The organism is Ruegeria sp. YTSC230, assembly GCF_059609665.1.
Genome location: NZ_JBXWMC010000002.1, coordinates 114,509 through 172,179 on the forward strand (window position 1 = coordinate 114,509; position 57,671 = coordinate 172,179).

Genomic DNA, 57,671 nt, shown 5'->3' on the forward strand with positions numbered 1-57,671 from the left:
GTGGCCGAGGCTAAACGTATTCTCTATGGCAAAGTTGGCATCGACATGATTGCCGGGCCGACGGACAGCCTGATCCTTGCGGACGGTTCCGCAGATGCGCAAGTGGTGGCCACCGATTTGGTGAGCCAGGCGGAACACGGCTATAACTCTCCGGTTTGGCTGGTGACGGATGACCGGGACCTTGCGCAAAAAGTCATGGAGCTGGTGCCAGCGCTGATCGAGGATCTGCCTGAACTCAACCGGGAAAACGCCTTTGCTGCGTGGCGCGATTATGCCGAAGTTATCGTCTGTTCAGATCGTGAAGAAATGGCGGCCTGTTCGGACGATTACGCGCCCGAACACCTGACCGTTCAGGCCGAGGACCTGGATTGGTGGCTGGGTCGGTTGACCTGCTATGGATCGCTGTTTCTGGGTGAAGAAACAACAGTGTCCTACGGTGACAAGGCAACCGGTACGAACCACGTTCTGCCGACATCCGGCGCGGCCAGCTATACCGGCGGCTTGAGCGTTCACAAGTACATGAAGATCGTCACATGGCAGCGCGCTACACGCGAAGGCTCGAAATCCATTGCCGAGGCGACCGCTCGTATTTCCCGGCTGGAAGGCATGGAAGGGCATGCGCGGGCTGCAGACGTGCGCCTTGCCAAATATTTCCCTGACGAACAGTTCAACCTGACCGCCGATGAATGATCCGCGCGCGTTGTTCGATCTGACCGGGCATGTCGCTTGCGTGACCGGCGCAAGCTCGGGCCTTGGGCGTCGTGCGGCGATTGTGTTGGCCTCAGCGGGTGCGTGCGTCGTTGGTGTCGCCCGTCGACCGGAAGCACTAGCAGAGTTGCAAGCTGAAGGGGGCGACAGCGTGGCCACAGTTGTTGCCGACGTGGCCGATCGGTCGCGCATGGCATCGCTCACCGAAGAGGTCTCAGCCAGTTTTGGCGCGCCGGACATCATTGTGCATGCGGCGGGCATCAACACGCGCGAAGTGGCAGATGACGTGACCGCCGAAGGCTGGGACAAGACGCTTGAGCTGAACCTGAGCGCCCCGTTCTTCCTAAGCCAGGCATTGGTGCCTGCGATGAAAGCTCGGGGGTGGGGGCGGATCGTGAATTTCGCCTCGCTCCAGACCACGCGCGCTTTCCCGGGCGGTATTGCTTATGGAGCCAGCAAGGCCGGGGTTGGGCAACTGACGCGGGCCATGGCCGAGGCATGGTCCGCTGACGGCATCACTGCAAACGCCATCGGGCCGGGGTTTTTCCCGACCGAGCTGACGCAGGCCGTTTTCGATGACCCCGACCGGGCAAATCGTAACGCGGCGCAAACCTGTATGAACCGGAACGGGCAGATTGAAGATATCGATGGGCCGATCCTGTTCCTGTGCTCACCGGCATCCGACTACGTCACAGGGCAAGTTTTGATGGTCGATGGAGGGTTTACTGCGAAATGAAAGCGCTTGTTTATCAGGGTGTTGAGCATTTGGCCTATGAGGACGTACCAGATGCTGCGCCCGACATAGGTGAGCAATTGATCCGGGTCGAGGCCGTTGGGATTTGCGGCTCGGATATGCACGCCTATTTGGGTCACGACGCGCGCCGACCTGCACCGCTTATTCTGGGTCACGAGGCCGCAGGGACGATTGTTGGAGGTCCACGCGACGGTACGCGCGTAACGATCAATCCTTTGGTCAACTGCGGTGTCTGCCCGGCGTGTGAGGCAGGTCGGGAAAACCTGTGCCCCAGCCGGCAGATCATCTCGATGCCACCGCGTGAAGGGGCTTTTGCCCAATATGTGGCCATGCCAGATGCAAATCTGGTTGAGGTGCCGGACCACGTATCATTTCAGCAGGCCGCTTTGGCTGAGCCATTGGCGGTTAGCTGGCATGCGGTTCGTTTGGGCCTTGAGGCGCTGCATCAGGGAATGGCGCGTGATGCGTTGGTGATTGGCGGCGGCGCGATTGGTGTGGCGGCAGCTTTGGCACTGGCAGCGGCCGGCGTTGACGATATTGTCATCATCGAACCGAATGATATGCGGCGCGCCTATTTACAGAGTTTTGGCTCTTTCAATGTGGTTGAAGCCACGGATGATACGTTCTCACTGGTTGTTGACGCAGTGGGGTATTCTGCGACCCGTGCTGCCGCTTCCCATCACGTTCAGCCGGGCGGCGTTATCGTGCATGTTGGGTTGGGTGAGGATGCTGGCGGTTTGGATATACGTCGTATGACCTTGCAGGAGATCACGTTTATCGGCACCTATACTTATACTGCCGAGGATTTCAGAAAAACCGCGCAGGCGATTTTCGATGGCCGTTTAGGCCCGTTGAACTGGATACAGGAGCGGGCCTTGTCTGAAGCTGCCGCCGCCTTTCGCGATTTGCGGAAAGGTGCTGTGGCCGCACCTAAGATCATCCTCGCACCCTGGGTCTAGTCCAGGCAGAAACGGAGGTATTCATGTATAAAAAAATTCTCGTCCCAATGGCGCTGGATCATGGGATTTCGCCGCACACTTTGGAAATCGCCAAAGCCTTGTCGGCAGAAGGGGCCGAGATCGTGGCCCTGCATGTCTACGAGATGCCTCAGGGCTCTGTCAGTGCCTATCTCGACAAGGATGTCGTCGCCGAAGGCTTTCGCGCGGCACGCACTTTGTTGCGGGAAAAAGTTTCGGGGCTTGAAGGTGTTCAGGCCGAGATTGTCAAAGGTCACACGGCTCGCACGGTGATCGACTTTGCGACACAAAACAAATTTGACTGCATCGTCATCGGTTCGCACGAACCGGGCGTCAGCGACTATTTTCTGGGATCGACCGCCTCGCGTGTCGTCCGTCATGCGCCTTGCGCCGTGCATGTGCACCGCAGGCTTTAACCCGTCAATCGCGCCTATAGCGCCCATACAGGACTTACATATCGGACATGAACATAGACAAAAAGATCACCGACGATCTGGTGGCCAACGACATCTCATTCGTCACCACGGTTCCGTGCAAGCAATTGGCCGGCGTTATCGACGAAATCGACGCGCGTGAAGACATCTTTCACATTCCGTCGAACAAAGAGGATGAAGGCATGGGCCTGTGTGCTGGTGCCTGGATGGGCGGCAAACGCCCCGCGATAATCATGCAGAACACTGCCATCGGCGTAACCATCAACACGTTGGCAACGTTGATCCAGTACTACCGCATGCCATTGCCGATGTTGATCTCATATCGCGGAGAGTTGCGCGAACCCGTCGCCTGCCAAGTCGAGATGGCGGTGCATACCAAGGCGCTTCTGGCACAGATGAACATCCCGACCTACCACTTCCATCATCAGGCAGATGTCGAGGAGCTGGATGCGATCCTGAAATACACCTTCATGTGCAACAAGCCGGTCGCCATTCTGACCGACGCCAATTTCTGGGGAGGCTATGGCGACCAATGATCCGTTCTGAAATCCTGAAAGAAATCGCCCCGATCCTGCGAGATCAACTGGTTGTGTGCAACATCGGCATTCCCAGCCAGGAGTTGCACGCCATCGACGACCAGCCCACCAATTTCTACATGCTGGGCACAATGGGGTTGGCCTCAAGCATCGGCCTGGGTCTGGCCTTGTCTCAGCCAAAGCCGGTCATCGTAATCGACGGTGACGGGTCCATCCTGACCAACCTCGGCACCTTGCCGACCATCGCCAACAACGTGGCTGACAATTACATCTTGCTGATTGTCGATAACGGATCCTATGGGTCGACCGGGGATCAGCCGACTTACGCGGGCAAAAAGACATCGCTGGCGGCTGTGGCGCAGTCCTGTGGTTGCGAGAATGTGGTCGAGTGCCAGGCCGAGGACACCGGGGCCGCATTGCAGGCTGCGCTCGACAGCAGCCAAATGACAATCATCGTCAGCAAGTGCGAAAGCGGCAATGCCAAGATGCCGGTAATCACGATGGACCCGGTTGTGATCCGCGACCGCTTTATGAAGGCCGTCCAAGCGTCCTAAAGAAGTCGACCTGCAGGTATTCAGCTTACGCCGTCCCGTTCGGGGCGGCGTTTCTTTGGTCGATTGCACCCCAATTTGATGCAGTTTCCTGAATGTGATATGACGCTACGTAAAGTGAATTTCAAAAACATTTTTAGAAGTTTCATCGCAAGGGGGGAAATTATGAAATTCAAATTGCTTGCGCAGAGTGTACTTATCGGTGCCGGGCTGTTGATGGTTGGCCTAACGCCGGCGCAGTCTCAGACCCGCGAGGAAAGTCAGGGCATGGTTCTGCTGCGCGGTCTGCCGACGTTGGATACAAATCACAGCATCGCGATTGTCGAGCTGGATCCGGAATCCGACCAGTTCGGAGAGCTACTGAGTGAAGTTGAGCAGCCCGATATTCAGCATCCATTGCATCACCTCTACTACAGCCCGAACGGGCGTCTCTATTCGACCGGGTTGGACCCGTCCTGCAGCCTGGCTGAAATTGGACTGTCCCGCGATTCCAGCGGAAAGCCGGTGATTGAGGGCTTTACCTGTCTGGATACCCAAGGGCAGATTGTTGGCGAGGACATCATGTGGGCCACGTCGAACGGGCAGGAGTATATGTTCGTGACCTTCATGGGTGGCACTGGAGGCGATGATGGCGGCTCGGTCGGTGTTTTCGACACACAGACCAACGAGGTGGTCAAAATTATCGAAGCACGCAAAAGCCAAGTCGGCGAGGGTGAGCCATATATCATGTACCCACACGGGATATCTGCGTTCGACGACCGCATGGTGGTCACCTCGACGATACATCCCGATATGACGACTGGCGTAGGGAATGTGTTGACGATCATAGACCTCAACACGCTTGAACCCATCCAAAACATCGTGGTGGAAAACGAAAAGCCGTTGGATTTTCCGTCTTCACCTGTCGAGGTTCTGTTCGCGCGACCTGACATGCATGCTGACATTGAACCGGCCATTCTGGCCAATACGATGTTCGGATTTGAGACCTGGAAAATCCCCTATGACGCCGATTCCAAAACCTTTGGAGAAGCCGAAGTCATATATAGTGGCGTGGCCAATGAAACCGCTGTTCCGCTGGAGTTCTATGGCACTGAAGATGAACTGTTCATCTCTCATGGATTACCGGGTGTTGTGAAGCGCTATGAACTGGCCGCACTGCCCGAGCTTGTGTCCAGCGGGCCGGACATCGTTGCCGATCCGGGTGCACATCACATGATCTTTTTCACGTCCGCTTCGGGCCGAGACCTGATCGCCGTTCAAAATAACCTGCTCAATCTGGGCAACGCGGCTGATGACGACCCAACGGATGTGGATTTTATTGCCGACCTGAACGCACACACGATCACGATCCATGATCTTGAGACGGGCGAACGTATCGCCGAGGTCAATTTCAAGGAGCGCTACAACAAAGGCGTGGACAACGTTGAAGGGCTGTTTGGTTCGGGTTTTGTGCACCACCATTAATGCTCTGGGGGCGTTATGCTTCGGGTGTTTTTGACAGCGGCCGTCGCCGTGGTGATCGCGGCGACGGCGTGGGTCTTCTGGGACCGCGCGCGCGGGCCCACGGCGACGCCGATTGCTGGCTTCTCGGCGCCTTTTGTTTTCGGACGCTTTGCTGTGCCGCCGGACAACCCGCTGACGGAAGAGGCCTTTGCCCTTGGGCGCCACCTGTTCTACGACCCGATCCTGTCCGGCAACAATCAGGTGTCCTGCGCGACATGCCATATGCAGGCTCTTGCCTTCACTGATGGTCTGGCAAAGTCGCCCGCATTGTCTGGCGGAGAGCTGGAGTTCAGCTCCATGAGTTTGACCAACCTTCTTTGGGGCCAAGAGCGGTTCTTCTGGGACGGTCGCGCAACGTCGTTGGAAGCGCAGGCATTGATGCCGATTCAACACCCGGACGAGATGGATCAGGACCTAGGAGAGCTTGTCACAGAATTGCAGGCATCCCGCGACTATCGGCGGATGTTCCGCAAGGCATACGGGGAAGTCAGCGCCGAAAACGTGGCCCGGGCATTGTCGACCTTCATGCGAATGCTGATTTCGTCGGATTCAAAATACGACAGGTTTCTGCGTGGCGAAGTGCGTTTGACCGCGCAGGAAGAACACGGGCGCAAACTATTCATGGCGCATCCGGACACCAAGGTTTCATTACGTGGTGGGAACTGCATCGACTGCCACAGCCAGTTTTTGACTTCCGGGTTTCGGGACGCATTGGATGGGTTTTCAAACAATGGGCTGGATTCCGATGACGACCTGCCGGATGGCCTGATGGCCGTGACCGGCAATCCGGCGCACAAGGGCTTCTTCAAAGTGCCGACACTGCGCAACATCGCAGTAACCGCGCCCTACATGCATGATGGCCGGTTCGAGACATTGGAAGAGGTCATGGATCACTACAATGACGGGATTGTCGTCAGCGATACGCTCAGCCCTTTGATCCTTGAGGCCGAAAATGCGCCAGAGGCCGGGCAGGGCACTGTGGGCCTGCGTATGACGCCCGACGAGGTGCAGTCCATCATCGCGTTCCTGAACACGCTGACGGATGAGGGTTTTCTGACAAACACACAGTTTTCCAATCCGTTCGAAGGAGACGGCTGATGCGTATTTGGATGACGGCGCTTGCGATACTGTTGTTCGTTGGCGGAGCGCTGTTCTTTGCCCTTGGTCCTCAGCGCACTACGACGATTACTTTGACCTTTCATGCGAAGATGGGTGATCATCCGTTGGTGTTTGATGAGTTCGTGTACGAAAACCCCGCCGGGCGCGGCACGTTCAGGGTTCGTGACTTCCGGCTCTACCTCAGCAACCTGACCCTCTCGCAAGATGGAGCGCTGTTTGCTGAGCCTGACAGCTATCATCTGCTCCGGTTCGACAATCCGGAAACAACCCATTCGATCAGGCTGAACGACATTCCCTTGAGCAGCATTGAGCACATCCGTTTCATGATCGGCGTAGACCCAGAAGCCAATGGCTCGATCCAAGCGCGCGGGGATCTTGATCCCAACAGTCAAATGGCATGGAATTGGGAGGTCGGCTATAAATTCGTCGTGATGGAAGGAACGCTGCGGATTGGCGAAGAGGTCTCGCCGTTGGTCTATCACGTTGGGTTTTCGGAAAACGCGCGCGAGGTCGATATCCAGTTGCCACCGGATATCGTTGTTGAGGGCGATGTGGACCTGCACATGAACGTCGATGTTGCAAAGCTATTTGACGGGCCCACGCAAGTCGACCTGCGTATGCTCTCATCAGTCAAATTCAACCGCGAAGACGCCGCCATGCTGGCCGACAACTACGCGGTCATGATCACCCCGATGTTTAAGTGACTTTGGATAGGGTAAGGTTTGAAGGGCTAAAAGAGCCCCTCAGAACCGATAAGTCGCACCAATCATGGGGCCGGACTGTTCGAACGTGAAATCGTTGCCGTCAATCTCGTGATCGAAAGAGATATAGCGATAACCGCCGCGGATCACCCACCTGTCGTTGATTTCATAATCCGCAGTCAGCAAGACCTGCCATGTTTCGCTGTCGCTGCTGAAGCCGCCGTAATCAAAAAAGCCAGTGCCGGACCACCTGTCGTTGAATGCGACGCGGGCTCGAACGCCGATGACCGGGTCTGTCCAGCTTTCATCGACACTGACGGACCGGCCCGGGGCTGCTCCGGGAAGGACGGTGAAATCGGTCTGCGTCCGAAACCAGCGGAAACCGCCGACCAGGTCCACGTAGGACGTATCTGTAGTATAAGCCCGGTAACCTACATAACCGCTGAAAAATTGCGTTGTGAGAGAGGTTTCAAGACCAGAACTTGCCGGACCGGGCGTGTCATTGCTGAAAGAGACGTCCACGTAGTTATAGTCGGCCAATAGTGACCAGCGCCCGTTCGACGCACCAAAGACGCCCATGAACGCCAGATCGAGATTTTTTAGCGCGTCAGAGAAACTCAGCGTTCCATCAACGGTGCCGCGGGCTGTTTCCTGCGTAACCTCCGTTTCAGGCATGAACAGGTATATTGTTGCCTCATAGGACCAGTCGGACTGCTGCGCCACAGCGGCAGTTGTCATTGGAATCCAGGTCGCCACGGCCCACGCAGCGGTTGTTATTGCCCTCTTAAAGACCATTTTGATCCTCCGTTTGTTCCAATTTGGCAATCTGATCTGATTGCTCACTCATTCAGCGGCTTCGCCAGACTGTTGTACGCGCGCACCGACACGGTTGATATCGGTTTCCGGAAAGAACTCGGACCAGACATGCCAGAATACACCGGCACGCAGGGTCTCGACGCGTTGCAGTTTTCCCTGATCCGACATCCCCCAGAAATCGCAGCGGGTGATTGGCTGGCCTTTGTCATTGTACCAAACGCCAAGGCTTTCGTACTTTGGGTCCAGACTGACAACCACGTCTCGTCCACCGACATTTGCGTTTACGATCCAGTCATTCTCGACCACGAAATCATCGGTCCAGCAGGCGGCATCATTGCCGATCGTGATCCCCCAGACATAGGACTTATTCGGAAGCCGGTCGTCCGATCGGTCCATATTGTCCATGACGGGCGCATCTTCCTGATGCTGGCGCGCGATCCCCCAGCCAAACGTAATTTCCGTCACCATATCCAGCAGCCGCAAAAACGGGTTCGGCGAGGGCTTGTTCAGATACACCTCGCCATCGGGAAACGCTTTTTGAAATCCGCGGAACGTCATCCGATACGTGGGCCAGGGCTGCATCTTTGCTTCGGGGCGCACAGGGCAGGCGGGCCCATCCGCGCCAGTATCGCGATCCGTCTCGCGAAACCCATAGATCTGCTGGATGGGTTCCCCGGTTTCGTTGTCCCGCAGGATCAGGTTGTTGCCGTGTTGGGCCAGAACTTCAAGATCCAGTCGGTTGCCCTCGATGCGTGGGGCATAGCCTTGCCCAAGGTTGGCCATCGCGCAAAAGGTCATGACGATATCTTCGCCACCCAGCCCGTCAGCATTGCCGGCCAAGTGGGGTCGCATGATTTGCGCATCGGGATGCGCGCGGGCGTGACCATTGTTTTCAATAACGATGACCGGCGCGGTCGGGCCGATGAATTTTTGCGCCTCGGCAATAGGAAAGAAGGCCGCAGTGTTGAGTTGGTTCCTCAGCCCCAGATGGACCCACACATAGGGAAATCCATACAAAACCAAAACTAGCAGCGCCGCAATCAGCCACAGCCAGAACGGGCCGCCGCCCAGAATGAAATGCGCAAGCGTAGCGACGGCAAATCCGCTCAACCCCACTGCGATCAGGCGGTATTCGTGTCGGATAAACCGGATCATGTTTTTGCGTTTAACCTTAAGCACCATTTGCGAAATGTCGCCAAGATCGCGGAAATAGACGAACCCGATTCCCAGTGAAACGACCAAACCCAGAGCGAAAATGATGTTTCCTGCCATATGTTTATCCTGATTTTGGGTTCCAATAGACCGCCTGAAGGAAAACCGCGGGCGGTCAGGAATTATTGCTGCGGTGACGCGCGTTTTATGAGAAACGCGTCGACGGCGAGTTGGGTTTCCGGGCGAATATTCTCGATCCCTTCGTAAGGTACGCCATAGGCGGGTGCGGTGTCGGGGAATTTCTCTTTGCGGGCCATGTGGCGGCCAAGGATGCGTGCGAATTCCTGCCCGCCCCAGGCACCAACCTCTGTCGAGACCGAGTATTCTTCACGCGTGTCCCGGTAGAGATCAAAGAATTTTGCCAGAATAGCGCTTTCCCCCGGTCCCGGCAGTTTCAGCTTTAGCTGGTCTTTCACGACCGCCTCGGGCTTGTTCACCGAATAGACGATGACGTGATCGCGACGGGCCTTGGATTCGTCGGCAAACAGTAGGGCGGCAGACTGGTCCACTCCATCCACCAGTCTATCTCGCGGAATGTACTGATCTGCCCCGGCAAAGCGCGACAATGTCGTATAGAGGTCCGAGACATGGATGATGCTGTTGAGCAAACCGTCCGCCTCAATCATGCCGGGCCAGCGGATGAAAGCATCGACACGGATTCCGCCCTCAGTCGTGTCACCCTTGCCGCCAGCATAGATCAGCGGGGTGAATCCGGATTGCGGCGCGTATTTGGTGAAATGGCCATTGTCGCCCATGACCACAACCACAGTGTTTTCCGTCAGGCCCAGCTCTTCCAGTCGCGCGAACAAGTCGCCCAGCCACTGATCGAGCAACTGCATTTTGTCCACATACAGACCGCCGTTCACGCTCTCTGGCCCCGACCGTCCGGCGCGGGTGTTGTCCAGCGGGATCATCGGCCAGTATTGCAGGAAAAACGGGTCTTCACCGCCTGCAAGACGGTCCAGTTCTTCCAGCGTCTTGTCCTGAAACGCCTGGTTCATCTCGTCGTATTTCGCTGCGTTCCAGCGCTCACCGGTTTCCATGCGGATTTCGCGGATCGGACCGCCGGTTTCCCCCTCGATAACTGTCATCATCGCGGCAGAGTCCGGTCTGAACCAACCGTCCAGCGTGTATTTGTCGTCATAGTCCTTGATCGCGACCGAGACCTGCTCCTTGATCGCGTCGTCGTTGAAGATGGTCAACTGACCTTGCTGATGGATGGCGTGCTGGGCATAATCAAAACCCTGATTCATCGCCCAGCTTTCAGCGATATCGCCCATGTGCCATTTGCCGACATGACTGGTAGCATAGCCCGCCTGTTTCAACACCTCAGCCAGCGTCACCTCATCGCCGGGCAAACCAAAGCCAGCGATATCCACGGTCGTATCGCCCATGCCCATTCGCACAGGCAAACGCCCGGTCATTTGCGCCACGCGGGTCGGCGTACACGAAGGCTCGGTGTACATCCGCACCATCCGCAGTGCCTGATCTGAGAAATCATTGATGTTCGGAGTCTCATATCCCCGAACGGCGTTAAGCTCGGGAATTCCCATGTCGCCAAAGCCCATATCATCGATCAAGACACTGATGATGTTCGGGGGGGTTCCCCCATTGCTTTCCCGAAACGCAGCCAGTGCTTCGTTAACGGCCTCGTCGTCCTGGGCCCATTGCGATCCAAGCTGTGCTTGAAGGATATAGAATTCCGCATCGTGTTGAATTGGGTTTTCCTGCGCTTCAGCTGATAAGGCGGCAAAGCCCATCGACAACACAAAAACACACTGCAATTTCATTCTAATCTCCCCTTCAGAATGCCGACTCCACAGCGCAGGCTGTTTGTCATATTGAAACATTATTATATTTGCTGTTGAAACGCTACGCTGCAAAAGTCGGGTGGAGGTTACCTCTCGATCTCTTGGGAAAGTCCGTCATACGCCGGCCGTATGCCACGTGTCTTTGCGGTTGACGGGAGGAACCCCGGAAGGTTGCGCAAAACCACGCGAAATGTACGAGCGCAGCGGCGTGGGTGAACGGCGTGTTTCTGTTTGTCAAACACTTGGCCCGAACACCGACCATCCGGTTGCGCGGACCAGCTCCTGAAATGCAATGCTTGCCAGATGAGAGTTGCCTTTTGCGTCCAGTCCCGGGCTCCATGCTGTGACCGCTGCGACGCCTGGAACAATACACAGGATGCCGCCGCCGACACCGCTTTTGGCAGGAAGTCCGACGCGGAATGCAAACTCGCCCGAGGCATCATAAGATCCGCACATCATCATCAGCGCAGTCACTCTGCGGGCGCGCTGCGCGGACAGAACGGTTGAACCGTCTGCAGGGTTCTGGCCTGCGGCGGCCAAATAGCGGCCCGCAACCGCCAACTGACGACACGACATGGCGATGCTGCATTGGCGGAAATACAGCGACAGAACATCTTCGACCGGCGCTTTTAGGTTTCCCTCGGCTTTCATGAAATGCGCAAGTGCCCTGTTTCTGGACCCTGTCCGCATCTCGGAGTCTGCAACGGCTTTATCCACTTGAATGGACGCATCCTCTGCGAGCGTCCGGCAAAGGTTCAGTACATCGTTGACCGCCTCATCAGAGCTTCGATCTTCTAGCAGAACGTCGGCCACGACGATGGCGCCGGGGTTAATAAACGGGTTTCTGGGAATTCCACGTTCATGTTCGAGCTGGACGATTGAATTAAACGGATCGCCCGAAGGTTCGCGCCCCACACGTTGCCAAAGGGTCGCGCCCACATGTTGCAGGGCCTCTGTCAGCGAAAAAACCTTGGAAATGCTTTGAATGGAAAACAGCGTGTCCGCATTTCCGGCCGAAACAGGCGCGCCGTCAATGGGTGCGACAGCGATGCCGAACTGGTTCAGGTCAACGCTGGCAAGTTCGGGAATATATTGGGCGACCTTCCCGCGTTCCGACATGCCGGCAACGCGATCGGCGATGTCATCCAAAATGACCTGCAACTCACCGGTTTCAACCACGCTGGGTCTCGGCATATGCCTCCTCCGTCCAGACTGAGTGATCCACGCCTTTGTCAAATTCAGGGAATTTGCTTGCCACAAAGCGGGGCTCAAGATTCTGTCTGCGCTGTGTGAAATAGTCCACGGTCAGTTTGTACACCGTGCCCGATAGCAGCACGATGGCGACCAGGTTGATGGTTGCCATTACGCCCATGGCTGCATCTGCAAAATTGAACACTGTGCTGACCGCTTGCACCGCGCCCCAGACGACCATGGCAAGACAACCCAGGCGCAAGATGTAGATAGGCACTTTGCCTTCCAGCTTCAGAAACGTCATGGCGTTTTCTGCGTATGAGTAATTGCCCAATATCGACGTAAAGCCAAAAAACACGATTGCGATTGCGATAAAATGGCGGCCGATCTCACCCAGATGGACCGCTGCCGCATCCTGAGTTAACCGCATACCGGTGGCTCCGTCCGGTTCGATGGCTCCAGACAGCAGGATCAGCAATGCGGTCGCGGTGGCGACCAGTATCGTATCCACGAAACAGCCAAACGCCTGCACCAAACCCTGGCTCGACGGGTGGTGCGGAGCCGGTGTGGCAACAGCCGCGATATTGGGGGCCGAGCCCATGCCAGCTTCGTTTGAAAACAACCCGCGCTTGATACCATTGAGCGCTGCTGCCATCACGCCACCTGTGACGCCGCCTGCGGCTTCCTGAAGGCCAAAGGCCCCTGCAACGATAGACCACAGCATTGCAGGCACCTGTGGCAGGTTCAGGACAACGACAACACAGGCCAGCAACAGGTAAAGCCCGGCCATGAGCGGCACGACGATTTCGGCAAACCGCGCAATGGTTCGGATGCCGCCAAAAATGACCACAGCAGCGGCAGCCGCCAGCGCCAGACCAGCAATCAATTTGTTCAACCCGAACGCGCCTTCGAACGCCTCGGCGATTGAGTTGGATTGGACGGCGACAAAAACCAGACCGAAACTGACGATCAGGCAGATCGAAAAGATCACACCGGCCCAGGGCGCGTTCAGCGCATTGGCCATGTAGAAAGCAGGACCGCCGCGGTATCGCCCGTTTGAAGACGTGACCTTGTAAAGCTGCGCAAGAGTGCTTTCGGAATAAGCCGTGGCCATCCCGACCAAGGCTACGATCCACATCCAGAAGATTGCACCGGGGCCACCCAGGGTCAAAGCCACGGCGACACCGGCCAGGTTTCCGGTGCCAACGCGTGACGCCAGACTAACGGTCAGTGCCTGAAACGGTGTAATTCCGCGTTTGTCAGTGGATTTGGACGAGGTAAGGACGCGGATCATCTCGCCGAAATGTAGAAACTGCAGCGCACCCAGACGAATGGTGAAAAATATGCCGACGCCGAGCAACCCGTAGATCAGGACGTAGTTCCAAAGAATAGAGTTAATGCCGTTAACAATTGCTTCCATCGTCCGCCTCCTGAGAATTCAGACCGTTCGAAAAAGCAGCTAAAATACGATGCTTATTCTTCCATCATGCACGAAGGGAGGGTCGCCGAGTCAAGCTTCAAACCCGAAAATCGGCGAAACGCCCGGGCATATACAATTGATTTAGCGATAAGAATTCATTCGGGTGACGACGTCTTGCGCGAATTCGACTACAGACTGACCTGCGTGTTCCGAAGGTTGTGAGCGCGCTGGGAAAAGGGCATTCGGGGCGCAGGCCATCCCGAATGCCATAGTCATAGAAGCGTCCAGATGAAGTGTGCTTTGCCTATTCAGCGGCCATCTGTGCCGAAGGTGTCGACATCGAAATCACGCGCTCGTCTTCAGTCATATCTTCTTCGATCCCGTCGAAAAGTGGCGTGGAGAGATAGCGCTCGCCCGTGTCTGGCAACATCACCAGCAAAACGGAACCCTGTGGTGCTTGCTCGGCCACCTTCATAGCAACAGCAAACGTCGAGCCACCAGATATTCCCGTAAAAATCCCTTCTTCCGACGCCAGCCGTCTGGACCATTCAATCCCTTCGGCACCAGGGACAGGGATCAATTCATCATAGTAATCCTTATCGATCGCCTCTTGCAGAACCCATGGGATAAAGTCTGGGGTCCAGCCCTGAATGGGGTGAGGTTCAAAATTCGGGTGGCTTTCCGTGGGTTGGTGACCCTTGTTGCGGGTGTTTGTATAACCCGATGACACAATCGCCGCGTTGGCGGGTTCTGTCAGGATGATTTTCGTGCCGGGGCGCTCCGCCCGAAGAACGCGTGCGACACCGGAAACGGTCCCGCCGGTGCCATAGCCGGTGACCCAGTAGTCCAGCCGCTCACCTTCGAAATCTGCCATGATTTCTCGGGCAGTGGTGTTCTCGTGAATATCGGCATTTGCCGACGTCTCGAACTGGCTGGCCAGAAACCATCCATTCTGTTCGGCTAGTTCCTTGGCTTTGACATACATGCCAAAGCCCTTTTGCGCGCGCGGCGTCAGCACGACCTTCGCCCCCAGAAAGCGCATCAGCTTGCGACGCTCGACCGAGAAGCTGTCGGCCATGGTCAACACCAGGGGATACCCTTTGGCAGCACACACCATCGCAAGGCCGATTCCAGTGTTGCCGGATGTGGCCTCGACCACGGTCTGGCCGGGTTTCAGCCGCCCGTCACGTTCCGCCGCCTCGATAATGTTCAGCGCCAAACGATCCTTGACCGAAGCCGCTGGATTGAAAGCCTCGAATTTCACGTAGACCGTTACATGTGACGGCGCGATCTTGTTGATGCGTATGCAGGGCGTGTCACCTACGGTATCGAGAACACTGTCATAAAGCCGTTTGCGTCCCTCAGTCTGCCGAATTCCCATGGCGGTATCCCTCTCTTGGTTGGAAAAATCCGTGCCAGTTTATACCAAGTTCGCTGCTTCGGCGCTTTAAACATTTGTCTTGGGAATGAGCGGCGGAGTCACACGCTGGACCGTCAGTTCAGGATGCCCATAGGCTTCGGGATATGCCATGGGAACAAACGGGCCTGCGGGAATAACACCATTCCAGCTTCGGCCGAAGTACCCTTGCCGACAGTGATCCAGTGAACTGCTGTTCGCCACCCCGGGCAGGTCATGGACGCGACAAAGCCAGCGCCAGAGATGCGGGTAGTCAAGGATCTTGGCGCCGTTCAGCTTCATTCGCACGTAGTAAACAGGGTCGTGGCGGTAGAGCGTCGGGAAAAGGCGCAGATCGACTTCTGTAAATCGCTCCCCGGTTAGAAAAGGTCTGCCATCGCTGGCCAAGCGATCTTCCAACTGCGCCAATGTCTTGAAGTAAGTCCCGAAACTGGTGGCATAGACGTTTTGATCAGACGAGAACCCGGCCTTGTATGCCCCGTTGTTGATGGCGACGTAGATTTGCACGTTCAGTTCGTCAATTTCAGCCCGGATCGCAGGATCATCCGGGTAGAGGTTGGGCCGGTTGGCTTCATTGCAGTAGCTGCCCAGCAGCGCCGCATTGCCATTCAGCATTCGAATGATCTCGGCGCTTTCATTGTTCACGATACGGCCGGCTATTTTGTCATACAGGATTGGGACTGAACGTTCTTCTGAGCCTTCAGCCCGGTAAATTTCGCGAACCAACCTGAAACCTTGTCCCGTTGCGGTTTCCAAGGTGCATTCAGGCAACGTTGCCCCAGTTGCTGAAGCAACAAGCTCGGGGGCGAACTGCCAGTTGTTCGGACCCTCTGGGTCGTCTTCTGTGGTGCGATTGGGGAAGGCCACATCCATCGAAATGCTGTCCTGCAAACCCAGCACATTGCGCGCCAGCGTCACCCGATGACACCACGGGCAATTCAGCGCAACAAACAGGTGATAGCGCCCCGGCTCAGCCGGAAACTCTGGGTCGTCGATAGCATGTCGAAAACCACTGACGCCGCGCACGAATTCTCCTCGTGCGCGGCGTTCTGAGGCATGGGCCTGATCTTCCTGTTTGGAATGGTCGGTCATGCGCGGCCTTATCCTCTTAGGCGGTGGTGCAGGATGATTGGAACCGCAAGGTCTTCCTCATCGCTCAGGTGGCGTTTCAGAAAGGCCTCGATGGCCTCCGAGGTGTCGCGCAGAGATCCAACTTCGGATCGGGCCTGAGCCTCATCCAATTGAATGAGCTTGATCACACGATTGGCCGTCCGTGTGTATTGGTCAAGGACCAGATCGAGATCGGCATGGTCCTTTTCCAAAACCTTCAGTCCGGCGTCAAAGCGGGAATCCGCGGCAGAAAGCTCGGGGAAGTAGCTATGATCTTCCCAACCGTGATGGCCGTGCAAGTTTCCAACAAGCGCGTTTCCGTAATAGGAAAGGCGCGCGGCATACTCTTCGGGGGACAGGTCCTTTTCAAGATAGCTTTCTGCATCAGAGCGAACCAGCCGAGCAAGGCGCCGAAACATCAGATGGGCACCCAGCCAATGGCGGGTTTTCTCGGTGAAGCCGGGGTGTGCTTCCCAGCTGTCGCGTGGATATTGTTCGAGCAAGATCTGCATCTCGCCCGGCATATCGGCGGTGCGAATGTCGTATGTATCAAGCATGCGCTTACTCCTTTCCGCAAACATGTGTGTGCTGAAAACTCGCACCGTTAGGCTCAAAGATGCACAGTTGGTGTCTATCTCTGCACATCGTCAAAAGTTGTGTCGATCAAATCGGCTATCTTGCATGGCGCGTTCAATCTTAAGATTGTCACGACGGCGGGTGCCAATGGAGCGAAGGTGACCCCGGTGGCGCAAGGCCGCAAGATTATGCGGCAGCAGACATTCGTTTGCCTGCCCTTCTAGCGACAACCAAACGATTGCTTGGCATAGCTTTTGCAGCCTGTCTATTATCGCCCAAAACACAAAGCGCCCAAGTTAAATGGGGTGTTTCAGTCTCGGGCGGTATGGCAACATGAGTGAGAACAAATTGAATTCTGATAGCGAAACTTGGAATGTTCCAGGTTTTGGCGTGCATCACATTGCCAAGCTTCTGGGAAACCGTGGTTCGGATATTGTTACGCTTCTGAGATCGGCCAACCTACCCGTTGACCTCCACGAAACCCCACCGGATTTTGTTGATATCCGGAATGAGCTTCGCCTCCTAGAGCTTGCCATTGAAGAGACCGGGGACCCCCTATTTGCAATCTCCGCAGGAAAAACATTTAACCCCAGAAAAACGACACTTCTTAGCTATGTCGTTTTGAACTCTCCGACCGCTGGCGACGCAATTGAGAAGGCAGTGACCTACGCGCGCCTGGCGCGGGGTTTCGCCAAACTGTCATTTTATGAAGAAGAGCGTGGCATGTTCTTGGAGATAGATTCTATCGCTGAACTAATGCGTTCTGACGGAGCTCATAATGAGTTTCGAATATCCGCTTTCTTGACCAGTATTCAGATTGCAGCTGAAGCGCCCTTGCCAGTCCTTGAGATACGTTTTCCGCATGAATTGACCGAAGAAAGGCAATCCGAAATCTCCGGTGCTTTAGCGGTCAATATCAAACAGCGTCAAAGGGTTCCGGGTATCTTGTTTGACAAGACAGTGATGGATATTCCGATCAAAGATACAGACCCCGCATTGCTTCTGCATCTAGAAAAACATGTGCAGACTTTGATGAAGGATTTGCCGCCCACAATCGGCGAAACAAGTTCTTTGGTGCAAAGCGAGATTACGGCGCGACTGTCTTTTTATGCTCCTACACAAGATGAAATCGCGAAGACGCTGGGGATGAACATCAGTACACTCGGACGCAAACTTGCCAAAGAAGGCACAACCTACAAACAACTGCTGAAGGACATTCGCGCAAGGCTGGCAGAACAGTATCTTGATGACCCTAAGCTAAGTTTTTCCGATATTGCTTTTGCGCTCGGTTACTCTGACCAGGCTGCGTTTACCAATGCCTACAAGACCTGGACGGGCCAATCTCCGGGTAGTGTTCGAACAGTTTAGGTGATCTCAGGGCATGCAACTCGGTTGGTAAAGTGATCTCGGGCAAGAAAGCGGATGGTGATCTATTTAGACTTAGCCTCAGGCATCCGCTTTTTATGTGTCAGCGCGTTTATGAGAAGGCATCACTGCATGAATCACAAGAGTCGGAATTCGAAAGCTCTGGTGTCACCTGGAAGCCGGGGCCGGACAGATTTACGGTTTGTTGGTCGATGTCACCCAACGGGTGCGCCGAGGACATTCCAGCACTTACGATCAGTGCGAACACGGTAGCAGATGCAATTATTACTTTTTTCATTTCTTGGTCCCTTTCGGTTGAGCGTGCTTGAAACGCTTTGTGTGCATTCAATTTGGCATTCTGCGGCTCAGGTTTATTGCGATTGCACGTCAAGGTTTTGAGAAAAGACATCAAGCTAACGTCGGTTCGCGTCGTCGCCTTGAGAACATTGATCAACACGGCATGGGGTCGCTTTGAGCCCATTTTGATCAATGCTGTGCAAGGCGTGAATGGCCGGTAGCCATAACAAAGCTGCGGATGGAGTTCTTACAGGTCGTCAGATGGGATCAAACCTGCACGGTTCAGCAGCCAGGCTTTTTTTTGCAACCCACCACGTTCACTAAATCACTTAGGCTAAAATTCTCTGTTCGAGTTCTTTGGTGTTCGCGATGCGGTTGGATCCGGCAGTGGTATGCCACACGGTGGTACAGGGGTGACCCCGTGTGGCATTGTCTTACGCAATCAAGTTTTGGTCGATCACCTCGAACGAGAATTCGTCGACTGTAAACATAGTGTCGTCGATCGCTGACAGCTCTACCGCATCAAAGGTTGTGCGCCCGAGTGAGCCCGAGAAATCACCGTCGTCGGCATCCGCCACCATGGTGCCGACAAGAACACCGTCATCATAGAAGGCAACCTCGACTTCACCGCTGCCGTGACTGTCGCCAAAGCTGAAGATGAATTCCACCGCTTCTAGGTCCGTGTCCTCCAACGCAATTCTGAGGCTTTCGTCACCGTCAACCGATGCAGCATCGCGGCTAAACAACGAGTCGTCGAATGAGAACACGCCAATCGCCCCATGCTTGATCGCGACCAGTTCAAAATCGGTCGGATCGACCGCATCTACCTTGATACCCACATCCGAAAACGTCAGGCTGTTCCGAACCGGACCGAGCTTGTCGACATCCACGACTTCGCCATCGATGCTCTCAAAGGCTTTGGTTTTGAACCAGCGACCGGCCTCGAACTCAACCGCCAAACTCTGGGTTTCTGGAATGAACAGGCTTGCCACCATGGGATCGTGATCCGAGGCGCGCCCGCTGGTTGCGGCGAACTCTGAATTGACGTGGACGATGTCAACCTGTGCGCCGGAATGCAGATCCTCGGACACCAGAATATGATCCAACGACTGGCTGTTGCCCTGAAACTCAAAGCTATAGCGTTCGTCTTCCGGGATATCGTTTGTAAGGTTGACGAGGTCGGTATTGGCCTCAAGGTCAGCTACGGGTGAGACAAATTCAAACTCGTTGAAGTCACCCAACACAACAGCATTGGCGCCATCACCCAGCCCGTTGACGAAATCCTGAACGGCCTGGCTCTGGGCCTGGCGCTCATCCAGACTGCCGTTCACATCAACGTCTTCTTGGCGAGCGGCAAAGTCCTGTTCGGTTCCCAGAATGGGCGCGGAACCACCTTTTGATGAAAAGTGGTTATTGACCACCGTGACGGTTTCACCGTTGAAGACAAAATCAGCGACCAATGGCAAACGTGCGCCCTCAAATGCCTCGCCTTCACCTTGCCCACTGATGGTCTGCACGGATCCTTCCACTAACGAGACACGATCAGGATTGTAGAGAAAGGCGGTTCGGATGTTGCCGCCGGGCTGACCCCCGGATGTTCCGTCCCCGATAAAGGTGTTGTCGATCACCTCATAAGCCGGACCACCTGCCGCCAGGATAGCCGCGGCCAGTTCCGCCAGGGTTTCGGACGCCGAGACTGTTCCGTCATCGTCCGAGCCCGAATTGTCCTGCACCTCTTGCAGACCAATGATGTCTGGGCTGTTGAGGTTATTGGTGATCTGCTCGGCAATGGCGGCAAACCGACCGTCGGCAACGTCCTGATCGCCGTCGCCATCATTGGGGTCGAGGTTAAGAACATTGTATGTGGCAATCGTCAGCTCGTTGCTTGAACTGGCGAGGGTGGTCGTTTCCTGTTCCAACCCGGCTGACTGGATATTCGGTGTAAAATCCTCGGTCGGCAGGATTTCGTAATTTCCGAAACTATAGCCCACAACACCCGTGACGTCGCCAAGGTGATCGCCGACATTCACTGTGGGAAAGTCGAAATCGAAAATCCCACTGTCTTCGTCGATCTGGATTTTCTCAGGATTGAAGTCGTCTGGTGAGATATTGAGCGTTCCGCGCTCTGAAAGACCAGTTGCGCCACTGCCCTGATCGGCAACCGCAAAGATTTCACCGAACCGGCTGGTTCCGCTGACGGCTTGCAAATCCGTTGCAGTCACGCGCATCCCTTCCAAGCTTTCGAAGAAGTCGATGCCATCCTGGGTTGGATCGAATGAGGCAAACGCATCATCGTCGATGCTTTGATTGGGCACCGCCCGCTCACCCGGATCATTGCCAATCAAAACCGCCTCGGGCAAATCATTGCCCGATGACTGCACCTCAAGATTAAAAACATTGGTCAGTTGGGTGGTCGGTAGGTTGCCACTGCCTGTGCCGCCGGGAAAGAACTCGGCAACGGTTCCGCCCACGGAAATGGCGTCACCTACTGACACTATAGGGCTTGATCCGGTGAACACGAAAATCGCGTCTGAGGTCGCATCGTTTCCGTCGCCTTCCGGATCCTGAAGATAGAATCCGTTGGAATCTACCGCAGTGACGATGCCACTGGTTGAAACCATATCGCCCAGAACGTTTGATGGGCCGGCAGGCAAGTCCTCGAAGAATTCGGCAACCGTTTGTCCATCTGCCAGAACAAATTCAGACACATGGCCTGAGCCCTGGATTTCATAGATTGACACTATTTCGATGTCGCTGGCCGAGATGGATACCTCGACAACAGGGGCCAGAATACCGTCAAAGGCGGGATCGCCCGAGGTTACCGTGTGCTGAATGTCCGCGACCTCGGCTGCTTCGGGCAGATCGTCGTCAACGGCCGTGACTATGACCTGTTGTGGCTGATCAAAATTGGTCGCGTCAAAAACCAATTCGGTTGGTGCAACGTCAAGATCAGCTCCTGCGGCTATGGTGATCGTGACGGGTTGCTCGGGCGCGACAGACAACGTGACTTCATAACTATCCGCCATGCCCCCTTCATCGGCCGCCAGGTCCAGATCATTTATGATGACCGATGGTGAAGGCGCGGCATCCGTGACCTTAAAGCCTGCAGGCTCAACATCTTCAATTCTGGAATTGTCGGTCGTCCAGTTGGCGGGATCGTTAATGGCGGCCTGCAATTCAGCTTTGGTACCGGTAAGCGGGCCGGAATAAACACCGTTATCGGTTTCGGTGAGGGCGATTGCGCTGGTGCCGACTGTCAGCCCCGAGGGCAGTGCAGACGTATTCGACGATGTTGCGTCAGCCTCATATCCGTCTTCATTGAAATGAACCGATGCGACAAAACTGGGCGTGTCGTCGTCACCCTGATACGCGTGGATCTGATCGCCGCTGGCCGAAAAGTTTGGCCCGGTAAATGCGGGGTTTATAACTGTACCCGCAGCGATGTTCGCAGGTGCCGTCCAGACGAATATACCCTCACTGCTGCGGAATCCGCCGGCTGCAAACCAACCGTTATCAGTGAATTTGATCTCAGTTCCTGCCTCGATGTCGGTCAAAGCAACAAATGTGAACTCGTCGGGGTTGTCGGAATTGAACCCAGTAAACGCAATATCACCCGCAGCCAATGTAGTAACCATGTGAGCCTCGCTTTTTGATCTGGTGAATGGATGGCGGGTCGATATGCGACTCGCCTCAGCACAACCTAAGGTAGCTTAACCTGACGATGTTAGTTAATTGGTTGTACGGAGCAGGCCTAATACGGCGGAGCTTTGCCGCCTGAAAACGCGGCATCCTTTTCATCCGTGCTCGGCTGTCCAACATCTGTCACCTGAGGTCAGGGTTTTCCGCCGAAACGGCGGCACAAAACGGCCTGTGACGAACGAAATCGTGATCCCACCTGACAAGCGATGGATTTCTAGCCGGACGAGCTGCGATTTGTATCAGACGGTAAAAGGAAATTTATGGCTGGGGTGGTAGGATTTTTTGTCAACATATTGAAAATTAACAAAATAAAGGAAATGTGGCCAATGGGTAGTGTTCGGAAATTGGTTTGAGTCCAGTATTGTGCCTCACTGTTCTGCTTTTGACATTTTGGACGTTAGCGAGTTCGCCGGTCATACGACTTGCGCGGGATCGGACGGAAACTGAACCTTCGCTGTGCATTGCGCCAGTGTCCGCTCCATTGAGGCCTTGCTACCTACGTACCGCTCAATTTGCGAAACTTAGATGGTGAAATTCCAAACCAGCTGGCAAATGTGCGGCGGAAGCTGTTGACCTCGCTGAAACCAAGATTGAAGGCAACCTCCGCGACAGAAAGGTCAGTGCCCGACAGCAGCGACCTGGCTCGATCTGTCTGTTCAGCCACACGGATCTCTTTGAAACTGGTGTTCTCCGCAGTGAGTTGCCGTTGCAGCTTGCGTACGCTGACACCCAATGTGGCCGCCACCGTTTCGATGTCGGCGTGCCCCATGGCGAGTTGCGTGCGCAAGGCGTTCCCAACCACCTCTTTGGTGGTTGAGGGCGTTTGCCGCGACCGCACATCGCGGATGCCTGCCAACGTCATCGCCAGCCTCTCATCGGTTGTCCGCGGATTAGGGGTTTCGATTTCTGACAGAGGGATCGCAATGCTGGCGGCGGATCCCCCCACACGCACCTCTGCATTATAGATGTACTGCAGCGCGGTTTCGGTGCCTCGGTGCAACTCTGGCATCTCAACCCAGCTCGGCCGCCAGCGGCGTCCACAGAACTCGCGCACCACAGACTGCAGCACAAACGGTAGGTCCTGATCGATCAAATTTGCCCCGGCGATTCCGCCGAGCATGGCATCAAACCCAAGCACAAAATGATCGCCAACCACGCGGGTGCGCATAACTGACCCCCGTTGCAGGAACGGCAGGATTTTTTCGGCCCGCACCAGGGCCACATCCAGTTTCGGCGCACCGAGCACATAGTCTGCGTAGGCCCCAAAGGAGGCGTAATGGAAGTCTTGCGTGATATAGGCACCGATGTGTTTTTCGGAGATCTTCAGGCTGGCGGCTTGCATGAACCGCGCCTGAAGTCGATAGGGGAGGAACACCGTCGGGTCTTCCATTACTGCTCGTGTCAGCCCGGCTTCCTTCAGCGCATGTTCGGACACCCGCGGCGATGCAATTTGGTCAAGCCCTTGTAGCGCGGGGCGAAACGCCAAGGTGCTTTGCAAAACCGTGTCCATGACGGATAGTTTGTCGTGAAATGATCACTTTTGGAAGTGGCGTGGCCTCCCCCCGCAAATTACCTTCAGTTTAGCGAAACGAACAACCCAAACTGAAAGTTGGAGACCAAATATGAAACGCCGTTCCGTCCTGAAAGTTGTTCTGACAAGCGCACTGATTGCGGCTCTTTCGGTGCCTGCGGCCGCCACCGCAGACAGCGCAAAACCCGTGATTGAAGGTCTGCCAATGGCGGCGCGGACCGCACCGGTTCCTGCGGGCGTGTCCCCGGAATTGGCTGGGCTCATCGAAAGCCGTCAAGTTGGTGCGCATGCCGATACGCCATCCTCCACCGAGCAATGGCTTGCGTTGCAAGCTGAGTTTGACGCTGCCTCCCTGCAAGGGGTCGCACGTTTGCTTGAGATGACCGGCGCTCAATTCGCCATCGAGAACGTGGCGGGGGTGACCACCTACCGTGTCACGCCAATCACCATTGATCCCCGGTGGGCGGACACCGTTTTTGTGCATGTGCACGGCGGGGCCTTCGTTTTTAATGGTGGTGAGGCCGCCATGGCCGAAGCGATCTGGATGGCGCATGGTTTGGGTGTTGAGGTGGTGTCTGTCGACTATCGCCGCCCACCGCTGCATCCGTTTCCTGCTGCAACAGATGATGTGATCGCCGTGTGGCAGCAAGTTATCAAGGACCATGATCCAGCCAAAGTTGCGATGTTTGGCACATCTGCGGGGGGCAACCTGGTGTTGTCGACGGTTTTACAACTGCGCGACATGGGCACCCCTTTGCCTGGAGCCATTATGGCAGGCACGCCCGCTGTGGATCTGGCGCAGACGTCGGACAGCTGGATCACGTTGCAGGGTCTTGATCCGCTTGGCGCCCGCGAGGGTGTGATTGAAGGCACGTTTGACATTTATGCGGACGGTACCGACCGCACCGATCCGCGACTGTCCCCGATCTATGCCAATCTGGACAACCTACCGCCGACGGTTCTTCTGACCGGCACACGCGACCTGTTGCTAAGCGACACGGTGCGCATGCACCGCGCCCTGCGCGCCGCCGGGGTTGCCGCCGATCTGCATGTCTACGACGGCCAGTCACACGGCGACTACATGGCAGGTTTCTTCGTGAACGCGCCAGAGACTCATGACGCTTGGCGTGAGCTCAACACCTTCTTTGACCTGCATCTGAGTGACTAACCATGACTGGTTTTGCAAAACTCCCACTTCTGCTGTTGGGTCTTCTGATGACACACAGTGCCCACGCAGAGCCTGTGAAAGACTTCACCAACATGCTCGCCGCAGAGACATTTGCCGGACGGATAGAGGCCAGTGAGAGCGCCCTTGTGGCCAATTCGGTGCGCGGCATCCTCGCGGCGGTGCATTTCAAGCCGGGCGATACGGTGGAGAAAGGCCAATTGCTGTTTGAAATTGCGGCCCCGGCTTACGAACAAAAGCTCGCCGCAAGCCGTGCGGTCGAAAACCGTCGTGAGGCCGAATTGGCAACAGCGGAGGCCGAGGCGCGACGGCAGGCGAAACTTGGCACGCGCGATGTGGTTTCCGAACAGGCCGTTCAAGACGCTATGGACCGGCTGATACTGGCCAAGGTGGCGTTGCAAGAGGCGCAGGTGCACCGTGCATTGGCAGAGCTTGAGCTGGCTTCGACACAGATCAGGGCGCCGATTTCGGGGCAAATTGGGCTCGCCCGCAAACAGGTGGGCACCTATCTGGACACAGAAAACGGTCAAGCGCTGGCGCAGATTGTGCACACAGACACGGTCCGAGTCGTGTACGGAATGCCGTACAAATCCCTGATCGCGCTGGACCAGTCGACGCCAGAGGGCCTGAGTGCTCTGATGGAGCGCTTTCAGGTCGACTTGCATTTGCCAGGTGACGTTCAGCCACTGGCACAGGGTGGCCGCGTGCTTTTTGCTGAAAGCGTGCTGGCCGCGAACGAAACCCTGCGCATCTGGGCGGAAATCCCAAATCTTGAGCGCGGCCTTATTCCCGGCTTGAACGTCGAAGTCAAAGTTAGCTTTCCAAACTAAAGCAGGTCGCGCGTCAGGCGCGCCTCACTTTTCCTCTCTTTCCTGGAGCAGTTCCATGGCCCGGTTCAGCGATCAAATCCACACCCTGAAATACCTGTTTATCGCGGTCGCGGCGATACAGCTGGTGACTGCGGCATCGGGCACCATCGTCGCGCTCTATTTTGCCCAAACCGGCGCGTCTCAGGAAATCGCTGCGCTGGCGCCCGCTGCTTACTCGTTGGGATTCCTGATCGGCTGTTTCTACATTGCAGGCTGGATCACCAGCATTGGACATATTCGTGCATTTTCTGCGGGGGCGGCCATATGCACCGCTGCCGCCCTGCTTTTTTCCGTGACTGAAAACGAGCCCACGCTGCTAATCGTGCGCCTGATGACCGGCGTTGCAACCGCGGGCCTTTTTGCCATCGGTGACGCCTGGATCAGCGAAACCGTCGACGAAAAATCGCGGGGCCGATTGCTTGCCGTGTTTGCCATTGTCCTCGGGTTGATGTCGGTTCTCAGTCAGGTTCTCGTAATCGTTACACCCGACGACCTGAACCAGTCTTTTGTGCTGATGTCCTTGCTCTACTGTCTGGCAATTGTGGTGATCGCCGCGACGCCCAGCACGCCGCCCGAGGGCAAAGAACGGGCGAATGTACGCTTCAAGGCGCTGTTTCAAGACGCGCCCACTGCCGCTCTCGGCGCGCTCACCGTTGGTATCGTGTCCACAGTGTTCATGAATGTTGTGCCGTATCGGGCGGCTGTCATTGGCATTGATGCCACGGATGTGGCTATTGGCATCGCTGCTATTTACGTCGGGCGTATCCTGTTTCTCTATCCGCTTGGATTTGTGTCAGACCGCATGGATCGGCGCCGCGTCATTGTAGTGACGGCGACAGTCGCAACCGGCGCCCTTGCGGCCTTCGCCACTTTCGCCACTGGCGACGGTGCGCGCTACTCAGCCATCGTGGGCACACCACTTTACATTGCAATGCTCGCCGGATTGATCCTCCTGGGCGGATCGATGCTCACCCTCTACTCGCTGCTTTTGGCTCACGCGATGGACCGCACTGTGCCCGTCTATGTCGCGTCCAGTGCTGTCACAATGCTGTTTGTCTTCACTATCGGCGGCATTGCAGGCCCTCTCATGACCAGCGCGCTTTCGGCGGTATTTGGCGATGCGGTCATGGGCTGGATTCTTGTACTTGCGATGGCCGTCTTCGCGGGCTTCTCCGCTTTCAGGATCAAAACAGTGGCCCCGGCTGCCAGAGCGGAACAAACCCACTTTAAGGCGACCGAAACCACCAGCCTCAAATCCGTCCCCACCCAGAAACGGTAAGGTAGGAGACCACCACCTCCACAAACCTCTTTCGCGCAGAAAAAGCCACTCTACTCATCTGGCTCGTATTTGTTGCCATGACCTTCGCCGGCGACCTCATCAAGCCAACGGCCATGGGTTCCAGCATGTCCTGGCTACTGCTGGGCGGTATTTTTGGGGTGATGCTGTCCGCGGTCTTCCGCGTGGTGCACCACGCCGAGTGCTTGGCCGTCATCTTTGGCGAGCCTTATGGCACATTGATCCTGACATTGTCGGTGATCGGCATCGAAGTGGCTCTGATCACAGCTGTTATGCTGACCGGAGACAACAACCCGACACTGGCTCGGGACACTATGTTTTCCGTGTTGATGATTGTCATGAACGGATTGGTTGGTCTCAGCCTGCTGATTGGGGGGCTGCGGCACGGGCTGCAGGTGTTCAACCTCTCGGGTGCTAATGCCTACCTTGTGGTGCTGTTGCCAGTGGCCATCGTCAGCCTCGTCTTGCCAAGCTTCACCACTTCCGCCCCGGGCGGTGGTCTGTCGGCTCTGCAAACTGTCTTCATGATCGCCATGTCCGTGGTGCTCTATGGGATTTTCCTCGTCTATCAAACCGCCGGCAAACCCGAGATTTTTCGACAGCCTGAGGAAGACCTGCCAACAACCGGTGGCTCGGATGCGCATCATCTGGAAACCAAAAGCATCGGTTTCCATGTTCTTTGGTTGGTGCTGGCGATGTTGCCCCTGGTTTTGATGTCCAAAAAACTGGCACTGTTTGTCGATTTCAAATTGCTGGAATTTGGCGCACCTGTCGCGTTGGGTGGCTTTCTGGTTGCCGCCATGATCCTGACACCCGAAGCCCTCGCCGCGCTGGACGCTGCGCGGGCCAACAAACTGCAACGGGCCGTGAACATCTGTCTGGGGTCGGCTTTGGCAACCATTGGCCTAACAGTGCCCGCTGTGCTGATCGCGGCACATTTTGTTGCGCTTCCCATCGAACTTGGGCTCGGCGGCGCGGAAATCGTCCTCCTGGCCCTGACAATAGGGATCAGCATCCTGACCTTTGTCGGAACCCGCACCAACGCGCTTCAGGGTGTCGTGCATCTGGCCGCCTTTATGACCTATGTGTTCCTGATATTTGACTCATGACCGTAGGTTTAAGTTGCGTTGGGTGAGCTCAAAAGGCAGCCCCTCACTGGCGGCTTCTTGCACCAGACCGAGTTTAATATTGCTAATTCGGACCTTCACTGCCCGACGCGTGAAGGTCCGCTTTGGGCCGTTCACAAACTTCTCGATTTAGATGTAGAATTATGAGTTATTCCCTGCCAAATCGACCTGAAGACGTCGAAGCACGCAATCAGCATGCCGCCTTACATAGCCTCTAACGTGTGGGTGAGGCCGTTTCGGATGTGATCTTCCAACAGTTTCTTGGCCATATTCGCGTCTCTGGCCAATGCGGCATCGAACATGTGTTTGTGTTCTTTGGCTGCTACCTCACCTCGATAGGTCAGTACGAGCATCTGGTAGCGAAGATATTTGTCATAGATGATTGAGTGAAGGGATAGAAGATTCTTGGAGTTGCAGGCTGCTATCATTGCTTGATGAAACTCCGAGTCGTACCTCTTCCAGGTTTCTTTCTCAGAGTCATCTCCTTTGAGAAGCCGCTGCTCCATCAAATGCAGCTTATGATGCGCGGCGACGAGGTTCCCCTCCCAATCCGTGTCACCATTCTCGATGGATAACTCCAACGCGTGGCATTCCAACAGGACACGCAGCTCTGATATCTCGATCAGGTCTTCACGGGAGACCGGTGTAACCAGGAACCCCCGTTGCTCAGGAGCTTCGACAAATCCGTCGCTGGCGAGCCTGTTCAGCGTTTCACGAAGTGTCGAAAGGCTTGCCGAGTAGCGTTCCTTCAAGGCGTCCAGCTTCAGTTTGGAGCCAGGCTGCAACTCCCCGAAGATGATGTCCCGCTTGATGCGCTGATAGGTACTTGCACCTATCGTAGACGGCTGTTTCGCCATGCGTTTCACCCGATATTATCAGTTTCCTCGTTCAATTAGCATTTTTCAGAGACATCAGCAATCCAAACTGATGTATGGTAAAAATAAAAATATCATACATTATTGCGGAATCGCGAAAACCCCAATACGGTCGTGGCCAAGTTGGGCAAAGCAGCCCGATCGCAATCATCGGTTTCGGGATTTTCCGGACCCTCCGGAAGGAAGCAAAGTGTCTAAGAATTTTCGCATTGCCATTGTCGGCATTGGTCTTGTTGGACGCCGCCACGCAGACGCTATCCGAGCGTTGCGCCATGTTGATCTCGTCGCGGTGGTCGACCCCGGCGATGAAGGTCGTGCCTACGCCGTTGAGCACGGGGTCGCATGTTACGGGACCCTCGAGGAAATGTTTGCAAATCAAACTCCGGACGGAGCTGTTCTTGCGACCCCGACCACACTTCATGTCGAACAAGGCCTCACGTGTGTTCGAAATGGGTGTCCCGTACTTGTCGAAAAACCGATCGCCGTAGAAGCCACCGCTGCACTTGAGCTTGTTCAAGCAGCGGAGAAGGCCAATGTGCCACTGATGGTCGGACATCATCGTCGACACAATCCTCTGATCCGGTCGGCTAAGGAAGCCATTGCCGATGGGAAGATTGGAGATGTGCGCGCTGTCCATGCGAATTGCTGGTTCTATAAACCAGACGAGTATTTTGATGCTGCGCCTTGGAGAAAGAAACCCGGTGCAGGGCCCATCTCGGTAAATCTTGTCCACGATGTGGATCTGCTGCGGTACCTGGCCGGAGAAGTCATGACCGTACAGGCTCAGTCGGCTGCATCGCAGCGGGGTTACGACAACGAAGATGTTGCCGGTGCTCTATTGACGTTCGAAAGCGGAGCGATAGGGACCATAAGTGTGTCCGACAGCATCGTTGCTCCATGGAGCTGGGAAATGACGTCTCAAGAGTATCCAATCTATCCTTCAATCACTGAGAGTAGCTATATGATAGGTGGCTCTCATGGTTCGTTGTCTGTTCCCGATCTTCGATTGTGGAGTTACCAGAGTGAGCAAAGGGACTGGTGGACACCTATTTCATCGACCGCGCTGAAGAAGGGTGCGTCTGACCCTCTGGTCAATCAGCTCAGGCACTTTGTTGAAGTAGCTCGGCACGAAGCAGTGCCGATTGTGTCTGGATGGGAAGGGTTCAGAACGCTTCAAGTTATTGAAGCTATTCAGAATTCTTGCAGAACTGGCGAGACTGTCAGGATAAGAAACCTTCAGGAAACGCAGCAACAGAGATTGCAGGTAATGAAAAATATCTGATATTTTGCAAAACATCTTGCAAAATGTCCAAAATAGGTCAAAACTCTGAATCGCAAAAAAGAAGCATCATGATGTCTCAGGGAGGAGCAAAGTGATTACCAAACTTACCCGCCGGGCTGCTGTATCAGCCCTGGTCGCAACCGGTGTTCTGTTTAGCGCAACAAGTGGTGCGCTGGCAGAAGACAAAGTACAACTACGCCTCGCAACATCAGGATCGGAGACCGATCAGCGTTCGGTCGCAATGGCCGAGGTTTTCGCGCCCATGGTCGCCGATTTCGCAAGCTATGAACCCAGCTATAACGGTACCATCTTCGCTCAGGGCACCGAGTTGGACGCCCTCAGCCGAGGCAACTTGGAAATGTCGATCACTTCGGCGCAGGAACTGGCACAGTTCTTCCCCGAGTTTTCGATCTTTACCGCAGGCTACGTGCATCAGGACGCGGCGCATCAGGTGGCCGTTTTCAACGACCCCTTGATGGATGCCTTCAAGCAAAAGGCCGAAGAGGAACTGGGCGTCAAACTCCTGTCAGTCATGTATCTCGGCCGACGTCAGGTGAACCTGCGCCAGCCAAAGGATGAGCTGACAATTGCGACGCCCGCCGATCTGGAAGGTGTAAACCTGCGGATGCCGGGCACCGATGCGTGGCAGTTCCTTGGCAAGGCACTGGGTGCTGCCCCGACACCAATGGCATTCTCTGAAGTCTATACGGCATTGTCGACCGGTGCCGTTGACGGTCAGGACAATCCGCTGCCGACCGTGGTTGATGCCAAATTCTACGAAGTGACCAATCAGATCGTACTGACATCGCACTTGGTTGATTTGAACTATATCGCCATTGGCAAACAGGTTTGGGATGGGCTGACCCCCGAACAACAGGCCAAGGTGCAGGAGGCTGCTGACGCAGCCGCTGAATCGGGTCGCCAGAAGCAGCTGCAAAAAGAAGAAGATCTGGTCAGTTTCCTCAAAGAACAGGGCATGGAAATCTACGAACCCGACCTCGCCGCGTTCCGCGATCAGGTACAATCGATGTACCTGGACAGCGAATTTGCGGGCGCTTGGCCGGAAGGCGTGCTCGAGCAGATCAACACTCTGGGCAACTAAATCTGAGTAGCGAAGGGAGGGAGAACCACAATGAAAGCCTTCATCAAGGGGTTCTCCCGACTGACCGAAGCGATTGCCGGCGGGATGCTGGCGGCAATCTTCCTGATATTCCTTTTACAAATCCTGCTGCGGTATTTCTTTACCCCCGCAGGATGGACCCTGGAACTGATCGGTATCTTGTGGGTCTGGGTGATCTTCTTCAGTTGCGCTTTCATAGTGCGTGAACGTGATCACGTGAAGTTCGACATCATCTACCTTTCGGTGCCGATGCGCGTGCGGCAGGTCTTTGCGATGCTGGCGGCCGCAGCGATTGTGGTCGGTATGCTCTACAGCTTCCTTCCGACGTGGGACTACATCGATTGGATGAAAATCCGCAAAACATCGACTGTCCGCAATCCGTTCTCCGGCGAGAAGATCCCGTTGCGCACAGTATTCTCGATTTACGCGGTATTCATGCTGGTCGTCGCAGCGCGATACGCATGGCTATTCTTCGACGTCATGCGCAATGGCCCACCAAAGACAGAGTTGGAACTGGTCGTCGGGTACAACGTGGTTGACGACCATCCCCGTGTCGACGTCGATGAGGACGAGGAAGTTAAGAAATGAGTTTTGAACTTCTTTCCTGCCTGCTCGCTCTCTTTCTTCTGGCAGGCATCGGGACACCTATCGGCTATTCCATCCTCTTGGCCTCATTAGTGTACCTGGGCACGGCCGGACTGGACGTCGCCCTCGCGGGCGAGAAGATCCTGCAAGGCTTCTACAAAAGCACGATCCTGCTTGCCGTGCCTTTGTTCATCGTCGCTGCGAATATCATGAACGCTGGGTCGATCACGGACCGTCTGTTGAACTTCTGCGTCGCTGCTGTCGGTCGTTTCAAGGGCGGCCTCGGGCACGTAAACGTAGTAGCGTCTCTGATCTTTTCGGGTATGTCCGGTTCGGCCGTCGCGGATGCTGCGGGGATCGGCAAGATCATCATTGAGATGATGACCAAGGATGGCCGCTACAGCCGAGGTTACGCAGCCGCAATCACGGCGGCGTCGGCTACGATTGGCCCGATCATTCCGCCCTCGATCCCGATGGTTTTGTACGCGCTCGTTTCCAAGGCCTCTATCGGGTCGCTGTTCCTGGCCGGTATTCTGCCGGGCCTGATCATGGGCGTCGTCCTCATGGCGATGAACTACTATCTGGCCGGAAAGCGGAACTTTGCATTGGAAGAACCTGTTCCACTGCGCGAATTGCCGGCTAAAACCGCCAACGCGTTTCCGGCACTGCTGATGCCCGCAATCCTGCTGTACGGCATATATGGCGGCGTCACCACTCCGACCGAGGCTGCAGCCGTGGCTGCGTTCTACGCCCTGCTACTTGCAGCGTTGTTCTACCGCGCACTGACCTTCCGTGGCCTTTATCAAGTGTTCGTCGACAGCGCGCGCTCTTCCGCGGCCGTCGGGGTGGTCATTGGTGGCGCGTTCATTCTGAACTTCATCGTCATTCAGGAGCAAATTCCTCAGTCGATCTCGGCGCTGCTGGAGGGTTCTGATGTAAGCCCGATTGTGTTCCTGATCCTGGTTAACCTGCTGATCCTTGCGTTGGGATGCGTGTTAGACGCAACAACGATCATCCTCGTGATTGTGCCCCTGTTCATTCCAACCTGCGAAGCGCTTGGGATTGATCTGGTGCATTTCGGAGTGCTGGTCGTCGTGAACTCGATGATCGGCCTGATCACTCCGCCTTATGGCATTCTACTCTTTGTGATCAACGCCGTGACGGACATTCCGCTGCGCGAAATCATCTCCGAAATCTGGGCCTTCCTCGCGGTTCTCATCTTCGCCCTGGTGATAATGATGCTGATGCCGGATCTGGTCCTGTGGTTGCCGCGTATGTTTGGATATCAGGGATAATGTGCCTCTCGGTTTCGACAACGTCGATCCCCGGTGATCTGGCCGAAAAACTGAGTGCTATCGCTGACGCGGGATTCGGAGGTGTCGAATTACACGAACCGGATTTGACCGCTTTTGACGGGCCGCCATCGCAAATTCGGAACATTGCATCAGATCTCGGCCTGAAGATTTGCCTGCTACAACCCTTCCATAACCTTGAAGGCCAGGCCGACGCCGGACGGGAGCGCGCCTTTGATCGGCTGAAGCGTAAACTCGACCTGATGAGCGATTTGGGAACGGAATTACTGCTTATCGGGTCTGCCTTCGAGGTCGATGCCGCTGCGACCGAAGAACAGGTAGTCGCAGATCTTGGCGAAGCGGCCCAGATCGCGAAAGAGATGGGATTGCGTCTGGCCTATATGGGCTTGCCGTGGTCAGATCTTATTCACTCGGATGAACAGGCGTTAGGCGTCGTTGAAGCTGTCGACAGCCCTCATCTGGGGTTGGCTTTGAACTCATTCTTCTCGCTCGCTGACGGGTCTAAACCCGCCCGCCTTCGAGACATTCCCGGAGAGCGGTTGTTCCATTTGCAACTGTCCGATGCACCCCGGCTTGAGATGGATATCCGCAGGCTCAAGCGGCACTTCGGGCTTTTGCCCGGTCTGGGATCGCTGAACCTTGCGGGCTTCGTGCGGGTGTTGTCCCGCGCCGGGTACAAGGGGCCCTGGTCCATCGCGCGCGTCAACGAAGCGGCCCCGCAACCGGGTGGTCGAACACTGGCCCGAGACAGCTACAGATCGCTGGTCAATCTGCTGGACGAGGTGTCGCGGACCGAGCCGGGAACCGATTTCGGCATCCCGAACCTGCCGGAACGCGTTTACGCGTCAGGCTTTGAGTTCGTCGAATTTACAGCCGACGAAACAAGCGGCGCGCAGCTGGCAGATATGCTGTCAGCAATGTGTTTTCGAATGGAGCGAAAACACGTCGCCAAGTCCGTCGAGCTGTGGCGGCAAGGCGCGATCAACATCGTTGTGAATACCGAAAAGGAAGGTTTTGCCCATTCGGCCTTCCTGGGTCACGGCCCTTCCGTTTGTGATATGGGGTTGCGTGTCAAAGATGCGGATCAGACGGTTCAGCGCGCGAACGCGTTGGGCGCGCCGAATTTCTCACAGCCGGTGGGAACAGGGGAACTGGATATCCCGGCCATTCGGGGCGTTGGTGGCAATGTTGTCCATTTCATCGATGAGAAATCCGATCTGCATCGGGTGTGGGATATCGAGTTCGAGCCAGTCGCCAAGACCAAAGCGATCCAGCCCGCCGGTCTGCGCCGCATCGACCATCTGGCACAGACGATGCGTAACGATGAGATGCAAAGCTGGCTGCTCTATTACATCTCGACTTTTGAGATGGCAAAATCCCCGATCGTGAACGTTGCCGACCCGTTGGGTGTTGTGCAAAGCCAAGCCATCGAAAGCCCCGAAGGCGAAGTGCGTTTAAACCTGAATGGTGCAGTTGGGCGTCGAACACTGGCGGCTTCATTCCTTGAAGACGGTTTTGGTGCCGGTGTTCAGCACATCGCCTTCCAGTCGGACGACATATTTGAAACCTCAGCCCAATTGCGGAAGTCCGGTTTTCCCAGCCTGTCCATCCCAGAAAACTACTACGCTGATCTGCAAGCGACATTCGGGTTAAGTGAAGACCTGATCGCCCAAATGCGCAGGGATAACATACTCTACGATCAGGCGGCGGGTGCCGAGTACTTTCAGATCTACAGTCGCCCCATTTTTAACGGCTTTTTCTTTGAAATTGTTGAGCGCCGAACTGCTTACGCCGGCTATGGCGCGCGTAACGCTGCGTTTCGATTAGCGGCGCAAACGCGACACCACGTGGCGGAAGGAACAACCTAATATGAAGGCCGCACTAATCGGACAAGGGATTTCTGGCTCCATGACGCCTGAGATGCACGAGGCGGAGGGCCGGGCGCAGGGTATCGATCTGAGCTACGGTAGGATCGACACGGCAAAAGAGCCATTTCGTGGAATGTCGGTCGCTGATTTACTGCATTATTCCGTTGAATTAGGCTGTGCGGCGGTCAACGTGACACACCCCTACAAAGCGTCGGTCATTGATCATCTCGATGAGCTTTCCAAGACTGCTGAGGAGCTTCAAGCTGTCAACGCGGTGGTTTTTTGTGACGACCGAATGGTTGGCCACAACACCGATTACATAGGTTTCCACAGTGCCTTCGGAGATTTTTTGGGATCATCGAAGACTGAAACGGTTCTCATGTTTGGTGCTGGTGGCGCGGGCAGTGCAGTCTCTTTGGCTTTGCTTGATTCAGGTGTTCGAGATCTGGAGATCATCGATCCTGACTTCCACCGAGCGCAGGCGCTGGTCAGTCGACTAAAGGTCTTGCGCCCTTGTGCGAAGCTTCAGGGTTCCCCCTCGATTTCGTTGGGACGGGTCAAATTTGTGGACGGAGTGGTCAATGCAACACCGCTCGGGATGGATAAGTACCCCGGGTCGGTAATTGATCCATCATTGTTGCGGCCGGATGCTTGGGTGGCAGATATAGTATATTTCCCGCTCGAGACACATCTTCTGAGCAGCGCCCGCACAACTGGGTTAAAAGTGATGAATGGTGCTGGAATGGCAGTTCATCAGGCTGCAGCGTCTTTTGGAATCTTCACCGGCTGCACCGCCTCAATCAGTCGTCTTCAAAACGTTTTCGATTCACTTCGTCAGCAGCGCATGCGCGAGTTTAGAGGTGCAACGGTATGACAAACGACGAGCAAGCTATCCGCCAATGGTGGCGTACCTCCATCATCGACATGAAGCCCGGTCAGATCGCTTTTCGTGGCAACGCCATAGAGGACCTGATCGGGAACGTATCTTTCCCGCAGATGATCTGGCTGATGGTGCGGGGTGATCTGCCCAGCGACGCACAAGCGCGCTTGTTCGAAGCTGCTTTGGTCGCAGGCGTGGATCACGGCCCACAGGCTCCCTCAATCGCGGCTGCGCGTATGGCCGCCACCTGCGGGGTAGGTCTCAATAATGCGATGGCGACTGCGGTGAACATGCTGGGCGACGTGCACGGCGGGGCAGGAGAGCAGTGTGCAGAGCTGTACTATGATATCGCAGTCCGCATGGATGCGGGAGCTTCGCTGAATGACGCTGTTCGGGATGGCTTGGACAGTTGGCGCGAGACCTACGGCAAGATCGTATCGGGCTTTGGTCACAGGTTTCACAAGCCTGTCGACCCACGCGCACCACGATTGATGAAACTTGTTCGTGATGCGGTGGCAGTAGGCGCAGTATCTGGCCGGTTTGCCGATATCGGAGAAGAGGTTCAAGCCGAACTCGGTCGTCAACGCGGCAGTCGGCCAATTGCCATGAATATCGACGGCGCGACAGCTGTGATCTTCTGCGAACTTGGCTTTCCTGCGCCCTTGTCACGAGGGCTGTTCTGCCTGTCCCGCTCGGTCGGAATACTCGCCCACGCTTGGGAGCAAATGGGGCAGGGCGGTCGGAACAAAGGGCCGATGCCCCCGAATTACTTACCCCTCTACGAAGACAGGAATGATGACACGTGAGACATCGAAATCCTTCCGGGTCGGCCTTATTGGCTGTGGTCGTATCAGCGATATTTATCTAAAGACACTATCCAATTTTTCGAGCGTCGAGGTCGTGGCTTGTACATGCCTTGATCCTTCGGAAAGCCGCGCCAAAGCGGATCAATACGGTGTCGCCAAGGCCTGCACGCCAGATGAAGTGTTTGACGATCCGACGATTGACTGCGTTCTGAATCTGACAATTCCGGCGGCGCATGCCGAAATCAGCCTGCGCGCGTTGGAGGCGGGCAAGCACGTCTATTCCGAAAAGCCGCTGGTTATGAATCGAACGGATGGTAAGGCGATCCTGCACATGGCCTCTGAAAAGGGGTTACTGGTCGGTTGCGCACCCGACACGTTTCTGGGCGGTCGCTGGCAGACCGTTCGGCGCTTGATCGACGAGGGTGCCATTGGCAAACCGACAGGGGTTTTTGCCCATGTCGGTACCCACGGGACAGAACGCCACCATCCCAACCCGGATTTCTACTATAAGGCGGGTGGTGGGCCATTGCTGGACCTTGGGCCGTACTACCTGACCGCCATGATCTGCTGCCTTGGTCCCGTTGACCGGGTTGCCGGAATGGCTCGGCGCACGTTCGACAATAGGATGATCGAAAACGGCCCTCGCAACGGCGAATGGATAGATGTCGAAGTCGACACGCACTCCCTAAGCCTACTTCAGTTCTCATCCGGAGCTATAGGGTCGATGACCATGAGCTTCGACGTCTGGGACAGCGAAACTCCGCGGTTCGAGATATACGGTGAAAACGGCACCATCAGCATTCCTGATCCTGACCCGGTTCATGGTGCCAATATCTTTCAAGGGGATGTCTGGCTGAAAACGCGGGAGACCTCGCGCTGGTCTCATCAGCCTCGTCCAACCGGTCGCGAAGACTGGCAGGTGGTCGAAAACAAACACGGGTTCAATGAAGACAGCCGTGGGCTCGGCCTTTTGGATCTGGCCCTGGCGGCGCAAGAAGGACGCCAACCCCGTGCAAGTGGAGCGCTTGCCTACCACGTTTTCGAGGTCATGGACGCGATCGAACGGGCACCGAAATTTGGCGCCTATCAGACGATAGAAAGCCGTTGCGCGGCTCCGGAGCTTTTGCCGGTCGATTTCCTTAACGATGAAAGGAAGGAATTGGTTCATGCCGATTGAGACACTCGACTTTGTTCAGCCATTCTTTCGCGTCCAGCACATAACTGACGAGCGCAGAATTTCTATCGAGGGTCGCGCCATCGTCCTTAACCTTGGGGGGCGAAATCTCTCTGTCGAGGATCAGACCATTGGACCGCTTTCCTCTGTGATCGTGCAAGACAGCACGCTTAGCGGCGTGGAACGTGCAGTCATTGTCCACGATTTCGACGCCCATGCGGATGACAACGAGTTGTTCGCATGGGTGAAAGATACATGGCCATCTGCTTTTGATGTTCGCCAAGAGGAGCGTCTGCTTGGTGTCAGCCACTACATGTCGCCGAAGGTCTTTGTGGGTAACGTTGGACTGACCATGTACCATTCCGGTTCGGTCCCATTGAATGTCGGGTTGCATAAGGATCATCCGTTCTGCCCGGTACCGGGGTTTCGCGAAGTGCATACGCAAATCGTTGGCTTTGGCAAAATGCAGCAATGCCGCGAACGGGACGTTGAAACCCTTTACCTTGAAGAATTCATGGCTCCGGGCACGACGCACAAGCCGATGTATGACGCCGAAGGCAACTATCCCTGGCATCAATACGAGACAATTACCCCCAGTATTTTCATGGCGGTGGAAATGCTGCCGGAAGGCGTACAGGTCCCGGAAATGGAGGTTCAGAATGGCTGAGAGACTTTTACTCGAAGACCTGAACTTTGACGGACCTTTCCCCCGGTTGTCTCGCCGTTTGCGGCTGGGCGTTGTTGGCGGAGGACGGATCTCTGTTACGCAAGCAACGGCCGCGCGGATGACCGACCGGTGGGAGGTCACCGCAGGCGCGCTCAGTTCAGATGGCGCGCGCAGCAAGGCGCGCGGAGCTGAGTGGTTCTTGCCAGTAGACAGGTGCTATGCGTCCTTCGACGAGATGGCAAAGGCCGAGGCGGCGCGCCCGGATGGCGTAGATGCCGTCATGATCACTACCCCGAACCACGTTCATTTTGAAGCCGCCAAAACGTTTCTGGAGGCGGGTATTGACGTGCTGTGCGACAAGCCCCTGACCAACGAAGTCGACGAGGCCGAGGGGCTTGAGGACATTACCGCGCGCACGGGACACATCTTTGCTGTCGGCTATGCGATGTCATGTTTTCCAGTAATCCGTCAGGCCAAACAAATCGTGGCGGAAGGCGGCATCGGTAAAATCAACCAAATCCACGTCGAGTTCATGCAAGACTGGATGACGCCCGATGATGTGGCTGATGCGCCCCACGTCAAATGGCGGCTGGACCCAAAGATTTCTGGTCCGACCAGCTGTGTCGGCGATATCGGCACCCATGCCGCGCATCTCGCCAGTTTTGTCTCGGGCCTGCCCTTGACCGACCTACGGGCTGAGTTTCATGTCTGCGGCGCGCCAAAGCCTTTGGAAGACACGGTGTTCATGTTCACCCGCTACCAAAATGAAATTCCGGGAACCTTGATGGCAACACGCCTTGCCCCGGGAAATCGGGGTGGGTTGAGGTTGCGGATATTTGGGAGCGAAGGCGGCCTCGAGTGGGATTTAGAGAATTCGGAGCAGCTGAAGTTCAATCGGTTTGGTGAACCGGATAATATCATAAGCCGAGGTCACGGGCATGGCATCGGCCCCGGCGCAGAACGTCTGATCCGTACCGCGCGCGGCTTCCCCGAAGGGATTATCGAAGCTTGGGCCAACCTTTACACGGAATTTGCCATGGCCGTAGCCGCGCGTCGGGATGGCGTTACCGTTCCGGCCGATTGGCTTGCTTACCCCAGTGTCGAACAAGGCGCAGACGGTGTCCGATTCATTGATGCCTCTGTGCGCTCTCACCAGTCCGGAGGTGACTGGGTCACCATCTAATGCTCTGCCAGCACAAAGGTTAAACACGCCCGGGCTATTGCTCGGGCGTTTCTATTTTCTGCTCAGCATTAAAAGTTGATATTTTAAAAAATATCAGATATTTTTAACTACGTGTGATGAAAATAAGATTCGCAGACACCCGGAGCTGTCATTCATGGCGAAACCCGAAGAGGCTGGCACACGCCCCTCTCTCTATTCCTTGGCGCATCTGACGCTGATTGGCTGTACGCCGCCCGAGCTGGTCTATATCGCCGCACGGGCCGGTTACGATGCCGTCAGCCCCCGGTTCATTCCGATGCATGTGCCTGGAGAGTTCACCCAGTCCCCGATCGACAAGGCTCAGGTGCAGGCTACCAAAACTGCGCTTTCAACAACCGGTCTGAAAGTCCTCGATGTCGAGCTTGCGCGCATTACCGAAGATGTTGATCCGCGCAGTTTCGAGCCGTCGCTGGAGATCGGCGGGGAACTGGGCGCCAAGCGTATGATCATGAGCGCGTGGACCAACACCCGCGATGATCGTGACTTCCTGATCGACGTCTATTCCGAGACCTGCGAACTGGCGGCTCCGTATGGGCTAACAGTGGACCTTGAGTTTCCAAGCTTCTCCCGCTTGCGCACTCTGGATGAGGCGCTTGATATCGTGCGTGCCTCCGATCAGCCCAACGGCGGTATTCTGGTCGATACGCTTTACCTGCACCTCAGCCGCGTGGATTTGGGAGAGTTGCTACACGTCCCCTCGGATCTGTTTCATTTCCTGCATATCTCTGATTGCCTGCCTGGCATCGCCGATACGCGTGAGGGCATGATCCAGTTGGCCCGCGATGCGCGGCTCTATCCCGGCGAAGGCTGGATTGATTTCACCGGCATAATCGAACGGATGCCACCCGTCGACTATTCCATTGAATTGCCCAACCAAAGCCGCGTTGCCGAGTTGGGATATGAAGAACACGCGCGTCGCTGTCTCAGCCACGCCAAGCGAACATTCGGCGAGGCGCGGTCACAGCGTCGTGTGCCCGATGCTGCAATTCTAAAACACCAAGAGGATCATCATGGGCAAAGAGCTCACTGAAAACGACCGCAACATGGCGGCCGATATGCTGGCACGCGCCCGTGCTGCCATGGCCGAGATCGAGGATTGGGATCAGGGCAGGCTGGACCGCCTGTCTCAAGCCATCGCGTGGTATGCTGGGAACGAGAAAACCTTCACGCGTCTAGCCCAGCAAGGCGTGGACGAAAGCGGTATCGGAGATCGCGAAGGGCGTCCTGCGAAGCGATTTAAGATTCACATGGTGCTGCGTGATGTTCTGCGCACGCCCTCGACGGGGATCGTCGAAGTCGACGAAGAAAAGGGGCTCTCGAAATACGCCAAACCTGCTGGTGTGATCGCATCCTTGATTCCCATGACCAACCCTGCGATGACGCCACCGGTGACCGGCGTGTCCGCCGCGAACGCCCGGAATGCAGTCATCTTCAGCCCGCACCCGCGAACCGCCCATACCACCTTTGAGATGGTCGAGGTCATGCGCGCAGCCTGCCGTGCCGCCGGTGCCCCCGAAGACCTATTCCAGTCGATCCGCAAACCATCGATCCCGTTAACACAGCACCTCATGGAGATTTGTGACCTGACTCTGGCAACGGGTGGCAAGCCGATGGTCAAAGCGGCCTACAGTTCTGGGCGCCCGGCCTATGGCGTCGGCGCGGGCAATTCGTCCATCGTCATCGATGAAACCGCCGATCTGGACATCGCTGCGCAGAACACTCGCATTTCAAAGACCTCCGACTTTGGGTCGGGCTGCTCGGCCGACGGCAACATCATCATCCAGCGCTCAGTTTACGACGATATGGTCCAGGCGCTTCAAGCTGAGGGTGGCTACCTGTGTTCGGATGAAGAGAAGGCCATGCTAGAAGCGGCCATGTGGGACGAGAAGGGAAACCGTACGTTCCCGACCATCGCCTGTCCGCCGCAGCAAACGGCCAAGGTCTCCGGTTTTAGCATCCCCGAAGATCGCAAGTTTCTGATGGTTGAAAATCAGGGGCAAATCGGGCCGCAGCACAAGTTCTCGAAGGAAAAACTGACCACGCTGATGGCGCTTTATCACTTCGACACGTTCGATGACGCGTTGGAAACGGTCAGCCGGATTTACAATACCGGAGGTAAGGGCCATTCCTGCGGGATTTATAGCCATAATGACGATCACATCGATCGGCTCGCTCGCCTTGCTCCGGTCAGCCGTATGATGGTGCGACAGCCTCAGTCCAAGGCCAATGCGGGTGCCTGGACCAATGGCATGCCTATGACCAGCAGCCTGGGCTGCGGCATCTGGGGCGGCAACATCACCAACGAAAACGTCACTATGAAACACATGATGAACTACACTTGGGTCAGCCGTCCGATCCCTGAGGATCGCCCCTCGGAGCCGGACCTGTTCGGTGAGTTCTACGGACAGGAGGTCGCGTGATGGACGGAGCTAAATTGGAAGGCAAAACCGTTGCTGAGCACATCGTCGATTTCCTTGAGCGTCGTGAGGTCAAACATGTGTTCGGTCTATGCGGCCACACGAATATAGCGGTTCTGGCCGCGTTGGCGGAAAGCCCCATCGATTTCGTCACCGTACGGCACGAACAAATAGCCAGCCACGCGGCGGACGCATATGCCCGCGTGACGGGCAAGGCCTCGGTGGTGCTGTCCCACCTCTCCCCGGGACTGACCAATTGCGCCACCGGGGTCGCCAACGCGGCCTTGGACTGTATCCCTATGGTCGTGATCGCGGGCGATATTCCTACGCATTACTATGGTAAACACCCGCATCAGGAGGTGAACCTGCACGCAGACGCTGCCCAATGGGAGATTTATCGCCCCTTCGTCAAACGTGCTTGGCGGGTGGATCGCGCCGACCTGATGGCCGAAATCTTGGAAAAGGCGTTCCATCTGGCTGAAAGCGGTCAGCCCGGGCCGGTGCTGGTCAATGTGCCGATGGACATCTTCTCCGAGGTGATCCCCTCGGACAGCTTCGACCGTATCCGCGATAACACGCGCGCGCTCAAGAAACCGTCGATTGACGACGAGACAGCGGGAGAGATTGTCGAAGCGTTGGCTAAAGCCGAAAACCCAGTCGCTTATGTCGGGGGTGGTATTCTTCTGGCACAGGCCAGCGAGGAGTTGCGAGAATTTGTTGAACATATGGGCCTTCCAGTCGCGCATTCCCTGATGGGTAAAGGCGCGTTGCGAGACGACCATCCACTTGTGCTGGGAATGACCGGGTTTTGGGGCACCGAATTGGTCAACCAGTCCTGCTTGAATGCGGACTACATCTTTGCGGTGGGAACCCGGTTCAAAGAGGCCGATTGTTCCAGCTGGTATCCCGGCTATACGTTCAACATTCCCGGCTCGAAGGTCATCCATATCGACATCGAACCGCAGGAAATCGGTCGGAACTATCCCACCGAGATCGGCGTCGTTGCTGACGCCAAGGCCGCTTTGCGCGTCCTCAACCGGGTCGCCCGCGAGATGTATCCGGACGGTTTCAAACGCCCCGCTCTGGAACAGAAGATCGCCGACTTCCGCACGGATTTCAAAGCACACAACGTGGAAATGGCGACCTCAGCAGCCTTTCCGATGATGCCCGAGCGTATTCTGGCAGATACCCGCAAGGCACTGCCCGAGGATGCCATCATCACCACTGACGTTGGGTGGAACAAGAACGGTGTCGGGCAACAGTTCGACATTTTGACGCCGGGTTCAATCCTGACCCCGGGCGGGTTCGCGACGATGGGTTTCGGTCCTCCGGGTGCGATCGGCGCGAAACTGGCGGCACCTGATCGTGTGGTGATCAGCCTTGTTGGCGATGGTGGTTTCGGCCAAAACCCGTCGATGCTGGCAACGGCCGTCGAACTCGATCTGGGCATTATCTGGCTGGTCATGAACAACAACGCCTTCGGAACCATAGCAGGTCTGCAAAAGGCGCATTACGGTCTGACCTATGGAACCACGTTCCCCGGATCAGCCGCCGCACCCGCAAACGGACCGGGCTATGCCGACATCGCGCGAGCCTACGGCGCGGAAGGGCATAGGCTCAGCGCTGCCGACGAACTGTTGCCCGCACTGGAAGCGGCAATCGCCAGTGGCAAGCCAACCGTGCTCGATGTGCCAATGATCAACAACCCAACACCAACGACCGGACATTGGAACATTTTGGACATATACTCGCCGGACAAAGAGATATCTCACGTCGCGACTTGATGAAACTGGGCGCGTTCAGGCGCGCCCAGTTTCTTGTGAGAATGAACATCCGTGCTCGAGCAAATACCCGTCTTAGTGTTGCAAAGATTGCTATGGCAAACCGAAGATTAGTCGCGGCCTGACATCAAGCGGCGTAGGCTGAAAGAAAGACAGAAAGAAAAACGGAAGCTGTTATTTCCTTCATGGCCTTGGTGGGATAGTTTTTGTCGGTTCCTGTGCGTGCCCGGGAAAGCTGAACCGGTGCCTGAACGAACTTGCCGAAGTCATCCAGCCGTGTTCAGCTAAGAGTTCCGAGCCGGCATAGTGCACGTCGTCGCCTTCTTGCGCGGCAACTTCCGCGTCATTGAGCCGACGTTGCAAAGCTGTCGCACGTTTGCCCAGATCGTTTGAAATCGGCGTTGGAAGATTTAGGGCAACGCGGTCTCCAGCGGCGCGCAGCAAAGGCTCGACGTCGGTCCATTGTCTGTTCCTTGCGGTCTGCCGGAGACGTCGGTTTTCTTCCTGCAGCGCTTCGATCCTCTGGTCGACCTCGCCAGCGCTCAAGGCACTGTCTTGGTTTTGCTCTTGCAACATGACCTCAAGTGCTGAGCGTAGCATCTCGGTCAAGACGGCTTTGGCGGTCTCGGGGGTCCGCGAATCTTTAATCAGTGCTTCCACGTGTATTTTCTCCATCTGTTCGAGGACGGTGAGCAACGCGGCTGCGCGATTCACGGCGTCGAGCGGGAGGTCGGTTTGCAGCGGCAGGCAAAGAAACTGGTTTGGGACCTGGTTTGATATTTTTTTTGGCAGGCGTTTTCGGAAATAGAAAATACGGTCGCGGCGCATTAGTTAGGGGCCTGCATAGTCACCGGGTTTGCGCTACAGACCGCCGTATCGATTTCTGGCAGTCTGTGTTACATCGGATTTTTCGGGGGCTCTGTCGCCCCTTATTTTCCTGACTTTTCTTGAAAAGGTGGCTGGGGTGGTAGGATTGGAGCGCAACGTCATAGTTGTTTAAAAACAGTATCTTATGGGAATTTTTCTTATGAGATGTTGCGTGATTTGTTGCGGGAAATCCTTAGTTGTTGCAAATTTAAAAAATCGCAACAGTAATCTACAAATCGAAACCTTTCGAGCCATCCTGATTCGCTTTGCGTGAGACTTTAAGTTCACGAATATTCAGAATAACCCCTTTTAAAAAAATATTTTTCCAGTTTTTTACACTTGCTGCAGTTTTACCCACAACCTTGTACAATCTTAATAAATCAAGATTGTACAAGGTTGTGATATTCATGTCAACTTCCTAATACATTGAAAAATAATGGTAAAAATTCTTTTCTTTCCCGAGGCGCCGCCGTCAACACAATATTGCCAGGTAAATTCAAATATGCGATGCGTTTTCTTATGACGCAACAAAGTGCCATTATTGATCTGCGCTTAGAGGCAATTGAGCGGGAACTCTACGACCTAGAGTGCGAGCGGATATTGTGGGGTTCGATTGGGCCAACTTTGGCGAAGTGGGAAGGATTGCTGAAGGAGGGAGATAAGTTAACTGCGCGGTATGCGAGTAAGTTCAAAGTTCTTGCGTTGGTCGCAGAGTATTTGGGCGAGAAGGATCGCGTTGTTTACGGCGGGTCCAGTACACGCGAACTCTTTCGGCATGTTGAGCGAAAAATGGTGGGAACTGATGCGGTCAACTACAATACTTTTAGGAGCCATATGGCTAGGTTTCTCAAAGAGGGCCGCCTTTATTACAGCGATGAAACTCATCAGTGGAGGGTGGTCAAAAATGAGTACTCAGCCGTTGAGCTAAAAGTGGATGATGAGGACGAGGAGTACCGGGCCAGCAAGGCCGAATAAACAATGAAAGCCCGGGTCATTTCTGACGCGAGCTTTCAAATGAATTCTGTATCGTGCGACCGGGGCTCGACGATGCGGAGCCTCTCGATAGCGCAACCCAGTCTCCTAAGCAAAGACAGGTTTAGCGCATATCGGGTTAAAGGGCAATATACGCCCCTAAGGAGGGTAGTGGAATGACTAAGGTATCTTTCACTCCGCCGCCTCCCGGTTACCGGTACGTGTTCCGCCCATGGCGGACGTGTCCCAAGACCGGAAAGCGACTGTACGCGAGCGCGTATGGGCTGCGTGCATGGCCGATTTTGGTTCCTGTATAGGTCAACTGGCTTGCGCTAAAAGAAGAACTAAGGGAGGGGCGGCTTTCGGGCTGCCCCTTCTTTGTGTTTGCAATGTTGCGGGATTTGTTGCGGGAATAGGTTCGAATGATATAAGCGGAGGTCAGCTTCACTAGATTTTATTCAATAAAATCAATAACTTATGTGGTAAATTGGCTGGGGTGGTAGGATTCGAACCTACGGTACACTGTACCAAAAACAGTTGCCTTACCACTTGGCTACACCCCAACGGTGAGGCGCTGTCTACGATTGTTGATCGGTGGGTTCAAGACCTTTCAGACAAAAAAATGAGTGCGGATTGAAAAAAATCTAAAGGCGCTAATCGAAGATCTGAGAGTGGCTTGTTTTCCTGGGAAAGGTGTTCAATCCTGCTGTGATCTGGTCGTTTGCCAGAGCCGCGGAGTTTATGCGGAATGGGTCGCCCATAAAGCCTGATCTTGCGGTGCGGTTTTTGAAATCTAATGTTTCGCGATGGGCTGGATGCGCGCATTGGTGGCAGGGCGTTCGGGTTGGAAGCTCTGAAAGGGAAGAGAATGAAGTTTCTACGTACGCCAGATACCTGGTTTGACGGGCTCTCAGATTATCCGTTTGCACCGAATTACGCGCAGGTGGATGACACCGAAGGCGGCCAGTTGCGGATGCATTATGTGGATGAAGGGCCAGCCGAGGCCGATCCGATACTGATGATGCATGGCGAGCCAAGCTGGTCCTACCTTTACCGTCACATGATTGCGGGATTCGTCGCGCAGGGACATCGCGCGGTTGCGCCAGACCTGATTGGGTTCGGGCGATCCGACAAGCCAACTGAACGAAGCGACTACACTTATGAGCGGCACGTGGCTTGGATGGGTGAGTGGTTGCGCAAGGTAAACCTGCGCAACATCACTCTGGTTTGCCAGGACTGGGGCGGGCTAATCGGGCTGCGGTTATGGGCAGAGATGCCGGAGAGGTTCGCGCGCATAGTGATTGCCAACACGGCGCTGCCAACTGGCGATCAGCCAATGGGCGCAGCGTTTGAGAACTGGCGCAGGTTCAGCCAGGAGGTTCCGGTATTTCCGGCCGGTGGAATTCTGAAAGGCGGAACTGTATCGTCACTGTCCGAAGACGTTATCGCGGCCTATGATACGCCTTTTCCAGATGAAAGTTACAAGGCCGGGGCGCGGCAGTTTCCTATGCTAGTGCCAGCGACGCCTGATGATCCGTCCTCGGGTCCGAACCGGCGGGCTTGGGAGGTGATCCGAGGGCTTCAGACACCTGTCCTCACTGCTTTCGGGGCCGATGATCTGGTCATGGCGGGGATTGATGCGGTGTTCCAGAAACTGTGCCCGGGGGCCGCAGGGCAGCCTCATGTTATCTTGCCGAATGCGGGGCATTTCTTGCAAGAAGACGTTGGTCCGGAACTGGTCAAGCTGACCTGCGATTTCATCGCGCGCACACCCCTATCCGACTAGGTTATTCTCGGATTTCGGCTGGGTCGACGCCCCAAAGGTTCGTTTTCTGTGCCCAGCCGCGATACCCGCCCGCAGAAATCTGACACCAATCCAACGAACAGCTGCCAAGGCGCGCCACGACGCCGGTTTCAAATTGGGCGCTGACCGGGGCCTTTGGGTCCGGACTGGTGTACACGGGCAGTAGTTCGGCATCGACTAACACCGTTCGAACACCGGACAACAGGGCGTAGTGCACCCATCCCCCGGCGCCGTCGCGGTCCTGAACCCTGCGCCAGTTTCCGTATTCTGCCGTTATCTGCAGTGGCATGCCGCGCCGTTTGAAAACCCAATCGATTCGGTGAGTCAGTGATGGGCCTCGGCGCACATTGCCCTCGGCGGCTTTCATCGAGACAAACCGTGGAAGGGGCAGGTTGGTGACTTGGCCACGCTTGTCCTGCGCGCTGGCGGGCAGGGTGCCAAGCACGGTTAGGAAAACAGCGAATGCCGCCGAAACAAGGCGTTTTACGGGTAGAAAACCACTCACTTACTGTCTGCTCTTGTGCCTGTTGATCTTGCTTCGAAAAAAGGTCGACTCAATGCCTATGGGGTTCTTGTGCCCCGCCTTATCCTGCGCCACGATGACATGGCGCGCGAAGGTTTGCAAAGCAGTGGGAGTGCAGAGGTGTCAAGAGAACGTCTGAGTGTTGTCGTTACGCGACGGTTGCCCGAGGCGGTTGAAACCCGGTTAAGCGAATTGTTCGATGTGCAGTTGCGCGACGATGACAGCCCGATGACCCGCGAAGAACTGGTGAAGGCCGTGAAAACCGCCGATGTTCTGGTGCCAACCGTGACCGATACGATCGACGGTGGCCTTTTGGGGCAAGCGGGTGAAAACCTGCGCTTGATCGCGAATTACGGGGCAGGGGTCGACAATATCGATGTCTCGACCGCGCGTCAGAGGGGCATTCTGGTGTCGAACACCCCGGGGGTTCTGACCGACGATACCGCTGATATGACCATGGCGCTGATTCTCGCTGTGACCCGCCGAATTCCCGAGGGTCTGTCTGTCATGCAAAAGGGCGATTGGACCGGGTGGGCGCCGAATGCCTTGTTGGGCGGACGTATCGGCGGGCGGCGTTTGGGCGTTCTTGGCATGGGGCGTATCGGCCAGGCCGTGGCCCGCCGTGCCAGCGCATTTGGAATGCAAGTACATTACCACAACCGTCGCAGGCTTCGCCCCGAGACCGAACAAGAGATGGAAGCGACCTACTGGGAAAGCCTTGATCAGATGGTGGCGCGAATGGATGTGATTTCGGTCCATTGCCCGTCGACACCGTCTACCTTCCATTTGATGAATGCACGGCGGCTGAAATTGATGAAGCCGACAGCCGTTATTGTGAATACCTCAAGGGGTGAGGTGATCGACGAAAACGCTCTGACGCGTCGGATACGCTCGGGCGAAATCGCCGGCGCGGGCCTGGATGTCTATGAGCATGGGACGGATGTGAACCCAAGATTGCGACAGTTACCAAACGTTGTTCTGCTGCCCCACATGGGGTCGGCCACGTTAGAGGGCCGGATCGAAATGGGCGAGAAAGTTATTATAAATATTAAGACTTTCGAAGACGGTCACCGCCCGCCGGATCAGGTGGTCCCCGCAATGCTTTGATCAGGTGTTTCCCGCGTTTTGATGCGGGCGGTGCCAATTTACACACGCATATTTTCAGGAGGATACGATGAAACGAAGTCTGATTTCGGGAGTGTTGCTGTCGGCGGTGGTGCTGGCAGGACCATTGACTGCTCAGGAGACGGCGGATGCCGTTGCGCCCGAAGGCGCGTCCGAGGGGCAGGTGCAAGGCCTGACCGAAGAGGTGATCGCTGCGCTTGAGGCAAAGATGGCAGGGCAGCCGGTCACATCTGAAAACTGGATGGTCGCTGCTGCGAATCCATTGGCGGTTGAAGCAGGCGCAAAGGTTTTGCGCGCTGGCGGGTCTGCGGCTGATGCAATGATCGCCGTTCAGGTTGTGCTGGGGTTGGTCGAACCGCAATCGTCGGGCCTTGGTGGCGGTGCATTTTTGGTTTGGTATGACGCTGCATCGGGCAAGCTGACCACACTGGACGGGCGTGAAACGGCCCCGCTTGAGGCGAACCACAGGCTGTTCCATGACGAAAACGGCGAACCGCTGAAGTTCTTTGATGCAGTTGTCGGCGGATTGTCGGTGGGCACACCCGGGACACCGGCCTTGCTGGAAGAGGCACACCGGCGCTGGGGCCGCAGTCCCTGGCCAAGCCTGTTTGCCGATGGCATCGCGTTGGCGGACGACGGCTTCCTGGTATCTCCGCGCCTTGCTGGCCTGATCGAAAAAGATGCCGAACGCCTGTCGCGCTTTCCTGCAACCGCAGAATATTTCTTGCCCGGCGGTAAGCCGCTTGAGCAGGGGCAACGCCTGACCAACCCGGCCTATGCCGAAACTCTGCGTATTTTGGCCGACGAAGGCTCGGCTGGCTTTTATGGTGGTGAAGTTGCCGCTGGCATCGTCAGCACCGTACGCAACGCCGAAGGCAACCCGGGCGTTCTGTCGGGAATTGATCTGGCGCTGTATCAGGTGATCGAGCGTAAACCAGTGTGCGCTACCTATCGCGCCTATGAGGTCTGCGGCATGGGCCCACCATCGTCAGGCGCGCTGACTGTCGGTCAGATTCTGGGCATGCTGGACGGCTATGATCTGGCTGCAATGGGCCCCGAAGACACCAATGCATGGCGCCTGATCGGTGATGCCTCTCGTCTGGCTTTCGCAGATCGCGGTCGCTATATGGCCGATCATGATTTTGTTCCCATGCCCACACAGGGCTTGGTTGATCCATCTTATCTGTCCGACCGTGGCGCTCTGTTAGGCGGAGAAGCCGCACTGACAGAGGTCGCACCGGGTAACCCCGAGTTTGATCATGCGTCGAATTGGGCCGACGATGTCTCGATCGAGTTACCCTCAACCTCGCATATCTCGATCGTTGATCAGTACGGAAACGTCCTGTCGATGACGACGACGATTGAGAACGGGTTCGGTTCACGACTGATGACAAACGGGTTTCTGCTAAACAACGAATTGACGGACTTCTCGTTCAAAACGCACAGTGCCGGTGTTCCAATTGCCAACCGGTTGGAGCCTGGCAAACGCCCACGTTCGTCGATGAGCCCGACAATTGTGATGCAGGACGGCGCGCCTGTTCTGGCCATCGGATCGCCGGGCGGTAGCCGTATCATCGGCTATGTTGCCAAGTCGATCATCGCCTGGGCAGATTGGGACATGGATGTGCAGCAAGCTCTTTCACTGCCGCATCTCGTCAATCGTTTTGGCACTTATGATGTCGAAGTGGGAACCGCCGCCGAAGGGTTCTCGGACCCGCTAATCGAGCTGGGTTTTGAAGTGAACCCGCGCGACCTGACATCGGGCCTGCATGCGATTGAGATCGGAGATGTGCTGGTCGGTGGTGCCGATCCACGTCGTGAAGGAATTGCGCTGGGCGAATAGCCCGGCGTTTCAAAGGGGAAGACCATGGTGCAGGCAGTCGCTTTGCCGCGAAATGAAGTGGGGATCGAGGCAGCTGTCGGCATCCTGAAGCAAAAGTTTGGTGACCGGTTGCAAACCGGTCAGGCAATCCGCGAACAACATGGTCACACGACCACCTGGATCGAAAACCAATCCCCGGATGCTGTGGTTTTTCCGCATTCCACGGAAGAGGTCTCCGAGATCGTCAAAACCTGCGCCACGCACAAGGTACCGGTGATTGCATTTGGTACGGGTACATCGTTGGAGGGTCACGTGAACGCCCCTGCTGGTGGTATCTCGGTTGACCTGACCCAGATGAACAAGGTGCTGGCTGTGAACCCGGGTGATCTGGATTGCGTCGTACAGCCGGGTGTGACGCGCGAAGACCTGAATACCCATTTGCGGGATCAGGGTTTGTTCTTTCCGATTGACCCCGGCGCGAATGCTTCGTTGGGCGGAATGGCGGCGACGCGGGCGTCCGGGACCAACGCGGTTCGCTATGGCACGATGAAGGACAATGTCCTTAGTCTTGAGGCGGTCATGCCGGATGGGCAGATCATCCGAACCGGGCGCCGGGCCAAGAAATCCTCGGCGGGTTACGACCTGACCCGACTGCTGATCGGGGCCGAAGGGACGTTGGGCATCATCACCGAACTCACCTTGCGCCTGCAGGGCATCCCCGAGGCGATCACCTCGGCCCGTTGTTCATTTCCGTCGGTGGATGCGGCCTGTCAGGCTGTCATGATGACGATCCAATATGGTGTTCCGGTGGCGCGGATCGAGCTGCTGGATGAAATGTCGGTCCAGGCCGCTAATGCCTATTCCGGGCTGAGCCTGCCGGAAACTCCATTGCTCTTGCTCGAGTTCCACGGATCGGAAAACGGTGCGGTCGAACAGTCCGAAACCTTTAACCAGATCGCGGAAGAGTTCGGTGGCACCGATTTTGCGGCGACTTCAACGACTGAGGAACGCAATAAACTCTGGCAAGCCCGGCATGATATGTACTGGGCTTCCTTGCAACTGCGTCCGGGCGCGCGGGGAATTTCCACGGATGTCTGCGTCCCGATCTCGCGTTTGGCAAAGTGCGTCACAGCGACTCAGGACAAAGCGCGTGAGCTAGGACTTATGGCCCCCGTGGTTGGGCATGTCGGGGATGGCAACTTTCATTCCTTGCTGCTGATCGACATGGAAAACGCGGACGAAGTCAGCAAAGCTGACCAATTCGTCGGTTGGCTGAATGATCTGGCTATTTCGATGGAAGGCACGTGCACGGGCGAACATGGGATCGGACAGGGCAAACAGCCCTACCTGGTCAAAGAGCTTGGACCAGCGGTCACGTATATGACTGCCATCAAAAAGGCACTGGACCCCGATAACATCATGAACCCCGGAAAGATCCTGTCGAACACGTAGAAACGGCGCATCCTTGGGAATTCCGCCTCAGAGCCACAAGGGTGCCCAATTCTGCTGCTATCAATTGCGAAAATGAGGAGCAATTGATTTTGAGGTCATAATGGGCGCGCTAAGGTTCATTGGGTTTGCGTTGATAGTTGGTCTGGTCCTTGCGGGGCTAGATTACTTCCAGCAGGACAAAAAAACAGACGGTACGCTTTCGTTGAGCGGTTATGTTGAAACCATCTCAGCTCGGTTCGATCAAAGCCAAAAAGAGCGGGAAGTGAAACAAGCGGCGCGAGAACGTCAAAAGCTATGGGATGCCGGTGCAAAAGCTTTTCTTCCGAGCCCCCCAGAAGGGTGGGCGCAATATGCCCTGATCGAGCCCGACGCCAAGGCAGTCTCCAGAGTTCTTTCAGAATTTGGGCCAGTACCCCTTATTAGTTCGATCAGCGGGCCCGCCGAATTGCTTCAGCTCAACGCTGCCGGTAAAGACGGTGCGCTTCGAAAGCTGAATGAGACAGGCACTGTTTACGCAAAAGAAGATGAACTGATCTGGCTTGATATCACCCTCAAACCCCAAGCGGCACGAAACACTTTGGCCGGATTGGCACTGAGTGCGCAGGATGCTTTTCTGGATGGGATGAAGGCCGAACGAGGGTATGCGGTGATTGACGGCGTCGCTTTCATCGAAACAACCGGAAATCTGCTGGATGATACCAAAAAGACCAACCATCGCGCGTTCACAGGGCGTATCGGTTTTGATCAAGAGGTGGTTATCCGCCTTCACGCAGATGCCAGCGATGCGACGATCCGAGAGTTTCTTGGCCTCGTCGATTATGCAGGCCTGAACGCATTGCTGCCGCATCCGGCCCTGGTTGTCGGCAACGGAATCGAAGTTCCCCTGATCCGGCAGCCCGAAATAGCGGGTGAAATGCACGATCTCTATGAAACGATGCAAATCGCGCAGCTAAGGTTGGGTCAGGAAAAGCTGGAAAATCTGGATGCGGCCGCTTTGTTAGCGAATACGCTAAGCAGTTCGGGCTTTAATTCCGAGGGCGTCATGGACATCACCAACGGCGAAGTCTTCGAAAATCAGGAACTGTCGCAGCTATCTTACATTCGCACGCAGAACCTGCTGCTTGCCTCCGCGTTGAGCGAGGTGGAAACCGAAGTGGCCAGCACAGGTGGTATCGGTGGGTTCATTAAGGGATTGATGGGCAAAGTGGCCCACGCCAACGCGAACGCGGATGAGCCCGAACCTCAGGTTGCCCCATCGGCTGAGGTCAAGGTCAGGAAGGGCGGTTTGGGTAAGTCATCCTGTGCCACGTTGGGCAGCAGCAAACGGTGCTCTGTCGGGGGCAACTGAAACCCTTCGCACGAAAAATCGACGCTCTGCGCCGTGCACGGGTCGTTTTCTTTATATCACTGGTCGGATGAATGTCGCGCCGGGGCATTCAAATGCGCCATATGGTGTCAACTGAATTCAAGGGGAGACGCCCGGTAATGAAAACCCAAGTCAAAGCACTGGTTGTTGGCGGCGGTGCCGTCGGCACTTCGATTGCATATCACCTGGCCAAGGCAGGCTGGGACGATGTGATGCTAGTCGAACGGGATGAGCTGACCTCAGGGTCCACATGGCACGCAGCGGGGCTGTTGCCGCTGTTCAACATGTCCTATGCGACGACACACATCCACAAGTACTCGGTCGACTTCTACAAGCAGCTTGAGGAAGAAACCGGTTTGAACGCGGGCTTTGCCGTAGTTGGCAATCTGCGCATGGCACAGACGCAAGAGCGCATGGATGAATACATGCTCTATGCGTCCACGGCTGAGACTTGTGATGTCGCATATGAATGGCTGACCCCTGATCAAATCAAGGAACGCTGGCCACTGATCGAGACTTCAGATCTGAAGGGCGCGATCTATCACACCGAAGATGGCTACATTAACCCCGCCGACGTAACGCAGGCGATGGCCAAGGGTGCCCGTCAGCGCGGTGTGGAAATTGTCCGTAAGATGCAGGCCGATGCCTTCCACTGGAATGGCACTCATTGGGAAGTCACCTGCACCAAAATGGTCGAGAAGGGCGGTAACCTCATTCCGTCGGATGAGCAGGTGGTTATCACCGCCGAGCATGTCGTGACCGCATCGGGCAACCACGCGCAGCGCACGGCCAAGATGCTGGGCATCAAGATGCCCGCGATCCCGGTCGAGCATACCTTTATCGTCATGGACAAAGACCCTGAGCTGGTCAAATGGCGTGAAGCGGGCAACCCCGAACACCCTGTTGTCCGTGATGCTGACAACGAATCTTATGCACGCGAGGAGCGCGGCGGTTGGATTTTGGGGATCTATGAACATGGTGCGCCGGCGCAGTTCGAACACGGCGTGCCGGACAGCTTCCGTGCTGATCTGTTCCCGCTCGATCTCGACCGGATTGCAGACCAGTATATGGCAATGGCCGAGCGCGTGCCGTCCTGTGCCGAATCCGGCTTGAAAGACGATTTCAACGGCCCGATCTGCTACACGCCCGACGGCAACCCGCTGGTTGGTCCCGCGCCTGGCTTGCGCAACATGTGGTTGGCCGAGGGGTTCTCGTTCGGTATCACCGCCGCAGGCGGCACCGGCTATTATCTGGCGCAGATGATGGTCGACGGCGAAGCCGAGATCGACATGGCTTCGCTGGACCCCAAACGTTACTCGTCGAACTGGATGACCACCGAGTTTGCAGCACGTAAGAATGAAGAGTGCTATGAGCACGTCTATATCCTGCACCACCCCGACGAAGAGCGCGCTGCCTGCCGCCCGCTGCGGACTGTTCCGGCCTATGACCGTCAGAAAGCGCGTGGCGCACAGTTTGGCTGGGTTAACGGCTGGGAGCGCCCGAACTACTTTGGTCCGCTGGATGCACCCGAAAACTTCGACCATGATGCCCGCTCGTTCCGCCGCGGTGGCTGGTGGCAGCATGCCGTTGACGAAGCAAAGGCGATCCGCGAAGGCGTTGGCCTGATCGACGCATCGGCCTTCACAAAGCATGTCGTCAAAGGCCCCGGTGCGACCCAGTTCCTGGATTGGTTCACCTGCAACAAGCTGCCCAAGGTCGGTCGTATCAACCTGACCTACGCGCTGACCTCGCACGGTACCACCCGCACCGAATACACCATCGTCCGTAACGGCGAGAACAACTACTACATCGTCTCTGCCGGTGCCTGGACTGAGTACGACGCCGATTACCTGCGCAAGGCGGCCGAGGACAAGATGGAGGAGTTCGGTTACATCGAGATCCAAGATGTGACCACTCAGTGGGGCGTTTTTGCCATCGCCGGACCCAAATCGCGGGACGTTCTGAAAGAGGTCATCAAAGACGCCGATCCGGAAACCGCACTGTCCAACAAGCGCTTCCCATGGCTGTCGGCCCGCCAGATCGAACTGGGCATGTGCCCGGTCAACGCGATCCGTGTGGCCTATACCGGTGAGCTGGGCTGGGAATTGCACCACCCGATCGAGATGCAGAACTACCTGTTCGACCTACTGGAAAAAGCTGGTGAGAAACACGGTATGAAGCTGGTCGGTGCCCGCGCCCAGAACTGGTTGCGTCAGGAGAAATCCTATCGCGCCTTCGGCACCGAGCTGGGCCGCGACGCGACCCCGCTAGAAGCCGACCTGCCGCGCTTTGTCGACCTGTCCAAAGACTTCTATGGCAAGGCCAAGCTGGAAGAGACTGGCGTACGCGTGAAATGCTGCACCCTGCTAATCGACGGGCCGGAGGATGCCGATCCGTGGGGCCGTGAAGTGCTGTATACGCCGGAAGGTGAACGCGTCGGTCGTCTGACCTCGGGCGGTTATTCGGTCGCCTTCGAGAAATCCATCGGCATGGGCTATGTGAAACCCGATCTGGCGGTCGAAGGCACCAAGCTGAAGGTCAAGCTTCAGGACAAATTGTGGGATGCGGTCGTAACATGCGACAGCCCCTACGATCCGAAAAACGAAACTATCCGCAAGGACGGATGATCAAGCAAAGGCCCCGGAGATCTCCGGGGCCTTTCTTCATACTGATAGCTCGTCAAAGCATTCCAACGCCTTGGCCGCATACATCATCGACGGTCCTCCGCCCATTTGAATGGCCATGGCCAGAACGTCTGACACTTCTTCGCGGCTTGCTCCGGTATTGATCAGAGCTTCGGTGTGTAGCGTTATGCAAGGTTCGCAACGGGCAGCGATGGACATACCCAAAGCGATCAGCTCTTTGGTTTTGTAGTCCAGCGAACCGCCTTCTTTAACGGTTTTTCCCAGCGCACCGAAGGCACGGGCGGTATCAGGGATTGCAGCGTTGAGGTTGCGCAGATTGTTGCGCGTATCCGACAGCTTGTCTTGCCAATTCATTTGTGGGCTTCCTTTAAACATATCACCTTGTGAATATGTTTATGGAAGCTGCCTGACTTTGATCTTGATCAGACTGCAGGTCTTTCAGCGACAAATGCCAGGTTGTTTGCCGGCATTTCAACAGCACCGATTAATTTCAGTTGAACACGACGCAGCAGGTCCAGAATGTCGGCGTCATCTTTGTATCCGATGTCCGGGTCTTGTTGGCTCAACGCAGCATGAAAGTTCTGGTCTCCGGCACTGGTTAACCGACCGCCGCGCATGAATGGCCCGTAGAGGATTAGCCGACCGCCCGGGTTCAGCGCCAGCGCGGCCTCGGTCACCAAGGCTTCCACCTCCGACCAGCTTATCAGATGCAGCAAGTTGATCAAGAGGATCAGGTCATTTGCCCCGTGAACAGAATGCCAACCGGGTTGGACCGCATCGAGTTCTATCGCCGGGGCTATGTTTTCTACGCCTTCGGCATACGCGTCGATTGAAGCGCGTCGTTCAGTGTCAATCTCGCTGGGTTGCCAATTCAGGCCGGGCAGTCGATTTGCAAAAG

At 55.9% G+C, this 57,671-nt stretch carries 50 protein-coding genes and 1 tRNA gene (2 of these 51 running past the window's edge); 34 read left to right on the plus strand and 17 right to left on the minus strand.

All coding sequences use genetic code 11. The features are described from left to right. The 9 genes from hisD to AC2FD9_RS04655 form a co-directional block, all read left to right on the plus strand. A protein-coding gene (gene hisD / locus AC2FD9_RS04615; protein ID WP_496835619.1) for a histidinol dehydrogenase crosses the window boundary here: on the plus strand, positions 1-690 show its 3' portion. It extends 618 nt beyond the left edge of the window; 690 of the gene's 1,308 nt are visible here — the last part of the coding sequence; the start codon falls outside the window, past its left edge; it ends in the stop codon at positions 688-690. Continuing rightward, positions 683-1,444: an SDR family NAD(P)-dependent oxidoreductase gene (locus AC2FD9_RS04620; RefSeq protein WP_496835621.1), complete on the plus strand. Its 762-nt coding sequence runs from the start codon at positions 683-685 to the stop codon at positions 1,442-1,444. Before hisD ends, AC2FD9_RS04620 begins: the two co-directional genes overlap by 8 nt. After that, positions 1,441-2,421 (plus strand): zinc-dependent alcohol dehydrogenase, encoded by a 981-nt coding sequence (locus AC2FD9_RS04625; protein ID WP_496835623.1) that lies wholly within the window; start codon positions 1,441-1,443, stop codon positions 2,419-2,421. Before AC2FD9_RS04620 ends, AC2FD9_RS04625 begins: the two co-directional genes overlap by 4 nt. A 23-nt stretch (positions 2,422-2,444) precedes the next feature. Then, the gene (locus tag AC2FD9_RS04630) at positions 2,445-2,855 is read left to right on the plus strand and encodes a universal stress protein (protein WP_108860897.1); all 411 of its coding nucleotides are present in this window, start codon (positions 2,445-2,447) and stop codon (positions 2,853-2,855) included. Positions 2,856-2,902: 47 nt separating this feature from the next. After that, positions 2,903-3,409, plus strand: coding sequence for a sulfopyruvate decarboxylase subunit alpha (gene comD / locus AC2FD9_RS04635; protein WP_058275426.1), 507 nt, complete (start codon positions 2,903-2,905; stop codon positions 3,407-3,409). Continuing rightward, the gene (gene comE / locus AC2FD9_RS04640; protein ID WP_496835626.1) at positions 3,406-3,963 is read left to right on the plus strand and encodes a sulfopyruvate decarboxylase subunit beta; all 558 of its coding nucleotides are present in this window, start codon (positions 3,406-3,408) and stop codon (positions 3,961-3,963) included. The genes comD and comE overlap by 4 nt, the downstream gene beginning before the upstream one ends. Positions 3,964-4,125: 162 nt before the next feature. Continuing rightward, positions 4,126-5,424 (plus strand): hypothetical protein, encoded by a 1,299-nt coding sequence (locus tag AC2FD9_RS04645; protein ID WP_496835628.1) that lies wholly within the window; start codon positions 4,126-4,128, stop codon positions 5,422-5,424. Between the two features lie 15 nt (positions 5,425-5,439). Next, the gene (locus AC2FD9_RS04650) at positions 5,440-6,561 is read left to right on the plus strand and encodes a cytochrome-c peroxidase (RefSeq protein WP_496835629.1); all 1,122 of its coding nucleotides are present in this window, start codon (positions 5,440-5,442) and stop codon (positions 6,559-6,561) included. Continuing rightward, positions 6,561-7,286, plus strand: coding sequence for an MbnP family protein (locus AC2FD9_RS04655; RefSeq protein WP_282169036.1), 726 nt, complete (start codon positions 6,561-6,563; stop codon positions 7,284-7,286). The genes AC2FD9_RS04650 and AC2FD9_RS04655 overlap by 1 nt, the downstream gene beginning before the upstream one ends. 39 nt (positions 7,287-7,325) lie before the next feature. On the opposite strand, the gene AC2FD9_RS04660 is transcribed toward AC2FD9_RS04655, so the two are convergent. The 8 genes from AC2FD9_RS04660 to AC2FD9_RS04695 form a co-directional block, all read right to left on the minus strand. Beyond that, on the minus strand, positions 7,326-8,021 hold the full coding sequence (locus tag AC2FD9_RS04660) for an outer membrane protein (RefSeq protein WP_109312619.1): 696 nt from the start codon (positions 8,019-8,021) through the stop codon (positions 7,326-7,328). Between the two features lie 105 nt (positions 8,022-8,126). Then, the gene (locus AC2FD9_RS04665) at positions 8,127-9,371 is read right to left on the minus strand and encodes a DUF3179 domain-containing (seleno)protein (protein ID WP_058275432.1); all 1,245 of its coding nucleotides are present in this window, start codon (positions 9,369-9,371) and stop codon (positions 8,127-8,129) included. 62 nt (positions 9,372-9,433) lie between these two features. After that, on the minus strand, positions 9,434-11,101 hold the full coding sequence (locus tag AC2FD9_RS04670; protein WP_496835632.1) for a sulfatase-like hydrolase/transferase: 1,668 nt from the start codon (positions 11,099-11,101) through the stop codon (positions 9,434-9,436). A 255-nt stretch (positions 11,102-11,356) separates the two neighbouring features. Then, on the minus strand, positions 11,357-12,316 hold the full coding sequence (locus AC2FD9_RS04675) for a glutaminase (protein ID WP_496696320.1): 960 nt from the start codon (positions 12,314-12,316) through the stop codon (positions 11,357-11,359). Further along, complete coding sequence (locus AC2FD9_RS04680; RefSeq protein WP_496696319.1) at positions 12,294-13,733, minus strand: alanine/glycine:cation symporter family protein; 1,440 nt, start codon at positions 13,731-13,733, stop codon at positions 12,294-12,296. Before AC2FD9_RS04680 ends, AC2FD9_RS04675 begins: the two co-directional genes overlap by 23 nt. A gap of 304 nt (positions 13,734-14,037) precedes the next feature. Then, positions 14,038-15,114 (minus strand): PLP-dependent cysteine synthase family protein, encoded by a 1,077-nt coding sequence (locus AC2FD9_RS04685; protein ID WP_496835634.1) that lies wholly within the window; start codon positions 15,112-15,114, stop codon positions 14,038-14,040. Between the two features lie 66 nt (positions 15,115-15,180). Continuing rightward, positions 15,181-16,242 (minus strand): glutathione S-transferase C-terminal domain-containing protein, encoded by a 1,062-nt coding sequence (locus AC2FD9_RS04690; RefSeq protein ID WP_496835636.1) that lies wholly within the window; start codon positions 16,240-16,242, stop codon positions 15,181-15,183. Between the two features lie 8 nt (positions 16,243-16,250). After that, entirely contained in the window at positions 16,251-16,817 is a 567-nt protein-coding gene (locus AC2FD9_RS04695; protein WP_282118908.1) for a hemerythrin domain-containing protein, read from the minus strand. A gap of 352 nt (positions 16,818-17,169) precedes the next feature. Here AC2FD9_RS04695 and AC2FD9_RS04700 point away from each other — a divergent pair, with 352 nt between their 5' ends. Next, the gene (locus tag AC2FD9_RS04700) at positions 17,170-18,204 is read left to right on the plus strand and encodes an AraC family transcriptional regulator (protein WP_496835638.1); all 1,035 of its coding nucleotides are present in this window, start codon (positions 17,170-17,172) and stop codon (positions 18,202-18,204) included. A 728-nt stretch (positions 18,205-18,932) separates the two neighbouring features. Here AC2FD9_RS04700 and AC2FD9_RS04705 read toward each other — a convergent pair. Both AC2FD9_RS04705 and AC2FD9_RS04710 read right to left on the minus strand, forming a co-directional pair. Next, the gene (locus AC2FD9_RS04705; protein ID WP_496835640.1) at positions 18,933-22,133 is read right to left on the minus strand and encodes a DUF8508 domain-containing protein; all 3,201 of its coding nucleotides are present in this window, start codon (positions 22,131-22,133) and stop codon (positions 18,933-18,935) included. A gap of 560 nt (positions 22,134-22,693) precedes the next feature. Then, positions 22,694-23,707, minus strand: coding sequence for a helix-turn-helix transcriptional regulator (locus AC2FD9_RS04710; protein ID WP_496835641.1), 1,014 nt, complete (start codon positions 23,705-23,707; stop codon positions 22,694-22,696). A gap of 112 nt (positions 23,708-23,819) precedes the next feature. Here AC2FD9_RS04710 and AC2FD9_RS04715 point away from each other — a divergent pair, with 112 nt between their 5' ends. The 4 genes from AC2FD9_RS04715 (at position 23,820) to AC2FD9_RS04730 (ending at position 28,189) form a co-directional block, all read left to right on the plus strand. Further along, complete coding sequence (locus tag AC2FD9_RS04715; RefSeq protein WP_496835643.1) at positions 23,820-24,896, plus strand: alpha/beta hydrolase; 1,077 nt, start codon at positions 23,820-23,822, stop codon at positions 24,894-24,896. Positions 24,897-24,943: 47 nt separating this feature from the next. Continuing rightward, positions 24,944-25,744, plus strand: a complete 801-nt coding sequence (locus AC2FD9_RS04720; protein ID WP_496835645.1) for an efflux RND transporter periplasmic adaptor subunit — start codon at positions 24,944-24,946, stop codon at positions 25,742-25,744. A 55-nt stretch (positions 25,745-25,799) separates the two neighbouring features. After that, positions 25,800-27,062, plus strand: a complete 1,263-nt coding sequence (locus AC2FD9_RS04725; protein WP_496835647.1) for an MFS transporter — start codon at positions 25,800-25,802, stop codon at positions 27,060-27,062. Between the two features lie 125 nt (positions 27,063-27,187). Further along, positions 27,188-28,189, plus strand: coding sequence for a calcium:cation antiporter (locus AC2FD9_RS04730; RefSeq protein ID WP_282118915.1), 1,002 nt, complete (start codon positions 27,188-27,190; stop codon positions 28,187-28,189). A gap of 221 nt (positions 28,190-28,410) precedes the next feature. Here AC2FD9_RS04730 and AC2FD9_RS04735 read toward each other — a convergent pair whose 3' ends face one another. Beyond that, a complete protein-coding gene (locus tag AC2FD9_RS04735) occupies positions 28,411-29,064 on the minus strand; it encodes a GntR family transcriptional regulator (RefSeq protein ID WP_170385853.1) in 654 nt (217 codons plus the stop codon). On the opposite strand from AC2FD9_RS04735, the gene AC2FD9_RS04740 reads away from it, so the two are divergent. The 13 genes from AC2FD9_RS04740 to AC2FD9_RS04800 all read left to right on the plus strand — a co-directional run bounded on the left by AC2FD9_RS04740 (position 29,063) and on the right by AC2FD9_RS04800 (position 44,200). Next, positions 29,063-30,364: a Gfo/Idh/MocA family protein gene (locus AC2FD9_RS04740; protein WP_496835650.1), complete on the plus strand. Its 1,302-nt coding sequence runs from the start codon at positions 29,063-29,065 to the stop codon at positions 30,362-30,364. The genes AC2FD9_RS04735 and AC2FD9_RS04740 overlap by 2 nt on opposite strands. 91 nt (positions 30,365-30,455) lie before the next feature. Further along, positions 30,456-31,466 carry a sialic acid TRAP transporter substrate-binding protein SiaP gene (locus tag AC2FD9_RS04745; protein ID WP_282118917.1) on the plus strand — a complete coding sequence of 337 codons (1,011 nt, stop codon included), beginning with the start codon at positions 30,456-30,458 and terminating at the stop codon, positions 31,464-31,466. 30 nt (positions 31,467-31,496) lie between these two features. Further along, on the plus strand, positions 31,497-32,072 hold the full coding sequence (locus tag AC2FD9_RS04750) for a TRAP transporter small permease (RefSeq protein ID WP_496835652.1): 576 nt from the start codon (positions 31,497-31,499) through the stop codon (positions 32,070-32,072). Continuing rightward, the gene (locus tag AC2FD9_RS04755; RefSeq protein WP_170328647.1) at positions 32,069-33,364 is read left to right on the plus strand and encodes a TRAP transporter large permease; all 1,296 of its coding nucleotides are present in this window, start codon (positions 32,069-32,071) and stop codon (positions 33,362-33,364) included. Before AC2FD9_RS04750 ends, AC2FD9_RS04755 begins: the two co-directional genes overlap by 4 nt. Further along, a complete protein-coding gene (locus AC2FD9_RS04760; RefSeq protein WP_282118919.1) occupies positions 33,364-35,250 on the plus strand; it encodes a bifunctional sugar phosphate isomerase/epimerase/4-hydroxyphenylpyruvate dioxygenase family protein in 1,887 nt (628 codons plus the stop codon). Before AC2FD9_RS04755 ends, AC2FD9_RS04760 begins: the two co-directional genes overlap by 1 nt. A 1-nt stretch (position 35,251) precedes the next feature. Then, positions 35,252-36,124 (plus strand): shikimate dehydrogenase, encoded by an 873-nt coding sequence (locus AC2FD9_RS04765; protein WP_496835653.1) that lies wholly within the window; start codon positions 35,252-35,254, stop codon positions 36,122-36,124. Continuing rightward, on the plus strand, positions 36,121-36,936 hold the full coding sequence (locus AC2FD9_RS04770) for a citryl-CoA lyase (RefSeq protein WP_496835654.1): 816 nt from the start codon (positions 36,121-36,123) through the stop codon (positions 36,934-36,936). Before AC2FD9_RS04765 ends, AC2FD9_RS04770 begins: the two co-directional genes overlap by 4 nt. After that, positions 36,926-38,113, plus strand: coding sequence for a Gfo/Idh/MocA family protein (locus AC2FD9_RS04775; protein ID WP_282118922.1), 1,188 nt, complete (start codon positions 36,926-36,928; stop codon positions 38,111-38,113). Before AC2FD9_RS04770 ends, AC2FD9_RS04775 begins: the two co-directional genes overlap by 11 nt. Next, positions 38,103-38,777 (plus strand): hypothetical protein, encoded by a 675-nt coding sequence (locus tag AC2FD9_RS04780; RefSeq protein ID WP_496835655.1) that lies wholly within the window; start codon positions 38,103-38,105, stop codon positions 38,775-38,777. Before AC2FD9_RS04775 ends, AC2FD9_RS04780 begins: the two co-directional genes overlap by 11 nt. Further along, positions 38,770-39,960 carry a Gfo/Idh/MocA family protein gene (locus tag AC2FD9_RS04785; protein ID WP_496835656.1) on the plus strand — a complete coding sequence of 397 codons (1,191 nt, stop codon included), beginning with the start codon at positions 38,770-38,772 and terminating at the stop codon, positions 39,958-39,960. Before AC2FD9_RS04780 ends, AC2FD9_RS04785 begins: the two co-directional genes overlap by 8 nt. Before the next feature lie 154 nt (positions 39,961-40,114). Then, the gene (locus tag AC2FD9_RS04790; RefSeq protein WP_496835657.1) at positions 40,115-41,029 is read left to right on the plus strand and encodes a sugar phosphate isomerase/epimerase family protein; all 915 of its coding nucleotides are present in this window, start codon (positions 40,115-40,117) and stop codon (positions 41,027-41,029) included. Further along, positions 41,010-42,419, plus strand: a complete 1,410-nt coding sequence (locus AC2FD9_RS04795) for an aldehyde dehydrogenase family protein (RefSeq protein WP_496835658.1) — start codon at positions 41,010-41,012, stop codon at positions 42,417-42,419. The genes AC2FD9_RS04790 and AC2FD9_RS04795 overlap by 20 nt, the downstream gene beginning before the upstream one ends. Then, positions 42,419-44,200, plus strand: a complete 1,782-nt coding sequence (locus AC2FD9_RS04800; protein WP_282169014.1) for a thiamine pyrophosphate-binding protein — start codon at positions 42,419-42,421, stop codon at positions 44,198-44,200. The genes AC2FD9_RS04795 and AC2FD9_RS04800 overlap by 1 nt, the downstream gene beginning before the upstream one ends. Positions 44,201-44,380: 180 nt before the next feature. Here the strand turns inward: AC2FD9_RS04800 and AC2FD9_RS04805 are convergent, their stop codons facing one another. Further along, positions 44,381-45,025: a hypothetical protein gene (locus AC2FD9_RS04805; RefSeq protein WP_496696282.1), complete on the minus strand. Its 645-nt coding sequence runs from the start codon at positions 45,023-45,025 to the stop codon at positions 44,381-44,383. A gap of 268 nt (positions 45,026-45,293) precedes the next feature. Then, a complete protein-coding gene (locus tag AC2FD9_RS04810; RefSeq protein WP_496835659.1) occupies positions 45,294-45,473 on the minus strand; it encodes a hypothetical protein in 180 nt (59 codons plus the stop codon). 17 nt (positions 45,474-45,490) lie between these two features. On the opposite strand from AC2FD9_RS04810, the gene AC2FD9_RS04815 reads away from it, so the two are divergent. Then, a complete protein-coding gene (locus tag AC2FD9_RS04815; RefSeq protein ID WP_496835660.1) occupies positions 45,491-46,039 on the plus strand; it encodes a hypothetical protein in 549 nt (182 codons plus the stop codon). A gap of 485 nt (positions 46,040-46,524) precedes the next feature. Here the strand turns inward: AC2FD9_RS04815 and AC2FD9_RS04820 are convergent. Next, positions 46,525-46,599: transfer RNA gene (locus AC2FD9_RS04820), tRNA-Gln, on the minus strand. Positions 46,600-46,904: 305 nt separating this feature from the next. Here AC2FD9_RS04820 and AC2FD9_RS04825 point away from each other — a divergent pair. Then, positions 46,905-47,822 carry a haloalkane dehalogenase gene (locus tag AC2FD9_RS04825; RefSeq protein ID WP_496835661.1) on the plus strand — a complete coding sequence of 306 codons (918 nt, stop codon included), beginning with the start codon at positions 46,905-46,907 and terminating at the stop codon, positions 47,820-47,822. Between the two features lies 1 nt (position 47,823). Here AC2FD9_RS04825 and AC2FD9_RS04830 read toward each other — a convergent pair whose 3' ends face one another. Continuing rightward, a complete protein-coding gene (locus AC2FD9_RS04830) occupies positions 47,824-48,285 on the minus strand; it encodes an SH3 domain-containing protein (RefSeq protein WP_234416571.1) in 462 nt (153 codons plus the stop codon). A gap of 198 nt (positions 48,286-48,483) precedes the next feature. On the opposite strand from AC2FD9_RS04830, the gene AC2FD9_RS04835 reads away from it, so the two are divergent. From AC2FD9_RS04835 to AC2FD9_RS04855, 5 genes are all read left to right on the plus strand, one after another. Next, entirely contained in the window at positions 48,484-49,470 is a 987-nt protein-coding gene (locus tag AC2FD9_RS04835; RefSeq protein ID WP_282169011.1) for a 2-hydroxyacid dehydrogenase, read from the plus strand. Positions 49,471-49,537: 67 nt separating this feature from the next. Beyond that, positions 49,538-51,331, plus strand: coding sequence for a gamma-glutamyltransferase (gene ggt, locus AC2FD9_RS04840; protein WP_496835662.1), 1,794 nt, complete (start codon positions 49,538-49,540; stop codon positions 51,329-51,331). A gap of 24 nt (positions 51,332-51,355) precedes the next feature. Next, positions 51,356-52,762 carry an FAD-binding oxidoreductase gene (locus AC2FD9_RS04845; protein ID WP_496835663.1) on the plus strand — a complete coding sequence of 469 codons (1,407 nt, stop codon included), beginning with the start codon at positions 51,356-51,358 and terminating at the stop codon, positions 52,760-52,762. Between the two features lie 100 nt (positions 52,763-52,862). After that, positions 52,863-54,110, plus strand: coding sequence for a hypothetical protein (locus AC2FD9_RS04850; RefSeq protein WP_496835664.1), 1,248 nt, complete (start codon positions 52,863-52,865; stop codon positions 54,108-54,110). A gap of 137 nt (positions 54,111-54,247) precedes the next feature. After that, on the plus strand, positions 54,248-56,755 hold the full coding sequence (locus AC2FD9_RS04855; protein WP_496696242.1) for a GcvT family protein: 2,508 nt from the start codon (positions 54,248-54,250) through the stop codon (positions 56,753-56,755). Between the two features lie 36 nt (positions 56,756-56,791). Here the strand turns inward: AC2FD9_RS04855 and AC2FD9_RS04860 are convergent, their stop codons facing one another. Both AC2FD9_RS04860 and AC2FD9_RS04865 read right to left on the minus strand, forming a co-directional pair. Beyond that, positions 56,792-57,127, minus strand: coding sequence for a carboxymuconolactone decarboxylase family protein (locus AC2FD9_RS04860; RefSeq protein WP_282169006.1), 336 nt, complete (start codon positions 57,125-57,127; stop codon positions 56,792-56,794). A 68-nt stretch (positions 57,128-57,195) separates the two neighbouring features. Then, positions 57,196-57,671, minus strand: partial view of a DUF938 domain-containing protein gene (locus AC2FD9_RS04865; protein ID WP_282169005.1) — the 3' portion only. Its footprint extends 178 nt past the window's final position; the window shows 476 of its 654 coding nt (coding positions 179-654); its start codon lies beyond the right edge, outside the window; its stop codon occupies positions 57,196-57,198.

Coding starts and splice junctions, on each gene's coding strand:
- AC2FD9_RS04620 (WP_496835621.1), top strand. CDS start 683: ATGAATGATCCGCGCGCGTTGTTCGATCTGACCGGGCATGTCGCTTGC.
- AC2FD9_RS04625 (WP_496835623.1), top strand. CDS start 1,441: ATGAAAGCGCTTGTTTATCAGGGTGTTGAGCATTTGGCCTATGAGGAC.
- AC2FD9_RS04630 (WP_108860897.1), top strand. CDS start 2,445: ATGTATAAAAAAATTCTCGTCCCAATGGCGCTGGATCATGGGATTTCG.
- comD (WP_058275426.1), top strand. CDS start 2,903: ATGAACATAGACAAAAAGATCACCGACGATCTGGTGGCCAACGACATC.
- comE (WP_496835626.1), top strand. CDS start 3,406: ATGATCCGTTCTGAAATCCTGAAAGAAATCGCCCCGATCCTGCGAGAT.
- AC2FD9_RS04645 (WP_496835628.1), top strand. CDS start 4,126: ATGAAATTCAAATTGCTTGCGCAGAGTGTACTTATCGGTGCCGGGCTG.
- AC2FD9_RS04650 (WP_496835629.1), top strand. CDS start 5,440: ATGCTTCGGGTGTTTTTGACAGCGGCCGTCGCCGTGGTGATCGCGGCG.
- AC2FD9_RS04655 (WP_282169036.1), top strand. CDS start 6,561: ATGCGTATTTGGATGACGGCGCTTGCGATACTGTTGTTCGTTGGCGGA.
- AC2FD9_RS04660 (WP_109312619.1), bottom strand. CDS start 8,021: ATGACAACTGCCGCTGTGGCGCAGCAGTCCGACTGGTCCTATGAGGCA.
- AC2FD9_RS04665 (WP_058275432.1), bottom strand. CDS start 9,371: ATGGCAGGAAACATCATTTTCGCTCTGGGTTTGGTCGTTTCACTGGGA.
- AC2FD9_RS04670 (WP_496835632.1), bottom strand. CDS start 11,101: ATGAAATTGCAGTGTGTTTTTGTGTTGTCGATGGGCTTTGCCGCCTTA.
- AC2FD9_RS04675 (WP_496696320.1), bottom strand. CDS start 12,316: ATGCCGAGACCCAGCGTGGTTGAAACCGGTGAGTTGCAGGTCATTTTG.
- AC2FD9_RS04680 (WP_496696319.1), bottom strand. CDS start 13,733: ATGGAAGCAATTGTTAACGGCATTAACTCTATTCTTTGGAACTACGTC.
- AC2FD9_RS04685 (WP_496835634.1), bottom strand. CDS start 15,114: ATGGGAATTCGGCAGACTGAGGGACGCAAACGGCTTTATGACAGTGTT.
- AC2FD9_RS04690 (WP_496835636.1), bottom strand. CDS start 16,242: ATGACCGACCATTCCAAACAGGAAGATCAGGCCCATGCCTCAGAACGC.
- AC2FD9_RS04695 (WP_282118908.1), bottom strand. CDS start 16,817: ATGCTTGATACATACGACATTCGCACCGCCGATATGCCGGGCGAGATG.
- AC2FD9_RS04700 (WP_496835638.1), top strand. CDS start 17,170: ATGAGTGAGAACAAATTGAATTCTGATAGCGAAACTTGGAATGTTCCA.
- AC2FD9_RS04705 (WP_496835640.1), bottom strand. CDS start 22,133: ATGGTTACTACATTGGCTGCGGGTGATATTGCGTTTACTGGGTTCAAT.
- AC2FD9_RS04710 (WP_496835641.1), bottom strand. CDS start 23,707: ATGGACACGGTTTTGCAAAGCACCTTGGCGTTTCGCCCCGCGCTACAA.
- AC2FD9_RS04715 (WP_496835643.1), top strand. CDS start 23,820: ATGAAACGCCGTTCCGTCCTGAAAGTTGTTCTGACAAGCGCACTGATT.
- AC2FD9_RS04720 (WP_496835645.1), top strand. CDS start 24,944: ATGACACACAGTGCCCACGCAGAGCCTGTGAAAGACTTCACCAACATG.
- AC2FD9_RS04725 (WP_496835647.1), top strand. CDS start 25,800: ATGGCCCGGTTCAGCGATCAAATCCACACCCTGAAATACCTGTTTATC.
- AC2FD9_RS04730 (WP_282118915.1), top strand. CDS start 27,188: ATGTCCTGGCTACTGCTGGGCGGTATTTTTGGGGTGATGCTGTCCGCG.
- AC2FD9_RS04740 (WP_496835650.1), top strand. CDS start 29,063: ATGCGTTTCACCCGATATTATCAGTTTCCTCGTTCAATTAGCATTTTT.
- AC2FD9_RS04735 (WP_170385853.1), bottom strand. CDS start 29,064: ATGGCGAAACAGCCGTCTACGATAGGTGCAAGTACCTATCAGCGCATC.
- AC2FD9_RS04750 (WP_496835652.1), top strand. CDS start 31,497: ATGAAAGCCTTCATCAAGGGGTTCTCCCGACTGACCGAAGCGATTGCC.
- AC2FD9_RS04755 (WP_170328647.1), top strand. CDS start 32,069: ATGAGTTTTGAACTTCTTTCCTGCCTGCTCGCTCTCTTTCTTCTGGCA.
- AC2FD9_RS04760 (WP_282118919.1), top strand. CDS start 33,364: ATGTGCCTCTCGGTTTCGACAACGTCGATCCCCGGTGATCTGGCCGAA.
- AC2FD9_RS04765 (WP_496835653.1), top strand. CDS start 35,252: ATGAAGGCCGCACTAATCGGACAAGGGATTTCTGGCTCCATGACGCCT.
- AC2FD9_RS04770 (WP_496835654.1), top strand. CDS start 36,121: ATGACAAACGACGAGCAAGCTATCCGCCAATGGTGGCGTACCTCCATC.
- AC2FD9_RS04775 (WP_282118922.1), top strand. CDS start 36,926: ATGACACGTGAGACATCGAAATCCTTCCGGGTCGGCCTTATTGGCTGT.
- AC2FD9_RS04780 (WP_496835655.1), top strand. CDS start 38,103: ATGCCGATTGAGACACTCGACTTTGTTCAGCCATTCTTTCGCGTCCAG.
- AC2FD9_RS04785 (WP_496835656.1), top strand. CDS start 38,770: ATGGCTGAGAGACTTTTACTCGAAGACCTGAACTTTGACGGACCTTTC.
- AC2FD9_RS04790 (WP_496835657.1), top strand. CDS start 40,115: ATGGCGAAACCCGAAGAGGCTGGCACACGCCCCTCTCTCTATTCCTTG.
- AC2FD9_RS04795 (WP_496835658.1), top strand. CDS start 41,010: ATGGGCAAAGAGCTCACTGAAAACGACCGCAACATGGCGGCCGATATG.
- AC2FD9_RS04800 (WP_282169014.1), top strand. CDS start 42,419: ATGGACGGAGCTAAATTGGAAGGCAAAACCGTTGCTGAGCACATCGTC.
- AC2FD9_RS04805 (WP_496696282.1), bottom strand. CDS start 45,025: ATGCGCCGCGACCGTATTTTCTATTTCCGAAAACGCCTGCCAAAAAAA.
- AC2FD9_RS04810 (WP_496835659.1), bottom strand. CDS start 45,473: ATGAATATCACAACCTTGTACAATCTTGATTTATTAAGATTGTACAAG.
- AC2FD9_RS04825 (WP_496835661.1), top strand. CDS start 46,905: ATGAAGTTTCTACGTACGCCAGATACCTGGTTTGACGGGCTCTCAGAT.
- ggt (WP_496835662.1), top strand. CDS start 49,538: ATGAAACGAAGTCTGATTTCGGGAGTGTTGCTGTCGGCGGTGGTGCTG.
- AC2FD9_RS04845 (WP_496835663.1), top strand. CDS start 51,356: ATGGTGCAGGCAGTCGCTTTGCCGCGAAATGAAGTGGGGATCGAGGCA.
- AC2FD9_RS04850 (WP_496835664.1), top strand. CDS start 52,863: ATGGGCGCGCTAAGGTTCATTGGGTTTGCGTTGATAGTTGGTCTGGTC.
- AC2FD9_RS04855 (WP_496696242.1), top strand. CDS start 54,248: ATGAAAACCCAAGTCAAAGCACTGGTTGTTGGCGGCGGTGCCGTCGGC.
- AC2FD9_RS04860 (WP_282169006.1), bottom strand. CDS start 57,127: ATGAATTGGCAAGACAAGCTGTCGGATACGCGCAACAATCTGCGCAAC.